The sequence below is a fragment of the Actinomadura hibisca NBRC 15177 genome, assembly GCF_001552635.1.
GTDB lineage: Bacteria > Actinomycetota > Actinomycetes > Streptosporangiales > Streptosporangiaceae > Spirillospora > Spirillospora hibisca.
This window is the reverse complement of the sequence record NZ_BCRO01000082.1, coordinates 1-57,277: the sequence shown is the minus strand read 5'-3', so window position 1 is coordinate 57,277 and position 57,277 is coordinate 1. Positions and strand designations below refer to the sequence as shown.

The window sequence follows — 57,277 nt, the reverse complement described above, 5'->3', positions numbered from 1 at the left end:
CTCTTTCTTCCGGGTACGTGGCGCACATGAGCAGCAAGTCGCGCCGTCGCCCCTCCAAGGCCGAGCTCGCCGAGCAGGTCGACGGCTCTCTGGAGCAGAACATGGCCCTGGCCGAGCAGGTCATCAAAGCCGCCCAGCAGGAGATGGCGGAGAAGGCACGGCAGCGCATCCCCGCCCTCCGGATGGGGGCGGTCGCGGGCACCCTCGGGGCGCTCGCGACCGCCGCCTCCTACCGCATGAACATGGCGCTGCTGGAGAAGAAGTTGCCGCCCGAGCTGGCCGCCATGGTCGCCGCCGCCGTCTACAGCGGTGGGGCCGGGGCCGCCGCGCTCGCCGCCATCCACAAGTGGCGGGGGCTGCCCGCGCCCCTGCCCACCGAGACCGCGCGGCAGGTCGTGGAGGTCATCGCCGACTCGAAAGACTGAGCCGTGGCGTGTTGGCGCGGATCAGTTCCTCCTCCAGGTAGCGGGCCGTCTCGCGGTGCCATTTCAGGATGCCCGCCATCCAGTCGCGCAGCTCCTCCACGTGGTCGTCCAGCGCCGCGCGGGCGCGGTCGTCCAGGTCCAGGTCGTCGCACAGCAGCGGCAGCGCCGTCGCGCTCAGGTGCTCGAACTCCCGCAGCCGCGCCGTCATCAGGTCGTTGACGATCGCGACCGCCTCCGTCCGCCCGCACGACAGGAACCGTTCGACGGCCAGCACTCCGTTGTGCGTCTCGCCCTCGAACTCGATCTCCTTCTGGTACGAGAACACGTCGTTGGTCAGGCAGGCGTAGTCCATTGCGGCGTTCTCGATCGCGAGCATGGTGTCGGAGTCGTAGACGGCGTCCGGGATCTCGCCCAGGTGCCCGATGCGCGTCAGGCTCATCGTCAGGTCGGAGCCGAACGTGCGCCGCCGCATCTCGATGTAGTCCACCGGGTCGGGCACCCGCTGCTGGATGTGGTTGTTCAGCTCCCACAACCAGCTCGTGGTCATCTTCTCCACCGCCGTCCGGAACAGGGCGCGGCCCTTGTCCGGCATCGGGCCCGCCGTGCGCCGCCACAGGTCGGCCAGGCCCGCTTCGACGGGGTTCAGCGGCGGTGGCGTCGGGCCGCAGTCCAGCGGCATGAACAGGGGGAGGCGCGCGTTGAACACCTTCGCCCCGGCCATATCGCGGTCCCGGAAGAAGATCGCCGGGAAGTAGTCGTCGCCGTAGGTGCCCCACGCCAGCCACTGCGCCGACAGGTCCAGTTCCTCGGCCGTCGCGTCGGGGTCGATGGACGCCGAGCAGATCTCGAACGCGTACCCCGCCAGGCCGCGCTCGTCCCACACCGGCTCCGGCATCCGCGCCACCGGCCCGAACATCCCCATCTCGTCGCACCACCGGATGCACGCCTGCCGCGCCCGCTCGCGGTGCGGGTTGACCCGCACCGGATACGGCATCGTGAAGTCGGGCAGCCGGGTCGGCCCGACGCGCCGGAACGGCACGTTCATGTTGCTCGCCACGACGTTGCGGCGCGCGGCGCGCAGCACCGTCGGCAGGTGCGCGGCGGCGGTGCCCAACCCCGTCGGCCCGCCCAGCGTGATCGCGCTGCGGTCGCCGCCCCCGTTCATGTAGCGGCTGGAGCGCATGTGCCACTCGTGGCCGCCCGACTGCCAGTCCTGGAGCCCCTTGACGTAGGCGGCGACGGCGGCCCGCTCGGGCGGGGTGAGGGCGTGCTCCTCCAGCAGCGGCGGCAGCTCGGTGAACACCGTGTTCTCGAACTGCCGCAGTCGCGAGGTGATCAGCTCGTTGACGGTGTCGGCGGCCTGCTGCGTGTCCGTGTTCAGGAACCGCTCCACGACGAGGACGCAGTTGTTGACCTCTCCCTCGCGCTCGGTCTCGCGCTGGTAGGAGAAGATGTCGTTGCGCAGGTGCACCCCGTCGGAGAACGTGTCGCGCAGCACCCGCAACGGCCGCGACTCCGCCACCCGGTCGGGCACCTCGGCGTTCGCCGCGTGCTCGACCAGCCCCGCCGACCAGGGCGCGCCGCCCACCTTGCGGCGCATCGACACGTACTCGATCGGGTTCGGGACGCGCCCGTCGTTGATGTTGTGCAGCTCCCAGATCGAGGAGTCCAGCAGGTCGACAGTGTAGCGCCGGAACCGCTCCGCCCAGCCGGGCGTCCGCGCTGGGACGGTGCGCTCCCACAGGTCGATCAGGCCGCGCTCGACCGCGTTGACCGGCTCGGGCGGCGTGCCCGACGGGCCCAGCGGCATGAACGCGCCCAGCCGGCCCAGGTACGCCTTGGCCCCCTCCAGGTCGCCGGTCTTCTTGTAGACCTCCAGGAAGTGGTCGTCGAAGTAGAACACCCACACGTACCAGTCGGTGACCAGGTCGAGCATGGGGCCGTCGCAGTCGGGGTGGGTGTAGGCGCACAGGAGGGCGTAGTCCATCGCCTCCAGCTCGGCCTCGTCCCAGATCTCGGGGGTGCCGGGGTCGCGGGTGTCGTCCACCATGCCCATGTCGCGGGCCCACTGGCGGGTGTGGACGCGGGCGCCTTCGAGGTGGGGGTTGATGCGGGCCGGGTGCGGGACGTAGAAGTCAGGCAGTGTGAACGGCTGCATAGGAACGCAACGTATCGCGGTCCTGTCATCACGGAGAGTTACTGTCTGCTGTCTCCAGGGCTCGTCCGTCCTGATCGGAGCCGGGTACGGCTCCGCTTGATCAAGCGTACAGAGAACACCACGAGATCCGTTCAACCTGCGGTTTCGGGGTAGGACCCCGATCATGGACAGCGCGAACACCCGGGGCGGCGCACCGCCGGTGCCCGTTTCGATCACCCTGACCGTGAACGGGCGCGAGCACCGGCTCGACATCGACACCCGCGCCTCCCTGCTGGACGTGCTGCGCGAGCGGCTCGGGCTGACCGGCGCCAAGAAGGGCTGCGACCACGGCCAGTGCGGGGCGTGCACGGTCCTGCTGGACGGCCGCCGCGCCAACTCCTGCCTCGCGCTGGCGGTCGCCAACGACGGCGCGGAGGTCACCACCGTCGAGGGGCTGGCGGAGGCGGCGGGAGCGGCGGGCGAGGGCGGGCTCAGCCCGATCCAGGAGGCGTTCGTGGAGCGCGACGCCCTCCAGTGCGGCTACTGCACCCCCGGCCAGCTCTGCTCGGCCACCGGGATGCTCGCCGAGGCCGCCGAGGGCTGGCCCAGCTTCGTCACCGAGGACCTGGCCGCCGAGCCGCCCGCCCTGGACGACGCCGAGATCCGCGAGCGCATGAGCGGCAACCTCTGCCGGTGCGGCGCGTACGTCAACATCGTCGCGGCGGTGCGGGAGGTGGGGGCGTGAGGCCGTTCACCTACGAGCGCGCGGACAGCGTGGACGACGCGGTCGCGCTGCACGGCGAGCAGACCCGCTACCTGGGCGGCGGCACCAACCTCGTGGACCTGATGCGCCTGGGCGTGGAACAGCCCGACCGGCTGGTCGACGTCACGCGGCTGCCCTACGACCAGATCACCGTCGCACCGGACGGCGGCCTGCTCATCGGCGCGACGGTGCGCAACAGCGACCTCGCGGTGAGCTGGAGCGTGCGCCAGACGCACCCGCTGCTGTCCCAGGCCGTCCTGGCCGGGGCGTCGGGGCAGATCCGCAACCAGGCCACGGTCGGGGGCAACCTGCTCCAGCGCACCCGCTGCTCCTACTTCCAGGACATCACCAAGCCGTGCAACAAGCGCGATCCCGGGAGCGGCTGCCCGGCCCGCAAGGGCGAGAACCACAACATGGCGATCTTCGGGCACTCCACGGCGTGCGTGGCGACCCACCCGTCCGACATGGCGGTGGCCCTGGCCGCGCTGGACGCCTCCGTGCACGTGCACAGCCGCGAGGGGAAGCGCGTCCTGCCTCTCAGCGACTTCTACCGCTTCCCCAAGGACGACCCGTCCCGCGACACCGTCCTGAAGCCGGGCGAGCTCATCACCGAGGTGGAGGTGCCCCCGCTCGGGATGCCGTCGAGCTACCGGAAGGTGCGCGAGCGCGCGTCGTTCGCGTTCGCGCTGGTCTCCATCGCCGGTGCCCTGAAGGTCGAGGACGGCGTCGTGCAGGACTGCCGCATCGCGCTGGGCGGTGTGGCGCACAAGCCGTGGCGGGCCCACCGCGCCGAGGAGATGTTGCGCGGCGTCGCCGCCACCAAGGAGAACTACCTGCGCGCCGCCGACGCCGAGCTGGAGTCCGCGCACCCGCTGCGCGAGAACGGCTACAAGATCCCGCTGGCCCGCAACCTGATCGTCCGCACCATGCTGAGCCTGGGGGAGGGAGCATGACGAGCCTGGAGCGCGTCGAGGCCCGCGACAAGGTCACCGGCCGGGCCCGGTACGCCTTCGAGTACCCGGTCGAGGGCGCGGCGTACCTGATGGGGGTGCAGGCCGCAGTCGGGCGCGCGGAGATCGCGTCGGTGGACCACGAGGCCGCGCTGGCGCTGCCGGGCGTGCTGGCCGTGCTGTCCTGCGAGAACGCGCCCGAGATAGCGGAGGTGGACGACCCGGAGCTGCTGGTCTTCCAGTCCCGCAAGGTGTCCTATCGGGGGCAGTTCGTGGCGGCCGTGGTCGCCGAGACGTGGGAGACCGCGCAGGAGGCGGCCCGGCTCGTCCGGATCACCTACGCCGACGAGCGGCGCCCTGACGTGCGGCTGAGCGCCGACCACCCGGGCCTCTACGAGCCCGAGGAGGCCAACGGGGGCTTCCCGGCGGTGTCGGAACTGGGCGATCCGGACGCGGCCTTCGCGACCGCCGCCGTCCAGATCGACGCGACGTACACGACCCCGGCCCAGCACAACAACCCGATGGAGCCGCACGCGACCGTCGCCGCCTGGGAGGGCGACGACCTGACGGTCTACGACTCCAACCAGGGCGCCTCCACCGTCCAGGGCACCCTGGCCAAGATCTTCAAGCTGGAGCCGGCGCAGGTCCGCGTGGTGTCCCCGCACGTGGGCGGCGGGTTCGGGTCGAAGGGCACGCCGCGTCCCAACGTCGTGCTGGCGGCCATGGCGGCGCGCGCGGCCGGGCGTCCGGTGAAGCTGGCGGTGACGCGGCAGCAGATGTTCGCGACGACCGGCTACCGGACGCCGACGATCCAGCGGGTGCGGCTCGGTGCCGACGCCGACGGGCGGCTGACGGCGATCCTGCACGAGGTCGTGTCGCAGAGCTCCACCCTCCGCGAGTTCGCCGAGCAGGCGGCCGTCCCGTCGCGCGTGATGTACCGGGCGTCCAACCGGCGCACCGCGCACCGGCTGACCCGCCTGGACGTGCCGACGCCGTCGTGGATGCGCGCGCCCGGCGAGACGCCCGGCATGTTCGCGCTGGAGTCGGCCATGGACGAGCTGGCGTACACGCTCGGCGTCGACCCGGTCGAGCTGCGGGTGCGCAACGAGCCCGAACGCGACCCGGAGCAGGACATCCCGTTCAGCTCCCGCAACCTGGTGGCCTGCCTGCGCAAGGGCGCGGAGCACTTCGGATGGGCCGACCGCGACCCGACGCCCGCGATCCGACGCCGGGGCCGCAAGCTGGTCGGCACCGGCGTCGCGGCGGCGACCTACCCGGCGAACCGGATGCCCAACAAGGCGACGGCGCGGGCCGACGCGGACGGCACCTTCACCATCCGGATCGCCGCCGCCGACATCGGCACCGGCTCCCGCACGGCGCTGACGCTGGTCGCGGCCGAGACGTTGAAGGCCGATCCGGCGCAGGTCACCGTCGAGCTGGGGGACAGCGCGCTGCCCAGGGCGTCCCTGGCGGGCGGCTCCACGGGCACGGCGAGCTGGAGCACCGCCGTGGTCCGCGCCTGCGAGGCGCTGTTGGACGAGCTGGACGGCGAGATCCCGCCGGAGGGCGTGGAGGCGACGGCCGACACCGCCGAGGAGATCAAGTCGGAGCCGGAGTACTCCCGCCACGCCTTCGGCGCGCACTTCGCCGAGGCGGAGGTGGACATCGACACCGGCGAGGTGCGCATCCCGCGCATGTTCGGCGTCTTCGCGGCGGGCCGCATCATCAGCCCGACGACGGCGCACTCGCAGTTCGTCGGCGGCATGGTGATGGGCATCGGCATGGCGCTGATGGAGCAGAGCGTCATGGACGCCGAGTTCGGCGACTACCTGACCCACGACCTGGCGCAGTACCACGTCCCGGCGTGCGCGGACGTCGCCGACGTGCAGGCGACGTGGATCGACGAGGAGGACCAGCACCTGAACCCGATGGGGGTCAAGGGCATCGGCGAGATCGGGATCGTGGGCGCGGCGGCGGCGGTGGCGAACGCGGTGCACCACGCGACGGGGGTTCGGGTGCGCGACCTGCCCATCACCCCGGCCCACCTGCTGCCGGACTTCTGACGGCGGACGGCCCGTCCCGCCGAGGCGGAACGGGCCGTCGCGTTGTTCAGTTCAAGCGCGCGGCCTGCTCTACCAGGACACGACGAACTTGCCGGTGTAGGCGATCTTCTCCCAGTTCTTGGCGCTGAGCTTGCGCTTGCCGTACGCGGGGTCCCAGATCAGGTAGGTCGACTGGTCCCAGCGGGTGGTGTCGTCGAAGCCGTAGATCACCACGTAGTGCGCGACGGCCTTGCCCGCCTTGGGGTACCAGCTCTTCTTGGCGAAGACGGTGAGGACCAGCGGGCCCTGGCCGCGGGCGTAGGAGTAGCGCGTCGCGTTCCAGAGGTTCGGGTTCTTGACGCTGCGGGTCGCCTTGTACTTGGTGCCCTTGGTCTTCCACGCCTTGTTGATGTAGTTGGTCATCTCGCGGCCCATGGCTATCGGCGACGTGAAGCCGATCTTGTCGGTGGCCATCTTCTTCGCGAGGGACGCCTGCGTGCCGCTGCCGACCGAGGCGTGGTAGCTCAGGGCGCTGGTGGCGGCGGCCGGGCCGCACCAGTTGCCCTTCTTCTGCTTCTGCCCCTTGATGTCCATGGTCTTCCAGTAGGCCGCCGCGGTGACCTCGTCGGACGGCGGCTCCCAGAGGATCTTCCAGTTCTGCTGGGCGGGGGCCGCCTGCGCCTGTGGGGCGGCGGCGGGGGCCTGCGGGGCGGCGAAGGCGGCTGACGGGGTGGCCGTCAGGACGCCTGCCGCCAGGAGCACGGAAGCCGTGCGTGCGGTTGCGCGTGCCATGGTCTCTCCAGGGCGATGGGGGGATGGGGCGTGGATCGGTCCAAGGAAGACTATGGTGATCTTCGCCTTCGGCCCGATAGGTGCGCTGGAACTAACTTCCCGGCCCGCGCCTGGTCCCTGGGACCTACCCGGTGGCGAACGCTTCGCCCGACTCCTGGTCCGCCGGGCCGCCCGGCCGTTATGTTGATCGTGAGGGTGCCGGGGCGCTGAGCGGGGGTCGGGCGGATGAGCGGGACGGGCGGCGTGCGCAACGAGGCCGGCGGCCGGGTGCGGACCCTGCTCCAGGCCGGCCGCGTCGACACCGTCGTCAACAACTACGGCGGCGCGCTCGACCGCGAGCGCGCCGCGCTGCACGCCATCCCGCCCAACATCTCCGACTTCACCGACCGCGTCCCCGAGCGCGCCCTGATCGACGCGGCGTTCGGCGCGCCCCGCGCCACCGGCCAGCCCGCCGTCGTCGTCCTGTCGGGCCTGGCGGGCACCGGCCGCCGCGCGGTCGCCGTCCGGTGGGCCCACGAGCGCGCCGACGGCTTCCCCGACGGCCGCCTCTACCTCGACTTCGCCGGTTCCGGCCGCGACACCGCCGCGCCCGCCGACCTGCTCGCCGAGCTCCTGCGCCAGACCGGCCTCCCCGACGAGGACGTCCCCGCCTCCTACGCGGCCCGCCACGCGCTGTGGCGCGACCGCACCGCCGGACGCCGGATGCTGGTGGTGCTGGCGAACGTCCGCATGGCCGCGCAGATCGAGCAGGTCCTCCCGCCCTCGCGCGAGGCCGCCGTCCTGGTCACCACCGACCACGACCTGCCCGCCGGACGCTACGGCGCGACGCGCGTCGCGGTGCGTCCCCTGGACCCCGACGCCGCCGAGGAGTTCCTGACCCGCCTGGTGGGCGGCGACCGGATAGCGGCCGAGCGCGCTGCCGCCGACGCGCTGCTGGAGTTGTGCGACGGCTGGCCCGAGGCGCTCCAGCTCGCCGGGGCGTGGTTGCGAAAGCGTCCCGGCCGCGAGGTCGCGGCGGCGGTGCGGCGACTCCTCGCCGCCGAGCACCAGGACAACGGAGGAGAGTGGCAGGTGAAGGCCGTCAGCGACGCCGCCTACGAGGCGCTGCCCGAACCGGCGCGGCGCGCCTACCGTCTGCTCGGCCTGCACCCGTCGTCGGGCGACCGGCCCGGCAGGGCGGCGGCCGGGCCCGGCGTCTCGTTCGTCCTGCCCGCGGCGGCCGCGCTCCTGGACGAGGACGAGGACACCACCGCCGACCTGCTGGAAACCCTCATCGACTGGGAGCTGCTCAGCGAGGAGAACGGCCGCTACCTGCTGCGCGACCGCGTCCGGCGGCACGCCCACCGGCAGGCGCAGCGCCTGCCGGAGGCCGAACGGGAGCAGGCCGTCCGCCGTACGGTCGAGTGGTACCTGCTGGCGTCGGCGGCCGCTGACCTGGCCGTCAACCCCTACCGCGAGACGTTCGGCGCGGTGTACCGGGTGACGCGCCCGGCGTTCGGCACCGGGAGCGAGGCCAAGAAGCGCGCGTTGAGCTGGCTGGCCATCGAGCACCGCAACGTGTGCGCGTGCGTGTACGCGGCGGCCGACCGGGGCTGGAACGACCTGGTGGTCCAGCTGTGCGAGGCGCAGTGGGGCCTGCAACTGTCGACGCGCCCCTACGAGACGCTGACCCCCGTCCTGGAACGCGGCCTGGCCGCCGCGCAGGCGCTCGACGACCCGCGCTGGGTGTTCCGCCTGGGCACCCAACTGGGCCGGGCCCGCTTCGAGACCGGCCGTTTCGCCGAGGCCCAGGAGCCGTTGCGCGCAGCGCGCGAAGCCGCCAAGGATAGGCCCCTGGACCTGGCGACCGCCCTGGAGTTCACCGGCCGTGCCCATCTCGACGCGGGCGAGTACGCCGAGGCCCGGCCCTACTTCGAGCAGGCGCGCGAGCTGGAGGAACGGCACGACCGTCCGCGCGGCGTCGCCATCAACCTGCACCACATCGCCCGGGCGTATCTGGGCCTGGGCGACGCCGACGCGGCCGTCACCGCGTGCAGGGAGGCCCACGAACGTTTCGGGCAGGTCCGCGACCGCGACGGCGAACCCCGGCCCGACCGCTACAACCAGGGCCGCGTCTCCACCACCCTGGGCAAGGCCCTGCTGGAGGCGGGACGCCGCGATGCGGGCACGCAGGCCCTGCTCCGCGCGCTGGAGATCATGCGGGGCGAGGGGCGCGCCTACCAGGCGGCCCAGATCCTGGAGGCGCTGTCGGTCGCGGTCCCCGAGCAGCGGGACGCCTACCGCGAGCAGGCGATCCAGGCCTACGACAGCGTGCGCAGCATCCAGGCCGACCGGCTGCGCGCCGAGGGCTAGAGCGCCGAGGGCTGGAAGCGCACCGTCACACGCCGGGAACCCAGCTCCAGCGTCAGGCGCTCGGGCAGCGCGCCTTCGTGGTCCAGCCAGGCCAGGACGGCGGACGCCGCGACGTCGGGCTCCGGCACCCGCGCCACCAAGCGGCGGCCGTCGCGCAGCCACAACCGTCCCGACGGCATCTCCACGATGATCCGGCAGACGGGATAGGCCGCGAACACCTCGTCCGGCACCAGCGGCGACGTCTGCCCGGGGGCGTCGCTCCGCCGCACCAGCACCTCCGCCGTCTCCCGCAGCCGCTGGTCGGTCTCGGTGTCGTCCACGACCAGGTGCGGGCCGGACAGCGCCCGCCCGCGCAGCTCGGCCACCGCCGCCGGGAAACGCTCCACCCGCACCGCGTCGCCGCGCACCCCGGCCGTCACGACCATCGCCGGAGCGTCGTACCCCCAGGCGACCGGCTCGGGCTCGGCCGGCGGGACGGGCACGGTCCGCGCCGGGCCCACCGGCTCGGGCAGCTTCATCAGCTGGTACATCAGCGCCCGCAGCAGCCGCGCCGCCTGCCCCCGCTCGGCGACGGCGAGGTCGGCCAGCCGCTCGCTGCGCGCCGGGTCGTGGACGGCGATGGCGGCCTCCACCTGGGGCCGCAGCGCCGCGTCGTGGTCGAAGTGGGGGACGGTCCGCGCCAACTCCGCCATCGGCGACGCCGGATCGATCTCGGCCCGGCCGTAGGCGGCCAGCGCCACCGGACGACCGAGCGCGGCGGCGTACAGCCCGACCGAGCCGTGGTCGCCCACCACGCAGTCGGCCGCCACCACCGCCGCCCGCCAGCCCTCGCGCGGCGGGATCAGCAGCAGGCCCGCGCGCCGCGCGTCGGCCAGCCAGGCGCGGACCTGCCAGGCCCCGTGCCCGTGCCAGAGGTTGGGGTGCACGACCGCCGCCACCCGGTACTCGTCGGCGGGCAGCTCGGCCAGCAGCCGCGCGGGCAGGTCGGGACGGTCCGCCAGCACCGACGCCGGGCCCCACGTGGACGACACCACCACCAGCCGCTGCCCGCGCGCCACGCCCAGCCGGTCGCGGAAACGCCCGCGCCACGGGAGGGCGGCCGTCATGCGGTCCAGGCACATGTCCCCGGCGACCGCCGCGACGGGCACGGCCTGCGGGCACGACGCCTTCAGCCGCCGCAACTGCTCGTCGTGCGACAACACCACCGCCGCCGGAACGACCCGGCCCTGCCGCAGCAGTTGGTCAGGGGCGAGCCCGTAGACCGCCTCCCCGCCCCGCCGATACTTGTTGTAGCCGATCCCGTGCGGCAGCAGGATCAAAGGCGCGCCGATCCGGTGCAGCTCCCCGCTGTGCCCGGCGGCCACCGCGAGATCGAATCCCTCCCGCGTGGCCTGCGGCCAGGCCAGGGTCCGGGTGCCGAGCGCGCCCAGGAAGTCGGCGACGCCCTCCCCGAAGGACGAACCGGGGATGTGCGTGAAGGCCGTCTCCAGCCGCGGATCGTTCTCGACGACGGTGAGGACGTCGGCCAGGCGCGTCAGCGCGGTCACCGAGTGCGCGGCGACCAGGATGCGGTGCATGCCGCCGCCACGCCCCCTCCGTCGATCGGCCCCCTCTGCGATCGCGTCACTCTACCCGGGCGGCAAAAGGTGATCCATCCGCCCGGAACGGGTATCGGGACAACGACTCGGGGGCGAGCCGTCCACCCCGAGGTGATCACGTGTACCGACAGGTCCTCGACCCCGTCGCCGGTTCCCTGGCCTGGAGCTCCCTGCTCGCCGCGCTGCCGCTGGCGGTGCTGTTCGTGCTGCTCGGCGCGGTGCGGATGCGGGCGTGGACGGCCTCGCTGATCGCGCTGGCCACCGCCGTCCTGGTCGCGGTCCTGGTCTACGGAATGCCCACCGGGCAGGCCCTGCTGGCGGCCTCGGAAGGGGCGGCGTTCGGGTTCTTCCCGATCCTCTGGATCGTGATCAACGCGATCTGGGTCTACAACATGACGGTGGCGACCGGGCACTTCGACGTGCTGCGCCGCTCGTTCGCCCGGGTCAGCGACGACCACCGGCTCCAGGCGATCCTGATCGCCTTCTCGTTCGGCGCGCTGATCGAGGCGCTGGCGGGCTTCGGGACGCCGGTCGCGGTCACCTCGGTCATGCTGATCGCGCTCGGCTTCGCGCCGCTCAAGGCGGCGGTGCTGGCGCTGACCGCCAACACCGCGCCGGTGGCGTTCGGCGCGATGGCGACCCCCGTGCTGACCCTGGGCAAGGTGACCGACCTCGACAGCGACACCCTGGGCGCGATGATCGGGCGGCAGACCCCGATCCTGGCGGTGTTCGTGCCGCTGGTCCTGGTGGTGATCGTGGACGGCCGGCGCGGGTTGCGCGAGTCCTGGCCCGCGGCGCTGGTCGCGGGGGCGGCGTTCGGCCTGGCGCAGTACACCACCGCGAACTTCCTGTCGGTGCCGCTGGCCGACGTCGTGGCGGCCCTGGCCTCGGCCGCCGCCGTGGTGGCCATGGTGCGGCTGCGTCCCGCGCCGCGCCCGGCACCCGTCGCGGGAGGCGCGGCGGACGAGCCGACGCCGGAGTTCGCAGCCCGAGCGTCCGGCCGCGACTCCCGAGCCGAGACGGCCCGCGCCTACGCGCCCTATGCGATCATCATCGCGGTCTTCGTCGTCTGCCAGATCGCTCAGGTCAAGGACCTGCTGGACCGCGCGACCCGAACGTTCGGCTGGCCGGGCCTGCACCTGACCGACCCGTCCGGCAAGCCGCTCGGCCTGGTGACCTTCACCCTGAACTACCTGACGACGCCCGGCACGCAGATGCTGGTCGCGGGCCTGCTCACGATGCTGGCGCTGCGCGTGGGCCCCGGCAGGGCCGTCCGCGCGTACGGGACGACGCTGGCCCAGCTCAAGTGGGCGATCGTGACGGTGATGGCGGTGCTGGCGCTGGCGTTCGTGATGAACGCGTCGGGCCAGACCATCACGCTGGGCACGTGGATGGCAGGGGCGGGGGCGGCGTTCGCGCTGCTGTCGCCGGTGCTGGGCTGGCTGGGGACGGCGGTGACGGGCTCGGACACCTCCTCCAACTCGCTGTTCGGCGCGCTCCAGATCACCGCCGCGGACAAAGCGGGCCTGTCGCCGGTGCTGATGGCGGCGAGCAACAGCTCGGGCGGGGTGCTGGGGAAGATGGTGTCGCCGCAGAACCTGGCGATCGTGGCGGCCGCCGTGGGCCTGGACGGCAAGGAGGGCGACGTGTTCCGCCGGGTGGTCGGCTGGAGCCTGGTGTTCCTGGCGGGGATGTGCCTGCTGTCGTGGTTGCAGTCGACCCCCGTCCTGTCCTGGATGGTTCCCTGACCCCTCCGCTTGCCGTGCCTATCGAATAACGATAGATTCACATCGTGATTCGATAGAAGGAGCGGTCATGGGAAAGCTGACGGCGCTGGTGGTGCGCCCCGTGCTGGCGGTGCTGCTGGCGGGCTCGGTGTTCGTGCAGACGGTGATGGTGTGGCTGCTGGCCGTCGACCTGAAAGAGGAGCTGGACCCGGCCAACGCGCACCTGCGCACCCCCATCCTGGCGATCGTGGTGTTGCTCATCGTCACGATCCAGGTGGTGCTGGTCTGCGTGTGGCGGCTGGTGACGCTGGTGCGCCGCGGAACGGTGTTCACCCGCGCGTCCTTCCGCAACGTGGACGTGGTGATCGGCGCTATCGTGGCGGCCGCGCTGCTGGTGTTCGCGCTGGCGGTCGTGCTGGCCCCGGGCGAGGCGGTGGCCCCGGGCGTGGTGCTGCTGCTGTGCGGCGCCGTGGTGGCGATCCTGGGCGTGGCACTGGTGGTGCTCGTCCTGCGGAAACTGCTGGCCCAGGCCGTCGCGCGCGAAGCGGAGGCGGCACGGATGCGGGCCGAGCTGGACGAGGTGATCTGATGCCCATCATCGTCGACATCGACGTGATGCTGGCCAAACGGAAGATGTCGGTGGGCGAACTGGCGGACCGCGTAGGAATCACCCCCGCGAACCTGGCAGTACTGAAGAACGGCCGAGCAAAAGCAGTACGCTTCGCGACCCTGGCGGCCCTGTGCGAAGCCCTGGCCTGCCAACCAGGCGATCTACTGCGCTGGGAAAAAGAACCCCCACCCGAGTAACCCGACCCCACTCACTCCACCTCAACGCTCTGAAGCAGCGCCCGAGAGAACACGACCCGGTACCGAGAAACAACCCCGTCCGGCGACCGGTAGGCAAGGCCATAGGAGCCATACGGAGGCCAGAGGTCGATCTCTTCCAGCGGACCGAAACGGTTCTCGGCCTCGGCCTTGGTCATCGCCCATGCACTCAACTGAGACGGCGCATCAACGCGCGGAACCCGGGCATCGACCGCCCGAACGAAGCGCTCATCCCAGACCATGCCGTCCGAGCGCCCGTACACCTCAAGATCGAACTCGCTCCAGAGACGAAGCGGAAAGGTACGGACCACGAACTCCCGCCCCGCTTCCGCACGACGTTCCTCACTCCGCGGCGGCCCGAGGATCTCGCTGATCAGGTTGAAGGCCGGCCGCAGAATGAAGTTCTCCTGCTCGACGCGCTGATACGCCCTCTCCATGACGTCCCGGCTCACACCAGCGCCCTCCAGCACCCGGCCAACCTGCTCAGCCGGAGCGTCCACCATCGTGCGCAGGATGAACAGCTCATAATCAAGCGCGGTCAACCGCTCGTCGCCTGCCATCACATCGGTCCCATCAATCCAGAAACTCGATTTCGAGCTTCTTGGTGTCCTGGTCGTACCAGCGGTGAGATCTGCGCAGGGTCATCTTGCCGTCCCGCGACACCACGAAGGTGTCGGGGACGGAAGGATGACCGGGGACCACGGCGATATCTCCGTTGGCCAGCTCTATCTGCCCGGCCTGTCCCCAGGTGCGTTGCGCCGCGTACATCGCAGCCTCTGCCGCCTCCCGTTGGGGCAGGCCCAGTTCGGTGACCCGTTGGACGATGTGGGCTCGCTGACCGGACTTGATTTGCTTCGCCTCGGCCCCGATCACCACGCCCGCGAGGCCCGCTCCATGCCGTTCATAAACGCCGGACAGGCCGCCTGCCGCGTCTGTGAGCTTTTGTAGATCCTCGGCAGGATAGTCGGCGTACTTGGCCTTGGGGGACGGCGCGGAGGAGGCGTCGCCGCCTGCGGCTTTGCGGTCTCCGGGGGCTGATGGGGTGTCGTTCTTGCTGGGGCCGGCCACCTTGATGTCGCCCTGCTCGGGGGGCTTTGTTGGGGTTTTGGAGGTCGGGGGTGGGGTCGGCTTTGATGTTTTGAGGCTGTCCGGCTTGATGGGGTGGCCTGTGCCGAGGAGGCCGTCAGTTGGTGGAGTGCCGGGGCGGGTGGGGTTGATCTTTCTGCCCAGGCTTTTCGCGCCGGAGCCGAATCGGGTCGCCGCGCCTGCGGCCGTGCCGCCGGTGATGACCGTCAGGATGATCCCCGGGCCCGCCTCTCCCAGGGCGCGGATCGGGTCGTGGGTCCATTCCTCCCAGTTGACCATCGCCTTGGCGAACGCCACGGGGTCCTGGACTCCCTGGTAGAGGCCCTTGAGTTGTCCGATCGGGCCGCGTTGCATCCATCCCTTCGGGGCCACGGCCAGGTACACCGGAGCCGTCCACGGGTTGGCGGCCAGGCCCGCGAGGCCGATGTCCTTGGCCCCGTTCAGGACGCCGGGCAGGTAGTGATGCAGGTAGCCCCGCCACGCGCCTTTCAGGGAGGGCTTCTCGGACCGGGGCCCTCCTGGTGTCACCGTCTTGATGGTGCAGATCGGCTGTGGTGTGGGTGGTTGGGCGTCGGCTTTGAGTAGTTCGGCGCGGCGGCGGTCCAGGTCCTGTTTCTGGTTGGTCAGCCAGTCGCCTGCGTGGCGGATCCTTGTGCCCGGTGCGGCGCTGAGGCCCAGGTTGGTGAGGGTCTGCGCGAGTGCGTGGCCTGCGTCTTGCCAGGATCGGCCCGCTTGGGTGAGTTCGGAGCCCAGGGAGTTCAGCAGTTCCGGGGAACCGGAACGGATGGCGTCGCTCTCGCGTGGCCTGCCGCGAGGTGGGCCGGGTATGTGGGGGTCGCTGATGCGCGGCGGCCCGCCTGCGGCTTGGGCCGCCAGCTTTTTCACCTGGTCGAACGCTTCGTAGAACCCGGCTCTGGCGGACTGGTGCCGTTCGGCCATTCCCGCGAAGAGGCGGTTGCCCGCGGGCCCCTCTAGGGCTCCGCTCGCCAGGATCGCGTATGCCTTCTGGAGCGCCGGGCCGTGTTGGTCGGCGAGCTGTTTGATCCGTTGCAGCTCTGCGGCCGCGCGCTCGGCTCGGGTCACGGCCTTGCCGCTCGTTCGGATCTCTTCGTATAGCGCGGCCGTCTCACGTCCGGACCCCCAACGTTGAGAAGGCGAAGGATCGGCGACCCGGTCAGAAGTAACGCAGAGTCAAGAGGCTCGTCAATGGCATGGCTTCCGGCTGGCGGGGACATAGGACGTCGGAGCAGGGCACATCGGGGCCGCCGTCTGCCGGAAGCGGTCATTCGGTGGACGGGGAGGTCGCCGCGGGCTATCAGAGGCCCAGTGGGGCGCCGTCCATCCAGTGGGCCAGGGCGTCGCGGTCGATGAGGAGCAGGTCGCCCTGTTCCTCCAGGGCCGGTTTGGTGAAGTAGGCGCTGGTTATCAGGACGCCCTGGTAGTCGCGGTAGAAGCCGTGTACTGCGCCGATCAGGTTGCGGACGCGGTCGGCGCCCACGTTCTTCTGTTGGCGTTTGCACTGCACCGCTATGCGTCGGCCGTCCGGCGTTGTTGCCGTTACGTCTATGCCTCGGTCGCCTGTTCGGCCTACCACTTGGACTGAGCGGTGGCCGTCGCGTTTCAGTAGGGACGCCACCAGTTCCTCGAACTCGGAGCCCGTCATGTCGTCCACCACGCTCAGGTGCGCCAGCGCCCGGACGCGTTCGGCCTCCCGCCGGTCCTGGTAGCGGGCCCAGCCCAGCGCGGCCGCGCCGATCCCCGCCACGACCAGCACCGCCAGCAGCCACGCCCAGTACGCCGCCACCAACCGGTACGCCAGGTAGGCCAGAAAGATCGAGGCGGCCCCGGCGGCCAGTGCCCCGACGGCCACCAGCGCCGGGTGCCACTCCCGACGCGCGGGCGGTTCCGGGGGAGAGGACGACGGGGCGGGTTCTGCCATGCGGGCCTCCGGGGTGCCGTTGCCAGCAGCATGGCACGTCACCCCGACGGTTCCGAGGGCCCACAATTTCCTCAGAAGTTTTTTCGCGGGGGACGTCGAGAACGTGTCAGCGGCTCCGACCCCTGATCGTCCAACGCCCGAGCACAGAGGAGTCGGTACCCATGAAGTACATGCTGTTGATCTACAACCGGCCCGGGTTCCTGGAGGAGCTGACCGAGGACGAGCGCACCGCCCTGTTCGGCGAGGTCGACGCCATCATGCGCGAGCTCACCGAGTCCGGCGAGCTGGTCGGCGGCCAGGCCCTCGCCGACCCCGCGCAGACCCGCACCGTCCGGCTGCGCGACGGCCTGCCCGCCGTCACCGACGGGCCCTTCCTGGAGTCCCGCGAGGTGTTCGCCGGGTACATCGCGGTGGACTGTGAAACTCCGGAGCGGGCCGCCGAGATCGCCGCGCGCTGGCCCGACGTCCGGTTCGGCGGCGCCATGGAGGTCCGGCCGATCATGGACGACGCCGGGACGGAGATGTGAGCACCGGCCCGTCCCCCGAGGACCTGCGCGCCCTCGCGCCGCGGGTCCTCGGGGCGCTGGCCCGGCGGCACGGCCAGTTCGACGCCTGCGAGGACGCCGTCCAGGAGGCCCTGCTCGCCGCCGCCACGCAGTGGCCCGCCGAGGGCGTGCCCGCCAACTCCTACGGCTGGCTCCTCACCGTCGCCACCCGGCGGCTCACCGACCAGTGGCGCAGCGAGAGCGCCCGCCGCGACCGGGAGGCCGCCGTCGCCGCCGAGGCCGAGCGCCTCGCCCCGGCCGTCGACGAGCGGCCCGCCGACGCCGACGACACCCTGACCCTGCTGTTCCTGTGCTGCCACCCCGCGCTGACGCCGTCCTCGCAGATCGCCCTGACGCTGCGCGCTGTGGGCGGCCTCACCACCGCCGAGATCGCCCGCGCCTTCCTGGTGCCCGAGGCGACGATGGCGCAGCGCATCAGCCGGGCCAAGCAGCGCATCAAGGCGTCCGGCGCGCGCTTCGAGCCGCCCCCGCCCGCCGAGCGCGACCGCCGCCTGGCCGCCGTCCTGCACGCCCTCTACCTGGTCTTCAACGAGGGGTACACCGCTTCCGGCGGCGCCGAACTGCACCGCGCCGAGCTGACCGCCGAGGCCCTGCGCCTCACCCGCGACCTGCACCGCCTGCTGCCCGGCGACGGCGAGGTCACCGGCCTGCTGGCGCTGATGCTGCTCACCGACGCCCGCCGCGCCGCCCGCACCGCGCCCGGCGGCGCGCTGGTGCCGCTGGCCGAGCAGGATCGCGGCCGCTGGGACCGCGCCGCCATCGACGAGGGCCTCGCGCTGATCGCCGACGCCCTCACCTGGTCGCCGCCCGGCCCCTACCAGCTCCAGGCCGCCATCGCCGCCGTGCACGCCGAGGCCCCGGACGCCGCCGCCACCGACTGGCCGCAGATCCTCGCCCTGTACCGGCTGCTGGCCCACCTGGCGCCCAACCCGATGGTCACCCTCAACCAGGCCGTCGCCGCCGCGATGGTCCATGGCCCCCAGGCCGGGCTGGACCTGCTGCGCCCGCTGGAGGAGGACGAGCGCACCGCCGGCCACCACCGCCTCGCCGCCGTCCGCGCCCACCTGCTCGAACGCGCCGGAGACCACGCCGCCGCGCGCGCCGCCTACCGCGAGGCGGCCCGCCGCACCACCAGCCTGCCCGAACGCCGCTATCTCGAAGCCAAAGCATCCGAAGGAACACGATGAACCTGAACGTCCCCGGCGCGACCCTCCACTACGAGACCCGCGGCACCGGCCCCGTCCTGCTCCTGATCTGCGGCGGCATCATGGACGCCGCCGGTTACTCCGCCCTGGCCGACCGTCTCGCCGACCGCTTCACCGTCGTCACCTACGACCGGCGCGGCAACTCGCGCAGCCCGCTGGCCGGTCCGGACGAGCCCCAGCGCATCGAGACGCACGCCGACGACGCCCACCGCCTCCTGTCCGTCGTCACCGACGAGCCCGCCCACGTCTTCGGCAACAGCTCCGGCGCCCTGATAGCGCTGGACCTGGCCGTCCGCCACCCCGGCCAGGTCCGCCGCGTCATCGCCCACGAGCCCCCGGCGTTCGAGCTGCTCCCCGACGCCGCGCACTGGCGCACGGTCGTCGAGCAGATCCGCGACGCCTACGCCACCGGCGGCGCGGGCGCGGCGATGCACGTCTTCGGCACGTCCATGGGCATGTCCGACGAGGAGCCGCAGGGCGAGCCCCACCCCGACGTGCTGGAGATGATGGGCCGCATGGAGAAGAACATGGACTTCTTCGCCGGCTACGAGGTCCCGTCGTTCAGCGGCTACACCCCTGACCTGGACGCCCTACGCGAGGCCCCGCTCGTGCTGGCCGCAGGCGAGACGTCCGGGGACGAGCCGCCCCACCGCGCGACCCTCGCGATCGCCGAGCGCCTGAACGTCGAGCCGGTCCTGCTCCCCGGCGGCCACGGCGGCTTCGGCACCCGCACCGACGCCTTCGCAGAACGCCTCGGTGGCCTCCTCACGCCGTAGCGCGCTTTTGCCCCATGCTGGTCTCGTGGACGACACACCGCCGTCCCTACGGGACTGCCGGGCGGCGGCCAAAGCCGTCCGGGAAGCCGAACGGGGCCGGGCCGCGCTGCGGAGCTTGCGCCCTCGCGGAAACGGCCTGCTGTACCGGTCGCGGCCCCCGGCCTGGTTGCTGCTCTATACGGCGGGGCGCAGCGGACGGCTCGTGTGGCGGGGACGCGACGCGTTCGCCGTGCTGCGCCCGCCGCTGCGCTCCCGGCGGGCCGGGGGAGCGGGCGTCCGGCTCCTGGAGGCCGCCGACCGCTGGTGGGACCTGCTGGTTCTGATGGTCCCGGCGGGCACGACCCTGGGCGTCGCCCTCGCCCTCGTCCTCGGCCTGTTCGCCGGAACGCCCGGCCGCTGGGCGGCGCTCGTGCTCGCGCTGCTGGTCATGGTGTACGTGGGCGTTCTGATCACCCTCTACACGGCGAGCAACCTGGTGTGGTTGCTACGCGGCCTGGAGGGCTGGCACGGCAAGGACCGCGAGACCAGGGAGGCTCTGGCCGGTCTCCTGACGGACAACTGGACGGTCGAGCTCTGGCACGGCCCCGGCGACGAAGCGATGGCCGCTGCCGTCACGGAACGTGCCGGGGGAGAGGCCAAGGTCGCCGTTCTCTGCGACGCGGTGCGGGTCACGAGCACGTCAGCGCTCTACGCCCTCCGCGCGCACGTGCTCTCTCGGCGGGTCGGCATTGAAGAGGTCCTCGTCCTCGGCACGGGACGGCCCCACCGCGAGGACCGCACTAACGCGGGCATGTCCGGAGGGCTGCTCCTGTTCGCGCTGGCCATCGCCGTCATCCTGCTCGTCCAGGCGGACATGGTCGCCGACGTCGAGCGCGCCGCGTGCTCCGGCTCGTGCGCGGGACGCCCGACCGGCTTCGGGCAGGCGCTGTCCTGGCTGCTGGAGGACCTGACGTGGGGCGGCTTCTCGCCCTACGAGGCGGCCACCGTCCGTGCCAACGTCTTCGGCATGCTCGACCGTGGACTGGTCCCAATGTTCCTGGGCTGTGCGCTGCTGGCCGCCCGCAGCCTCGCCCGCCGCGCCCGCGAGGCGAACGCGCGGGTCCGCGCGGGGTTGCTCGATGAACAGGACGTCGGTTCCGCGTCGCAGGTCAGGGCCGGTTTCCGCAATGACTTCCATGGCACCGTCCACGGTCCCGCCATCCAGGCCTACAACATCGAGATCCACATCCACGGCGACGAGCCGCCCCCCGACGACCGCTAAGCGGGCGGCCCCGGCAGCCGTTCCCGCGCCGCGCGGGCCGCCGCCACCACCGGCGGGTCGGGATGGTGGGCGATGATCGCGTCCAGCACCCCCGGGCCGCCCGGATGGTCGCAGTCGCCGAACAGCGCCACCAGCTTCGCCATCTTCGCCACGTCCTCGTGCACGTACCCCAGCCCGTGCAGCGACTCCGCGCTGGGCGGCTCCTTCTCGAAGTGCATCACCGCCAGGTCGATCAGCGCCCACACGTCGGCGTCCCGCCCCGCGCCGGGAGCCCGCTCCCGCTCCTCCTCCGGCAGCACGCCGCGCACCAGCGCCCCCAGCCGCGGATCGGCGGCCAGCTCGGCCAGCGCGCGGCGGCCCGCCGGGCCGAAGGTGTCGCCGAACGTCCCGGCCAGCAGGTCCAGCCCCGCGCGCCGGGCCGTCGGGCCGACCTCCGTCAGTGCCGCGCGGATCTCGGCGATGCCGCTCTCCACCGTGCGCTCGGCGACCCACCCGGCCGCCTCCTCCGGGATGAGCCCGACGGGGTAGGCGGTGAGCGCGCGCAGCAGCGTGGCCGCGTCGGCGCCCGCGTAGGAGCCGAGGACGGGGATCGTCTGCCCGCTCGCCTCCTGGAGCAGGGCGCGGCAGACGTAGCGGCCCAGCGGGGTGACGCCGATCCCGAACATGGCGTGCTCGACCAGCCCGGCGTTGGTCAGCGCGCCGATGTGCAGCTCGACGAGCGGCCGGGCCGACTCCACCGCCAGCGCGTCCAGCGGGATCCAGCCGTTGCGTGCGTACAGGCACACCAGCAGGTTGCCGGTCAGGGCCTCCTCGGCCGCCCGGCCCCGGCCCACGCCGCCCCACAGGTCGACCATGGTGATGAGGAAGCGCCGCCAGACCTCCAGCGCCTCGTCGGCGAGGGGGTCGTCGAGCGAGGCCGCGGCGGGGCCGGGCCACACCAGGCCGCGTCCGGCGTCGACGTGCAGCAGGCCGTGCTCGACCAGCGCGTCCCAGAACCGGCGCACCGCCTGCTCCAGCCCGGCCGCCCCGGAGGCGGCCGGACGCGCCCGGTCGCCCAGATGGTCGAGCAGGCCGGCGAAGCCGTCGGGCGGCAGGCCGCCGTCCGGCCCGACCTCGCGGCCGGGGCGCACCCACCCGACCAGCGCCCGCACCATCGCGTGCAGCTCGGTCCGGCGGGCGGCCAGGAGCAGTTCGGCGGGCGAGGCGAGCCGCACCGGCGGCAGGGGGCGCGGTCCGGCGGGCGGGTCGCCGTCGGGGAAGTCCCGCCGGGGCTCGCCCTGCTCGATGGCACGTTCGACCAACAGCTCATGAAGACCGTGATGGGGGGTCACAAATCACTGAGTGTAGTTCATTGGCCACGCAAAAGGACGTCTTTCGTGAAAGCCGTGGCGGCCCGATTCCGGTGCCGGGAAGGATCATCGGCGCTACGCTGCTGCCATCCATGATCAACCCTGCCCCCCCCGGGAAGTGCTCTCGATGACCGACGCCCCGCCTCCTGTGGACCTGCGCACCGACGAGCCGCACCCCGCCCGGGTGTACGACTTCTACCTCGGCGGCAAGGACCATTTCGGCGCCGACCGGGAGTTCGGCCAGCAGGTGCTGAACATCTGCCCGCAACTGCGGCCGCTGGCCCAGGCCAACCGCAGGTTCCTGGCACGTTCCGTCGGCCTGCTGACCCGCGAGCACGGGGTCCGGCAGTTCCTCGACCTCGGCACCGGGCTGCCGACCTCGCCCAACCTGCACGAGGTCGCCCAGAGCGTCGCCCCCGAATCCCGTGTGGTGTACGTCGACAACGACCCGATCGTGCTCGCCCACGCCCGCGCGCTGCTGACCAGCCGCCCGGAGGGCGCCACCGACTACATCGACTCCGACGTGGTCGACATCGACCGCATCCTGGAGCAGGCGACCCGGACGCTGGACTTCGACCGCCCCGTCGCCGTCAGCGCGCTGGCCCTGTTCCACTTCCTGCCCGACCCCAAGCCCGCCGAGCTGCTGGCGCGGCTGCGCGACCGGCTCGCGCCCGGCAGCTTCCTGACGATCAGCCACGTGCTCCCGGCGCTGCGGGAGGTCGCCGCGGCCTACCAGGGGACGATGGGGCTGGGCACGCTGCGCGACCGGGACGAGATCACCGCGCTGTTCGGCGACTTCGAGATCATCGAGCCGGGCCTGGTCGAGCCGTACCGCTGGCGGCCCGAACTGGAGCCCGCCGAGCAGGGGCCCGCCGACGAGATCGCCGACCTCGGGGTGTGCGCGGTCGCCCGCAAACCGGGGGAGTGAAAGGAAGGCGCCCGGCCCGCCGGGCGCCTTTTCCGCCGGGAAAGGGCCGGGAAATGGTGACGGGCATTCGCGTCGTGCTCGCGAATGCCCATCGTTGCGGTGCGCCGTCAGGGACTTGAACCCCGAACCCGCGGATTAAGAGTCCGCTGCTCTGCCAATTGAGCTAACGGCGCCTGTCACCTTGACCCCGGTGACGAGGGTGGCCACGTGGTGGCGGGTGCGCCGTCAGGGACTTGAACCCCGAACCCGCGGATTAAGAGTCCGCTGCTCTGCCAATTGAGCTAACGGCGCGTGTCGCCTTGGCGGCCCGGCTGGGCGGGACTCCCCGGCGACAGGAAGAACAGTAGCAGGCGGGGCGGACTCAGTGCGAATCGATTCACGGGGCCGTGACCTGTCGGTCCTTGGCCCGAGCCTTGCCCTCTCCTTGGCTCAGTCCTTGGCGGGCAGGGCGCTGACCATGCCCCGCCACAGGGCGATCGCGGTGGCCCGGGAGCCCACGCCGAGCTTGGCGTAGATGCGGTTGACGTGGTTCTTGACGGTCTTCTCGCTCAGGAACAGCTGGCGGGCGATCTCGCCGTTGGACCGGCCGCTGGCGATCAGGTCCATCACCTCGGCCTCGCGCGCCGACAGGCCCAGGCTGACCCGGCTGGCGTCGCGCACGCCGCGCAGCACGTCCCGGGCGGTGAAGTCGCCCGGGACCAGGTGCCCGCAGGCCCCGGCGCGCACGGCGACCTCGACGGCGCCCCGGTCGTCGGGGGCGGCCAGCACGAACACCCGGGCCGCGCGGCTGAGCGGCGCGGTGTGGCCGGTGCGGGCGGCGCCGGCGTCCAGCAGGACGATGTCGGGCCGCAGGCGTTCGGCCAGGTCGAGCGCGTCGGGGCCGCCGGCGGTCTCGGCGACGACCTCCAGCTCGTCGCTGGCGGCCAGCAGGGATACCACGGTGGCACGGGCGCGCGGGTCGCCGTCCACCACCAGAACACGGAGTGGGGCCGTTTCGTCGACGCTCATGCGGTCTCCGGCGTTCGCCCTTGGGGTGTCATTGGCGTGTATAAGGTCGGAGCATAACTGTCCGATCTTCCGGAGCCAATGTCCCCGAGGCGTGCGCCGGAGACCGGCGTCGCATGGCGCGGTCAGGACGCGGTGAGCGACCGCATGGGATCGGCCAGCTCATTGCGGTAGAAATCGAAGAATCCGTCCGGATCGGGGCCCGCGTTCATCAGCGTGAGATGGTCGAACCCGGCGTCCACGAACTGCCGCGCGGTGTCCAGATGGCGTTGCGGGTCGGGGCCGCAGCCGAAGTTCTCCCGCATGTCGTCCTCGGTCACCGTGCTCGTGGCGGCCTCGAAGTTGACCGGGTTGGGCAGCTCGGACTGCACCTTCCAGCCGGTCACGCCGAACCGCATCAGCCGGTGCGCCGACGCGACGGCCTCCTGCTCGCTCGGCGCCCACGACAGCGGCACCTCGCAGTAGCGCGGCCCCTTGCCCCCGGCCTCGGCGAACGCCTCCAGCACCTTGGGCTCGGGCAGCGTGTTGAAGATGCCGTCGCCGAGGTCGGCGGCCAGCTCGGCGGCGCGCGGCCCGCCCGCGGCCACGATGATCTCGGGCAGCTCGTCGGGCAGGTCGAAGACCCGGGCGTCCTCCAGGTCCAGGTACTTGCCCTCGTAGCTCTGGTAGCCGCCGGTCCACAGCAGCCGGATGATCTCCAGGGCCTCGCGGAACATCTGGTGCCGCACGGTGACCGACGGCCAGCCGCCGCCCACCACGTGCTCGTTGAGCCGCTCGCCGGAGCCGACGCCGAGCACGAAGCGGCCGTCGGACAGGATCTGGGTGGTCGCCGCGGCCTGCGCGATGATCGCCGGGTGGTAGCGGACGAACGGGCAGGTCACCCCGGTCATCAGCCGGATGGTGGAGGTCTGCGCGGCGGCCGAGGCGAGCATCGACCAGGCGAAGCCGGAATGGTGGTGGCTCTCCAGCCAGGGGTGGTAGTGGTCGCTGACCTCGACGAAGTCGAACCCCGCCTGCTCGGCCGCCACCGCCTGCCGGACGATCTCCTTGGGCGGGTAGGCCTCGGCGAACAGCTTGTAACCGATCTTCATGCGGGTCCTCCCGGAAATGGCGCGTCGTTCCTCTGCGGAAGGTGTCCGGGAGTGCGCGGCTTACACGTGCCGGGCGGCAAACAAGGCCCAAACATGACCGCGTTGTCGGTGTTCCCTCGTACGGTGTGGCGTCATGACCTCTCAGGACGTTCTGGAAATTCCCGTCGAATGGCGGGCATATCTGCACCCCTGGCGCGGCCGGCCGCCGGTGCCCGCCCTTGAGCCCGATCCCGATGCCGCCGCGTGGCTGCGCGAGCTGACCCGCGCCGCGTCGGGCACCGTCGAGGGCGTGGCGGCGGGCGCGGAGACCGAGCCGGAGATCGGGGAGCGGATGCGCGCCTGGTTGCGCGGCGAGCCCGACCCGGTGGGGGCGGCGGCGACGGCGCTGGTCCTGGTGCACGGGGAGCGGCCCTCGGTGTTCGACGAGGAGCAGAACGGGCCGGTCGCCGCGGCGGACCGGCGGAGGTTCGCCGACGCGTGGGCCGCCGAGCACGGCCTGGCGTTCGCGGCCTGCGCGTTCGCCGAGCTGAGCGGGTTGCACTACGGATGGGAGGCGAGGCGGCAGCAACCCCGGCCCCGGGTCGGTCTGACCGCGAGACTCGTCATGGTCCAGGCCGAGGGGGCGACGCGCGCCTACGCGGGCGTCACGAGCGTCCGGGTCACCGATCACCTTCCCTGGCGGACATGCTGGTGGGGAATGGGTGAGGACACGCTCATGTTGCGACTGCGCACTCTGCTGGCGGACGCTCCGGACGCCGAGTACGAGGAGGCCGCCGAGCGGCTGGCCGCGCACCGGGTCCTGGCGTTCCAGATGATGGCCGCGTCCTACCTGATCCCCACCAGGCAGGACTGGATGGACGAGTGCTGCTCGCTGCGCGCCCGGCTGTTCGCCCAGGACGTCGCCCGGCTCCAGTTCCTCTGCTCGATCAGCACGCCCGCCCATGTCGAGGCGTTCCACCAGCGCAGGGGGTCGCTGAGCCCGCAGGAGCTCACCATGGAGATCCTCGGGACGCTGCTGGTGGGGGCTGGGGCGGCGGCTTGGCCGATGCTGGAGGACAGCCTGTCGTACTACTACCACGGCACCGAGCAGGACCGGCCGGAGCGCGCCCTGCTGCTGGAGGCGCTCACGCTGCTGCCCGCCGCCGAGGTGTTCCCGCTGCTGGTGCGGTACCGCGCGCAGAAGGGCATCCACCCCGCCCTGCACGTGGCCGCCGGGCGTCATCCCGTGCAGGCCGCGCGGGGACTGGCCCCGATCGTCGCGAAGGGCACCACGGACTCGCTAGCGGCGGCCGGGGTACTGGAGGGGTGGCTGCGCGCCTACGGGAGCGGGCCGCCCGCCGAGATCGACGAGCTGCCCGCCGACGTCCGCAAGGTGATCGACCCGTACCTGCGACCGCGCCTCCCGGCCGCCGACGACCTGCCGGAGCTGCTGGTCTCCCCGCCCTGGACGCGCAAGGGCGCCCGGCCCAAGCCGCACACCGCCCCGGGCCTCGCCGCCCCCGCCGGGCGCGCGGCGTGGGAGCCAGGCGAGCGCGAGGAGTGGCAGGGCAATGTCCCGTTCTGGTCCGGAGCCAAGGACGTCGCGTGGGACGAGATCGCGCGGACCTGGGCTCCCGAGCACGTGTGGCACGCGGACGGCTGGCTGCCCCCGGTGATCGCGCGGTTCGAGGAGGCGGCGCTGCCGGTGGCGCTGGCCGTGGCCCGGAAGGCGCCCGTCCACCACGGGCACCTGCTGCTGCCGTTCCTGGACGTCGAGGTGGCGCGGCTGATGGCGGGCTGGCTGGCGCGCCACCGGAAGGCGGGCCCGATCGCGCGCCGGTGGTTCGAGCGGCACGGGACGGCGACGGTGCCGTTCCTGCTGCCCGACGCGTTCGGCAAGGCGACGGCCGAACGCCGCGCCGCCGAAGGGGCCCTGCGCCTGCTGGCCTCCTGCCACACCCCCGACGCGGTCGCTGAAGCCGCCGCCGAGCACGGCGACGCCGTCCGGACGGTCCTCGACCTGAACCCCTTGGACCTCGTGCCCGCCCGCGCCCCGAAGATCGCCTGGGCCGACCCAGCGCGCCTGCCGCAGATCCTGCTGCGCGACCGCCGCCGCGCGCTGCCCGACGTCGCCGCCGGGCACGTGCTGACCATGCTGGCGATCTCCCGCCCCGGGGACGAGTACGCGGGCCTGGAGACGGTCCGCGCCCTGTGCGGCCCGGCGTCGCTGGCGGAATTCTCCTGGTCGGTCTACCTGCGCTGGCAGGCCGAGGGCGCTCCCACCAAGGACGGCTGGGCGATGGCCCAGCTGGGCCTGCTCGGCGACGACGCCACCGTGCGGCGGCTGACCCCGCTGATCCGCGCCTGGCCGGGTGAGAGCGCCACCGCGCGGGCGGCCAACGGCCTGGACGTGCTCGCGGCGATCGGCACCGACGTGGCGCTGACGCATCTCTACGGGATCGCGCGCAAGCTCAAGTTCAAGGGGCTGAAGGCGCGGGCGCGCGCGAAGGTCGAGGAGATCGCGGCGGCGCGGGGCCTGACCCCCGACCAGCTCGCCGACCGCGCCGTCCCCCACTTCGGCCTGGACGCCGACGGCAGCATGGTCCTGGACTACGGTCCGCGCCACTTCCGGCTGGGCTTCAACGAGCAGCTTGCCCCGTTCGTCATCGGCGACGACGGCCGGGTGCGCAAGACGGCCCCCAAGCCGACCCCGACCGACGACTCGGAGCTGGCCCCGGCCGCGCACGCCCTGTTCGTCGCGCTGCGCAAGGACGTGAAGGCGGTCGCAGAAGAGGAGATCCGCCGCCTGGAACGGGCGATGGTGACCGGCCGCGAATGGACCCCGGCCGAGTTCGCCGAGCTGTTCGTGGCGCACCCTCTCCTGTGGCACCTGGTGCGCCGCCTGGTCTGGCAGGCCGGGGAGACGCCGTTCCGCCTGGCCGAGGACCGGACCTTCGCCGACGTGGACGACGACCTGCTGGCCGTCCCCGACGACGCCCGGATCTCCCTCGCCCACCCCCTGCACCTGGGCGAGTCCGTCAAAGCCTGGGCGGAGCTGTTCGCCGACTACGAGATCCTGCAACCCTTCCCGCAGCTCGGCCGCCCGGTCCACCTGCTGACCGACGCCGAACGCGCCGCGACGCGCCTGACGCGGATCGAGGGCATGACCGCCGACTACGGCCGGATGAAGGGCCTGTCCAAGGGCCGCTGGCTCAGCGACGACTCCGGCGGCTGGATCGCCCGCCGCGACGGGAACGGCCACCACCTGATCGCCGAACTGTCCCCGGGCCTCGGCGCCTACGACGGCTACAGCGGCTACGAGCAGACCTTCCGCGCCGTCCGCGTGGCGGCCACCCCCACCGCCGCCTCCGACGGGACCCTCACCCTGGACGACCTGGACCCGGTGATCGTCTCCGAGGCGATCGCGGACCTGACCCGCCCGCCCGCCTAGCACGCCGAAGGCCCCCGCCGCGTCGCGACGGGGGCCTTCCGGTGGCTATCGGGTGGTGCAGACCCAGCTGATCCAGCGGCCACCGCCCGCGTTGGAGATGGCGTTCCGCTGCGCCTCGGCCTTGGTCTCGCCGTGGCCGCCCCAGTACTTGTTGGTCCTGGAGTTGAACGCGACCGCGCCGCAACCGTTGACGAAGGTCGTGAGGACCTTGCAGCCGGAGGTGGGGCACTCGTTCAGCGCCCGCCGCCTGGCGGCGGAGGCGGAGTCGTAGTCCCACGCCTTGCCGACCGAGCCGTTGCTCCCCACGGCGATGGCCCCCCAGTTCTGCGGGGGCGGGGAGTAGGTGTGCTCCGGCGGGGACGGCGTCGAGCTCGGCGCGCTGAAGTTCGGCGGGCTGTAGGTCGGCGGCGTCGGCAGGGTGGGCAGCGTGGTGCGCCCGACCGTCGACGCGCGCGGCGAGTCGTCGCCGCCGCGCAGCAGCAGGAAGGCGCCGCCGCCGATCAGCAGCACGACGACCGCGCCGACGATGACGAGGATGAGGGCCGCCGGGTTGCCGTTCGGCGGCCGCGGAGGCCCAGGCGGCCCCCATCCCGGCGGACCGGGCGGCCCTGGCGGACCGGGCGGTCCCCAGCCGGGCTGCCCGGGCGGAGGTCCGTAGGGGGGACGGCCGCCGTGAGGCGGCTGAGGGGGTTGCACCTGACCGCTCCCAGAATGCGACGAATATCCGGAGGATCATAGCGATTCCCCCAGCAGGCTCGCACGGGGATAAACCACTACCCTCCGCCGCACAACCAGGACAGAACGCACCCAACCCCCACTCACCACGGCCATCGCCCCCACCCCGCGGGCCGGACGCCGCCCAAAACGACCGACACCGGTCACGCAACACCCGGGCATCCCCGCAGCTCAGCGGCGCAACAGCCGGGAAATTCGTGCACGGCGGGGACTGTGAGGCGAAAGACGGTCTACTTTGCGCCGAGATGGGCAATCACCGGTCGTGCTCCATGCCCGGCCCGCCGCACAACCGGCGGCGCGGGCTCCGCGACCATCCCGGAGGATGTTGTGATCACTGACGAGGCGCCGGCCCGGACGGCGGAAGGGCGCATCGAGGCACCGGCCCGCCCGGCGGACGGGCTCACCCTCGACGGGCTCAAGCGACGCTTCCCGGGAGTGCTGGTCTGGTTCGGCCGCCACACGGGCCTGTTCTGGGCGATGGTCGAGGTCCGCGGCGTCTCGCGCCTGGTGGAGGCGGCCTCACCGGAGCGCCTGGCCGACGCGATCACCCGAGCCGGCCGCCCCCCGGCCTGGTGACCCTCCGCGGAAAGGGCGAAGGGCCCGGCCACCTCGCGGTGGCCGGGCCCTTCGTCGTCTTTCTGTTCCCCACCTTGCGCGACGATCCCGCACCGAGGCGGAACGGGAACCCGAAGAGTCATTTCAGAGAACGAGAAGACTCGAATCCCTCAGACATCAAAGAGCCGAACCGGATTTCGGGGGACCGTCGCCGAAACGCTCGGTCAGGGCTTGACGCAGATTCCCTTGCCGTTCCTCTTGAACGTCTTGGCGACGCTGGCCAGCTTCGCGGTCGCCGTCGGAGGGTTGTACCGCGGGGGGAACTTGATGAGCACGACGCCCTTGGCCTGGTAGGCGCGCTTGCTCGTCACGCAGGCGAGGTCGCCGCCGGTCCGGGCCTTGCCGAAGCCCTTGCCCGTGCTCGCCTTGCCCGCCCGGCGGCCGTCGACCATCCGCGAACTGACCGTGACGTGCGTCGCTCCGGCGCCCGCGCCGGTGCAGGTGATCGACAGGTGCGCGTTGATCTTCCGCTTCTTCGAGCTCGCGCCGGGGTGCGGGGCGTCGTAGGCCTTGTTGCCCTTGAACGAGCCCCGGCAGTTGATGACCGCGGCGGCGGCCTGGGCGCCGACCCCGGCCGGCCGGGCGGTGAAGGTGAAGTCCTCCCCGTCGGCGACCGCGAGGTCCTGGAACGATTCCGCTGCGGCGACGGGCGCGGCCGGAGAGCCGGTGCCGGCGAAGACGGGCGACGGAGAGAATGAGACCGCGCTAATCGCGACGGCCGTGGAAAAGCAGGTCATCCTCAAAAGGGTCTTCACTTTTGCCTCCAGCTGCATCCGGATGGTCAAGGGGAAAGTATCAGGAGCTGATCATGTTATCAACTGGCGAGCCCGAAACTTCCCGAAATCCCCCTATCGCCCAGATGCAGTCCAAGGGTGTGATATCCGGCATCGCCACAAGCACGGCTTACCACATCGACAACGACGCCGACGAACGAATTAATTTTCAACAAACACCCGTTCCGCAGGGGTCTTGCACGTCAGGCGCGACAAACCCGGCACGGTCATTCCGCGACCCGCCCGCGCCATCTCCCAATACGAGAATGCGTTCGACCCCGGGGAAATATAGGTTTGTCCCATGCTCGAACGCATCGCCCCGGATCAGCTGGCCTGGTTCACCGCCTGGGCCGTCGCCTCGGCCGAACAGACCGACGGCCCTCCGCTGCCGGCGGCCTACGACCACACGATCGCGGTGCTCCACCCCGGTGCCGAACCGGCCACCGACGACCTGACCGCGCCCTTCCAGGGACCGTCCTCGGCCGAAGGGCACCCGTCCGACGGGCAGAAGACCGCCCTCGACCGGATCCTCCTGGCCACCACCGGCCCCGGCGCCCCTGCCTGCCTGGCGTCCTACGACGCCGACCCCGGCTCCGGCACGGAACTCCTCATCACTTCCACCGGCCCCGGCCCGGCGTCACCGCCGCATGACGCCGTGTCCGCCGACGGCCCACCGCTCGACGACATCGCCGAGCGGGTGAGCGGGCACATCGCCTACCTCCTGGTCGCCGGCCCCCTCCAGGACCTGGTGTACTCCGCGTGGGAGGCCCGCTGGGACTACGAGCAGCCCGTGACGATGCTCTGGCCCGCCGACCGCGCCTGGTGCCTGTCGAGCGACCCGGACCTCCCGTACACCGTCATCGGCTGCGCCCGCCCACTCGCCGAGCGCCTCCTCGCCGAGCCCGTCCTGCGCGCCCGGCGGATGCGCTCCGGCGAATGACGAAGGCCCTGGTCATCTCTACGATGACCAGGGCCTTCGGCTGGGGTGAGTGACGGGACTTGAACCCGCGACATCTTGGACCACAACCAAGTGCTCTACCAGCTGAGCTACACCCACCACGGCCGGAATCGCTTCCGGCTCAAGTAAGTGTAGCGGCTTCCAGGGGGCGGTTCGCCACTCCGGCCGTGCGCTCGATCACTGAGCCGCCTCGGCCTCGGCGACGACCCGGGCCGCCACGGCGCGGGCCGTCTCGGTGTCGGGGCCGGGCTGCTCCACGAAGACGGCGGCGCGGTAGTAGCGCAGTTCCCGGATGCTCTCGGTGATGTCGGCCAGGGCTCGGTGGCCGCCCTTCTTCTCCGGGCTCGCGAAGTAGACGCGCGGGTACCAGCGGCGGGCCAGTTCCTTGATGCTGGACACGTCCACCATGCGGTAGTGCAGGTAGTCGTCCAGCGCGGGCATGTCGCGAGCTAGGAACGAGCGGTCGGTCGCGATCGAGTTGCCGCACAGCGGGGCCTTCTTGGGCTCCTTGACGTGCGTGCGCACGTAGGTGAGGACCGCGTCCTCGGCCTCGGCCAGGGTGACGCCGCCGGGCAGCTCCTCCAGCAGGCCGGAGGTGGTGTGCATGTCGCGCACCACCTTCGACATCTGCTCCAGGGACTCCTGCGGCGGCTTCACCACCACGTCGACGCCCTCGTCCAGGATGTTCAGTTCGCTGTCGGTCACCAGCGCGGCAATCTCGATCAGCGCGTCCTCGCGCAGGTCGAGCCCTGTCATTTCGCAGTCGATCCACACGAGCCGCTCGTTCATGGGTTTCACCCTACGACCATGAACGACTGCGCGGGGCATCGAGGTGCCGGGGAAGTCACCCCGCCAGGTGGGCGGGGACGGGGATGCCGGGGCGCAGGCGGGGGTCGGGTTCCAAGGGGCCGTAGGTCTGGCGGATCGGCCGCACGCCCGCCCAGATGTCCAGCTCGTAGTCCGCGTCGTCGTCGGAGGGCGGGCCCTGGCGGGTCTTCACGCTGGCCTCTTCCAGGGAGAGGGCCAGGACCTTGGTCGCGGCCAGTTCCTTGCGGGTGGGCGCGCGGAGCGCGTCCCACTGGCCGGGGGCCAGGTTCTCGGTGATGGTGCGCAGGCCCGCCAGCTTCTCGTCGGGGTCGGTGACGACGCGGGGGGTGCCGTAGACGATCGCGCTCCGGTAGTTCATCGAGTGGTTGAACGTCGAGCGGGCCAGCACCAGGCCGTCCAGGTGGGTCACCGTCACGCAGACCTCGGCGCCGGTGGCCAGGCTCGCCGAGCCCGTCGAGCCGTGCAGGTACAGGGTGTCGCCGCTGCGGCCGTAGCCGGTGGGCAGCACGACCGGCGTCCCGTTGATCAGCACGCCCAGGTGGCAGATCAGGCCCTCGTCCAGGATCTCGTACAGGGCGGTGCGGTCGGTGGCGGCGCGGTCGCGGCCCCGGCGCAGGCGGGTCCGGGGCGTGGGCGACAGGGGGGTGCTGGTCATGGCGATTACGCTAGAGGGGGCGGTGGCCTGGTCAGTAGGGCCACTTGGTGGGTGATGGCGGGAGACCACTTTGGCGAACCACGATCTGCCTCTGGTGGTCGAGCGGGGGCGGGACGTCCCGATGAGCGTCCAGGTCGTGCGGCAGTTGCGCGCCGCGATGAGCGACGGGCGGCTCGTCGCGGGGGAGCGGCTGCCGTCCAGCCGGGCGTTGGCGGGCGCGTTGAAGGTCAGCCGGACCGTGGTGACCGAGGCGTACGAGCAGCTGTACGCCGAAGGGTGGCTCGAAGGGCGGCACGGGTCGGGCACGTTCGTCAGCGACGTCAGCGCCGTGCCCCGGCCCGTCGAGCGGGCGGCGGCCCCCGCGCCGCCAGAGCGGAAGGGGATCGACCTGCGGCCGGGCGTCCCCTGGGTCGGGGCCCTCGACACGCCCGCGTGGCGGCGCGCCTGGCGGCTCGCGGCCACCGTCGAGCGGGTGAACCGGCCCGATCCCGGCGGCCTGCCGGGGTTGCGCGCCGCGCTCGCCGAGCACGTGCGGCGCGGGCGCGGCGTCGCCTGCTCCGCCGACCGGGTGCTGGTCACGCGCGGCGCCACCAACGGGCTGGACATGCTCGCCGCCACCGTCCTGCGGCCCGGCGACCGGGTGGGCGTCGAGGACCCCGGCTACAACGGGGCCAAGGCGGTGCTGGCCGGGCGCGGGCTGGAGCTGGTGCCGTGCCCGGTGGACGAGCACGGGCTCGTGGTGGACGCGCTGCCCGACGACCTGCGGCTCGTCTACACCACCCCGTCGCACCAGTACCCGCTCGGCGGCGTGCTGCCCGTGCCGCGACGGCAGGCGCTGCTCGCCTGGGCCCGCCGCACCGGCGCCCTGGTCGCCGAGGACGACTACGACGGCGAGTTCCGCTACGACGTGGCCCCGCTGCCCGCCCTCTACGGCCTCGACCCGGAGGTCGTGGTCTACCTCGGCACCACCTCCAAGATCCTCACCTCGGACGTCGGGGTGGGCTGGCTGGTGGCCCGGCCCGACCTGGTGGCCGCCGTCGCCGCCCGCCGCAGGCTCCTGAACGACCGCACCGCCGTCGTGCCGCAGGAGGCGATGCGGCTGCTGCTGGAGCGCGGCGACCTGGACCGGTACCTGCGGCGGATGCGCGCCGAGTACGCCCGCCGCCGCGCCGTCGTCGCCCAGGCCCTGGCGGGCCTGCCCCTGCGCGGCGACACCGCCGGGCTGCACGTCGTCCTGGCGGTCCCCGACGCCGAGCGTGTCGCGGCGGAGGCGGCCGCGAACGGCGTCCTGGTCGACACGCTGACCCGCCATCACGCCGGGCCGTGCACGATGTCCGGGCTGGTCATCGGCTACGGCTCGGCGGCGACGCACAGCGAGTTGCGCGCCGGATGCGCCGTGATCCGGCACGTGGCGCGCCCCTAGGAACGGAGGCTGGCCGGTTCCGGGGCCACGATGTTCGGGATGCGGGGGGCGAGCAGCGGCGGGTTGGAGACCTCGCGGGCGCTGGGCGCGCTGCGCGGGCGGGGGATGGGCGCCAGGGGCGTCTCGGGGCCGGTGATGCGGCGGATGTCGATGCCGCCGGGATCGGGCCGGGCCGCCTCGGGCACCTGGGACGCGCCGTAGTGGCCGCCCCGCGCCCAGGACCGGCGGTCGCGCCCGGAGTGGTAGGAGTAGGGCACCGACAGCGGGGGCCCGGCGGGCCAGCGCCGCGCCACGTTCCACGAGTCGAGCCAGCGCACGATCGTGTCCAGCCCGGTCATGGCGGTCCCGGTGAACGGGTCGCGCGCCTGCGCCACCACCATGATCTGCAGGCAGACCCGGCCCTCGCGCCCGACCCCGCCCAGCAGCCGCCCGGCGCGGGTGGCCGGGAGCAGTTGCACGGTCTCGCCCGAGCACGGGTTCCAGACCAGGTGCGCGGCCAGGTCGGCGCGGATCAGGTCGGCGGCCACCGAGCGGGCCGAGACCCGGCGGGGGTCGGATTCGCTGGAAAGCCAGACGACGCGCGGCGCGCCTCCCCGCAGCGCCCCGCCGTCCCGTCGAACCGGCATGCGGCCGGCGTCCGGCAGCCATGCGTCAGCCACTGCGTCCCCCCAATCGGGCGGTCAGGCCCCGAATTGGTGTAGTCCTCTTCGTAGTCCAGGCGGGCCGCCAAGTCCAGCCGAGGACCAGGACCGTTATCGGGGTGTAGCGGATAGTTAGTCCGTGAGCCACCACTTTGGCCCGGGGTCGTCGCTGATGCGTACCCCTCCCACCGTGAGATTCCACCTTGCCTCGGGGTCGTTCTGGTGACCTTTCCGGGCTGGCGGGGCGTTCGGGCCGGTCACGGCCTTGCGGACGGTCCGGTGGCGCTGGGCCGGGCGGCGGCCGGAAGTGGCCGGGGGGTTACGGACGGTCCGCTCGGCCGGGGGCGGCCTTCACAGCCCGGACCGAGCCGCGTTCTAATAGGGCCTCATGACGGTTGACGCTGAACTTCCAGCCGGGGTCCCCGGCATCGACGTCCCCCGCCTGGCCGCGTGGCTGGCGCGCACGCTGCCGGGCTCCGGCGGCATCACCACGATCGACCTGATCGCGGGCGGGCGCTCGAACCTCACCTACGGGATCACGCTGGCGGGTGGCCGCCGCATCGTGCTCCGCCGCCCGCCGCTCGGCCACGTGCTGCCGACCGCGCACGACATGGGCCGCGAGTACCGCGTGCTGAGCGCGCTGGGCGCGGGCAGCGACGTCCCGGTGCCCGCCACGCTCGCCTTCTGCGACGACGAGGAGGTCATCGGCGCCCGCTTCTACCTGATGGACTTCGTCGAGGGCCGCGTGCTGCGCACCCGCGAGGACGCCGCCGACCTGCGCTCCGAGCAGGCCGAGGCGCTGAGCGGGGCGCTGGTGGACGCGCTGGCGGCCGTGCACACCGTGGACGTCGAGAAGGTCGGGCTCGCCGACTTCGGACGGCCCAGCGGGTACATGGAGCGGCAGCTCAAGCGCTGGGGCAAGCAGTGGGACGCCTCCCAGGACGCGATCCGCGCCACCGGCACCGTCCGCGACCTGCCCGAGTACGCCCGGCTGACCGCGCGCCTGGCCGAGCGGCTGCCCGCCGACGCCCCGGCCCGCCTGGTGCACGGCGACTTCCGGCTGGACAACGCGCTGGCCCGGCTGGAGCCCCGCCCCGAGATCGCCGCCGTGGTGGACTGGGAGATGTCCACCCTGGGCGACCCGCTGTCGGACCTCGGCCTCACGCTGGTCTACTGGGCCGAGTCCGGCGACGCCGAGCAGCTCCCGGTCGGCGCGACCATCACCACCGCGCCCGGCTTCGTCTCCCGCCGCGACTTCGCCGAGCGCTACGCCCGCCGCACCGGCTTCGACCTGGGCGGGATGGACTTCTACGTCGCTTTCGCCTGCTTCAAGCTCGCGGTGATCCTGGAGGGCATCCACGCCCGGTTCCTCCAGAACGCCACGGTCGGCGAGGGCTTCGACCAGATCGGCGATGCGGTGCCGGTGCTATTGGGCCGCGCGCACGCCGTCCTAGACCCCAACGCCGACTGGTGGTGACGGGGAAACGGGACGGGTCCGGCTGAGGCGCGGGCGCCGCACCACACCGCGCCCCAACCGGGGTTCTTCAGCAGTAGGACACGGCGGCGTACCCGCCCGGAGCGAACGAGACCGACCCGCTCCGGCTGCCCCAGCACATCCGGTTGGTGCGCTCCACCGCCACCTGCGCGGACTGCCCGGCCGCCAGGTGGCCCGCGCCGCCCGCCGCGAGCGAGCCCGACGTCCCGGTGACCCGCCAGTCCACCGGCCCGCCGACCGCTGTGATGGTGATCGTGCACGACCTGTCCCGGTCCATCCGGCAGCCGGTCACGCTGAGGCCGCCCGGCTGCGGCGGCCGGGGCCGCGACGGGGTGGCCGACGGGGCCGGGCGCGACGGCGTCCGGGTGGGCCGTGCCGAGGGCGTGCGACTGGGGGACGCCGACGGCGTCGGGGTCGGCCGCTCGGTCGTCGGCCGCGCGCTGGGCGTGCGGGACGGCTTCGCCGACGGGCTGGCGGACGGGCTCTCCTTCTCCGGCTCCGGCGGCAGGTCCTCCATCGTCTCCGACGCGGCGGCCGGGCCCGGCGCGGCCGATGGCGTCTCCGGCGGTCCGCTGGGCAGGATGGCGATCACCCCGGCGACCAGCGCGATCACGACGGCCCCCGCGCCCAGCGCGGCGGGCAGCCCGCGCCTGCGAGAGCCGGACGGCGCGTGCCGCTCAGGCTGCGCCCGGTAGGGCAGCGGCCAGCCGTCCGCGCCGAACGGGCCCGCCGCCTCCGCCACCGCCCGGCGCGCCTCGCCGCGTTCGGGATTCGTCGCGGCGTCCAGCACCTCCAGTTTCAGGTCGGCCGGGACCGCCGCGACCGGCAGCACCGCCAGCAGCCGGTCCACCGGCAGGTCGGGCACCTGCTGCGCGCCGCAGGTCGGGCAGCCCGACACGTGCCGGGTCAGCGCCCCGGCCTCCTGCGGCGACAGCGGCCACGGCCCGGCGCTCAGCGCCGCCGCGCTCGCGCAGCCGTCGTGGTGGGCCTGCGCGACCAGGACGGCGTGCAGTGCGGCGGCCAGGTCGCGGTGGGCGCCATCGAGCAACTGCTCGGCGTCCGACGGCGACGTGCCGAAGACACCGGCGAGGTCGGCCGCCGTCAGCTCGTGCCGCACCGCCAGATCGATCGCCTCGCGCTGCCGCCCGCTGAGCGCGGCCAGCGCGGTGAGCGCCAGCGTCCGGTGCTCGGCGCGGTGGGCGCGCTGCTCGGGCGTCAGGTCCGCGTCGCCGGTCTCGGCGGCCTCCTGGCCCAGGTGGCGGCTGGGGGAGTCGCGCCGCCGCAGGCACTCGCGGCGCGCGATCGCGTACAACCAGCCGCGCAGCCGCTCGGGCTCGCGCAGCCCGCCCACCCGCTCGCGCGCGGTGACCAGGCAGCCGCGCAGCGCCCCGGCGGCCTCCACGCGGTCGCGCAACATGCCGTGGCAGTAGTCGAACAGGAACGGCGCGTAGGCGTCGTAGACCCGGGTGAGCGCGATCGCGTCCCCCGCCCGCAAGGCGTCCGCTAAGCGGGGGTCATCGGGTTGGCCACCGGTCACGAGAGATCCTCCAGGGCGGTGCGACGGCTCACTTCTCGGTCGTGCTCAGAAGGGTCCGACGCCGGGACCCCGTCCTCGGTTGACCGATCTTGCCATCGAAACCGGGAGGTTCGTGTGTCGAAAGGGACAGGTGCGGCGCGCCGGAGCGGCGCGCGCCGGGACACGGCGCGTTGACCACGACGTTCGGCGGCGGGTGTGATGTGGGTCTCGTTCCGGCGGTCCGGGGCGGGCGCGGCACCCCCGGTGATCAGCGCACCGGCCTCTGGTCGCCGTCCGGCGGGCCGTCGCCGCCCCCGCCGTCCGCGCACGTCCAGAAGACCGCCGCCGATCCGCCCGGCGCGAACGACACCGTGCCGCTGCCGCCCTCGCCGTCGCACGCGCCGCTGCGCGTCGCGGTGACGGTGGCGCTGCGCCCGGCCGCGAGCGTGCCGCCGCCGGCCGCGCCGACGCCCGCGGCCCCGATGACCCGCCAGTCGACCGGCCCGCCCACGGCGGTGACGGTGACGCCGCACGACCGCGCCGGGGCGTTGATCGTGCAGCCGGAGACCGCCAGCGTGCCCTGCGCGGGCTCGCGTTCGGGCGTCCGGGGGGCCCGCGTCGTCGGCCGCGTGGTGGGCTTCCGCGACGGCGTCGGGACGGGGCTGGAGGTGGTGGGGGTGGGCGACGGCGACTCGCTGGGCGTCGGGGAAGGGGATTCGCTGGGCTCGGGCGGCTCGGTGTCGTCGCTGCTCTCGGTCGGGTCCGGCGCGGACACGGTGCCCGGTGGACGCTGCGCGCTGGTGCGCTCGGTGCCGCCGTCCGGCATCAGCATGAACGCCGCCGTCACCACGAGGATCACCGCGGCGGCGGCCGCGAGCGCGGGCCACAACCGGGGCGGCGCGGAGCGGCGGCGCTTCTCCGGGACGGCGGCCGCGCCGTCCACCGGGACCGGCCAGCCCCAGGTGTCGAACGGCTCGGCGCGGTCGGCGATCCATTCGCGCAGCTCGGCGGCGCCGGGGTCGGCGGCGTCCTGGAGGATCTCGTTGCGCAGCTCCGGCGGCATCAGCGCCACCGGCAGCACCTGGAGCAGCCGCGCGGTGGAGACGGTGCGGTCGCGGCGCTCGGTGCAGGTCCGGCAGGACTCGATGTGCCGGACGAGGCGGCGCACCACCGGCGGTGTCAGCGGGCCGTCCCCGCCGTCGGCCAGCGCCGCGACCTCGGGGCAGCCGTCGCGGCCGGTGCGGGCGATGAGCGCCGCCGCCAGCGCGTCGTCCAGCCGCCGTTGCGCCTCGCCGGTCAGGTCGGTGGCCTCCTGCGCGTCGATGCCGAGCACCCCGGCGACCTCGGCGGCGTCCAGGCCGTGCCGGGACATCAGGTCGAGTGCCTCGCGCTCGCGGCCGTTCAGCCCCGACAGCGCGCCGTGCACGAGGCGGCGCGTCTCCAGCCGCCGGGCGCGTTCACCGGCGTCCAGGAACATGTCCTCGACTTCGGGTGCCTCGCGGCGCTCGGTGGGACGGTCCGGGTCGCGCAGCCGTCTGAGGCACTCGTTGCGCACCAGCGTGTACAACCACGCCCGGAACCGGACGGGTTCGCGTAGCAGCGCCACGTGCGCGGCGGCGGCGAGCAGCGCGTCGTGCAACGCGCCCGCCGCCGACTCCTGGTCGCGCAGCAGCGCGTGGCAGTAGTCGTAGAGCCGGGCCGCGTAACGATCGACGATCTGGGGGAGCGCGCCCGCTTCCCCGGCGGCCAGGGACAGCGCCAGGCGCTCGTCGTCGGCGTGGTCGAGATGGGGCCAACCGGACACGAGGTCCTCCCGCGAGCTTCGAGGGGTCGAGCCGTCACGGCTCAGGGGTCCAGGCTCAACAGATGGGGAAGTCGCTTCTCCCGGCGGCCTGGATCGCCGCCCGTCCCTGTCGCGGGTCAGGGAGCGCGGAGAGAAGGTCGGAGGCCCGACGGCCCCGCTCCCCGTCGGGCCTCCACTAGATTGACGGGCGACCCCGGCATCCGGTTGACACCGGTTGGCAAAGAAATTTGGGTTTTGGGGTTTTCGTTCCGGGACGACGGCGACGGCCCCCGTCCGCCGGGGCGGACGGGGGCCGTGTCGGCCGGTGGGACGGCTGGTGGGACGGCTACTCCTTCATGCGGCGGGCGAGCATCAGCAGGAAGATCTTGGAGATCTCCTGCGGCGTCTGGGCCACCTGCACCGAGCCGTTGGTGACGTCGGCGATCTTCTTCAGCTCGTTCGGGTCCACGCCCTTGCCGAAGCCGATCATGTTGATCTGGATCGGCCGGTTGGGGTCCTGCTCCTTCTTCAGCGCCGCGATCGTCTGGTTCAGCGTGGGGCCGCCGGGGTCGTCGTTGGCCCCGTCGGTCAGCAGCAGGATCGAGTTGCCGAACTCGGCCTTGTAGGTGCGCTTCATGTGCCGGTAGGCGGCCAGCACGCTGTCGTACAGGCCGGTGTCGCCGTCGGGCTTGGGCCGCATCTGGTTCATCTGGGACAACACGAGGTTGCGGCGGGTGATGGAGCCGATCCGCTCGCCCAGCGGGCCGACCGAGACGGCCTCGCGGTAGTCGCGGTCGCCCTGGAGCTTGGTGGAGAACAACCACACGCCGAGCTCGGTGTCGTTGGACATCATGCTCAGCCCGCCCTGGGCGATCTGCGCGGTGGCCTGCATCCGGGTGGCGGTGGGCGAGACCTTCTCGGCCATGGAGCCCGACACGTCGATCAGCGTCAGCATGCGCAGCCCGAGCGCGATCTTGGCCCACGCCTGCATCACCTCGGTGACCTCGGCGGGCTTGGGCTGCGGCAGCTGGCGCGGGCGGGCCGCGCTGACGCCGTACCGGGCCGAGAACCCGCCGGGCGCCTTGCCGTCGGGCGAGCGGAAGCCCAGCTCGCGCACGTCGCTCCGGGTGGTCTCGGTGTTCATCGCCTGCTCCAGCAGGCGCGCCGCCTTCTGCTTGTCGCCGTCGCCGCTGGTCACGGCGAACGGGTAGTCCATCAGCAGCGTGCCCTCGCGCGGGTACAGCGCGACGGCGGGCTCCTGCGGGGAGCGCTTGTTGTAGGTGTACAGCGCCTGCTCCGACGACAACGACACCGGCTGCCGCCCGGTGCGGCCCTTGCGGAACTGGGCGAACTGCGCCTGCTGGGTCGGCGCGGTGCTCTCCCGGACGGTGCGCACGATGCCGGTGAAGATCGACTCGCGCGCCGGGTCGTTGGTCAGCAGCGCACTGGTGATCATGAGGGAGCCCATGCCGGCCGCGTTGCGGGTGGGCTCGGGCACCAGCAGCCGCACCGCGTTCGGCGGGATCATCTGGTTCTTGGTCACGCCGCCGCCCGCCACGCCGCCGGCGGCCTTCAGCAGGTTGTCCCACGAGGGCGTGGCGGTGATGCCCTGCTGCTTGAGCTGGTTGGCCAGGGTGCGCGGCAGGCCGACCACGATCGGGCTGGCGGCCACCGAGGTCTTGGTGGTCTGCACCGCGTCGCGGCCCTTGGGCGAGCCGCGCACCAGCGAGGTCCACAGGGAGGAGTCGGGGATCCACACGTCGGGGCGCTGGTCGCCGCCGGACGGCACGCCCTGGCCCGACAGCAGCGTGGCCACCGCCGACGGCTCGGAGCGGGCGACGTTGGCCTTGACGCACTTGCCGCCGACCTTGTGCTTGGCGTCGTTGAAGCGCCCGGCGGCCTTGACGACGGCGGGCTCGATGTCGGGGGCCGCCGCCACCGCCAGGGTGATGGCGTCGTCACCGCCGCAGTCGCCGCCGCTCTCGGCGAACGCGTAGACGCCGACGCCGAGCAGCAACATCAGGCCGACCGCGCCCGCCATCGGGCCGATCAGCGCCGACGCCCGGCGCTTCTTCTTGCGCCGGGAGAACTCGCCGGACCCGCCGTAGGAACCGCTCCCGCCGTAGCCTCCGGAGCCGCCGCTACCGCCCGCCTTGCCGCCGAAGAAGCCAGTGGGGCTCTCGTCGGAGCGGCTGATCGCGTCGTAGTCGTCGTCGCGCCGCCCGGCGAACGCGCCGCTCTCGCCGTAGGGGTCCTGGCGGGGCGGCTGCTGCTGGTCGCCGTAGGAGCGGCCCAGGCCGTAGCCTCCGGCGTCCGACGCGCCGGTGAAGCCGCCCTGCCCGTACACCGACTCCTCGCGGGAACCGCGCGAGGTGAACCACTCGGGCGTCTCCGAGGACTGCCCGGGGGCGGGGCCGCCGGAGGGATACTGCCCGGACGGGTCGTATCCGGAGGGGCTCTGGCCGGGGGAGGGCTGTCCCGGGCCGGGTTGTCCTGGGCCGGGTTGTCCTGGGCCGGGCTGACCCGGACCGGCGGGCTGCCCCGGGCCCTGCTGTCCCTGGACGGGCCGGTCGGACGGGGGCGTCGCCGGGGACCCCTGGCTGTCCCGTGGCCCGAACCAGGCGGACGAGCCGTCGTTGGCCGGGCCGAAGACCGGCCGCGACCCCGGGGCGTCGTGCTCGCCGTCGCCCGGCGTCCCCTCGGGGAAGTCATTGCGATGACGTCCGCTCACGGCTGCCCTCGATTCACCAGAAACCCGTCGATGTTCCCCGGCACTGTAGTAGTACGGACCTGAGGTTACAAAGAACTCAAAAATGATAATGACGCAGGTCATCAGCGTATGTCAGCCGGACAGCGGCATCGAGGGGGCCGGTGACGATCCGCTCACACTCCGCGCGGCAACTCCCGGGGCGGGCCGATCGTCCCTAGAACTAGGGGACGAGGACTGCGGGCGGCGAGCCCGGCCGGGCATCTCCGGTCGGCGAGGGGGCGGGTGCCGGTGGGCGGGACGACCGGGCAGAAAATCGATGTGAACGGGGCCGGAACGGGGGACGCCGGGCGCGGTTCGCTGGCCGGGCGGGCCCGGACCGTCCTGGCCTGGACCGGGGTGGCCGGATGGGGCCTGTGGGCGCTGGTCCGCTGGGCCGGGGGCGACCGGCTGCCGGTGATCGGGGAGCTGGCCGCGCCGTTGCTGGCGGTGACGCCGTTCGTGGCGGTCGCCGCCCCGGTGCCGGTGGTCGCGGCGCTGTTGCTGCGCCGCCCGGCGGCGGCCGTCGCGGCGGCGCTGGTCGCGGTGAGCCTGGGCGCGGCGGTGTTGCCCCGGGCGTTCGGCGGCGGCCAGCCCGCGCCGCACGGCCCGGTGATCAGGGTGATGAGCGCCAACCTGTACTTCGGCGAGACCGACGCCGACCAGCTCGTCGACCTGGTCCGGCGCGGGAACGTCGACGTGCTGAGCCTCCAGGAGCTGCCGCCCGAGGCCGTGGGCCGCTACGAGCGCGCCGGGCTGGCGCGGCTGTTGCCGTACAAGGTCGTGGACGCGCGCGTCCAGGCCGCCGGATCGGGCCTTTACTCGCGGTACCCGCTGCGTGCCCTGCCCGCGCTGCCCCGCACCCAGATGGCGATGCCGAGCGCGGAACTGGCCGTTAGTGGCCGGAAGATCGAGATCACGGCGGTGCACCCGGTGCCGCCGATCTCCGGGGAGAGCCACCGCGACTGGCGGCGCGACATCGGCGAGCTGCCCGCCGCGAGCGGCGCGGACGGTGCGCCGGTCCGCATCCTGGCGGGCGACTTCAACGCCACCCTCGACCACGCCACCCTGCGCGCCCTGATCGGCCGCGGCTACGCCGACGCCGCCGACCGGACCGGCAAGGGCCTGGTGCACACCTGGGGCACGGCGATCCCGCTGACCCTGGACCACGTCCTGGTGGACCGGCGGGCCCGGGTGCGCTCCTACACCGTCCACGACCTGCACGGCAGCGACCACCGCGCGGTCGTCGCCGAGCTGGGGCTGCCCTGACCGGCACGTCCCGGCGGGTCGCGGACGGTCGGCACAATGGGGGGATGGCCCAGCTCGTTCCCGTCACCGACCCCGCCGACCCGCGCCTGGCCGACTACACCCGGCTGCGCGACGTCAACCTGCGCAAGAGCCTGGAGGCCGAGCACGGGCTGTTCATCGCCGAGGGCGAGAAGGTGATCCGCCGCGCGGTCGGCACCGGGCATCCGGTGCGGTCGTTGCTGATGGCGCGCCGCTGGGCCGACCCGCTCGCCGACCTGCTGGACGGCGTGGACGCGCCCGTCTACGTCGCCGACGACGCCGTGGTGGAGGCGGTGGCGGGCTTCCAGGTGCACCGCGGCGCGCTCGCCTCGCTGGTCAGGCTGCCGCTGCCGCCGGTCGCCGATCTGGTCGCCGGGGCGCGGCGGCTGCTGGTGCTGGAGGACCTGGTCGACCACGCCAACGTCGGCTCGATCTTCCGGTGCGCGGCGGCGCTCGGCGTCGACGCGGTGGTGTTGTCGCCGCGCTGCGCCGACCCCCTCTACCGGCGCGCGATCAAGGTGTCGATGGGCGCGGTCTTCGCCGTCCCCTACGCGCGGATGGACAACTGGCGCGACGGCCTCGGCGCGCTGCGCGAGGCCGGGTTCACGCTGCTGGCCCTCACCCCCGACCAGGCCGCCGTCCCGCTCGACGACGCCAAGACCGGCGACCGGGCCGCGCTGCTGCTCGGCTCGGAGGGCGACGGGCTGACCTCGCACTGGCTGGCCGAGGCCGACCAGCCGGTCTGCATCCCGATGAGCGCGCAGGCCATGGCCAACGGCGTGGACTCGCTGAACGTGGTGGCCGCCGCCGCGATCGCCTGCCACGCGCTGATGCGCGCCTGACGCCCGTCCTGGCCGGGCGCCCGCATGGCGACGCCTGGCCTGGTCCTGCTCGCGGTCCTCCTCGCCAAGCGCCTACTTGCCGAACACGCCCTTGCGCGGCCGCCGGTGGGTGCCCTTGGCGCGCCGCCGGGCCTCCACCACGGCGGCCGGATCGGCGCGGCGGCCCAGCCGGAGCTGGGTCAGCAGCAGCGAGAACGCCACCAGCAGCGCCGCCAGCCACGCCACCTGCGTGCTGGCCATCCGCTCGAACGTGAGCTCCTGGGCGACGGGCGTCTGGTTGTTGCGCAGGCGGCTCTCGGGGGCGCTCGTCATCGTGGCGGTGCTCGGCGGCGCGACCGAGGGGCTCTGCGCGATCGGCGGCAGCGCGACCTGGGGGGTTTGGGCGTTCTCGGACTTGAACGAGCCGTTCGGGGACGGCGGCGTGTAGTCTCCGCCGCCGGTCGAACCGGAACCGCCGGAGCCCGACCCGGAACCGCCGCTCGAACCGGACCCGGAGTTCGATCCGCCGCCCGACGACCCCTTGTCCTTGTCCTTGCCGTCCTTCCCGTCCGACGGTCCCTTGCCCGACCCCGGTGACAGGGACGGCGAGGGCGACGGCGTGGGCTTGGTCGGCTTGGTCGTGGGGGGCTTGGTCGGCGGGACCGGCGACTCCGGATCGGTGGGCGTGGGTGTGGGCGTGGGTGTGGGCGAGGTCGGCGACGGTGAGGGCGACGGCTCGCCGGGCTCGTCGTCCTTCACCGGCGTGAAGGTGACCTTCGCGACGCCGGACGCCGATGTGCCCGCCTTGGTCGCGGTCACGGTAAGGGAGAGCGTCGTCTTCTCCTTCACCGCGCTCTCGCCCAGCGTCACCGACGCCGTCGCGGCGGCCGTGCGGGCGGAGACCGCGCTCAGGTCGCAACCCGCCGCCGTCTTCACCGCCGGGGCGCGGCAGGTGAACGACACCGCGTCCGGTCCGGTGACGCGCAACGTCGCGCCCTTGAAGTCGCGGGTTCCGCGCGTGACCAGCGCGGTCACCGTAGCGGTCTGCCCCGCCGTGCGGACCTGCGCGGGCGGCGACACGCTGACCGCGAGCGCCGCCGCCGAGGCCGCCTGCGCCGGGACCGCGCCCGCGGCCAGCACCGCGGCCGCGCCGAGGCCGAGCAGCATCGGTCTGCCTGCCGGTGGGGGGAACACCGCGTCAGCACCTCCTTGTGCGCCTGAGCCTCGCCCTACCCCAAGGGCCGTCGCCGAAATCATGCGAACACGGATCTACGGCTCGAATCAACCCCCGATGTCCGGATCACCCCGTCGGGAGGTGAGTGTTCACGCCCGGTTCAGGTCGACTCCTCGCGCACGTCCTCGAGCTCGTCGCGCGGCGCCCAGCTCTGCCAGACGCCCTGGTCGACGCGGTCCAGCCCGAGCCGCCGCGCGACCGGCGCGCGGCCGCCGGCGTACTCCACCCGCAACCAGCCGTCGTGCTCGCCGACGATCACGAACGGCTCGCCGCGCCAGGTGCACACCGTGCGCACGTACCGCAGCTCCTCCACCTCGAACGCGGGCACCACCCGCCGGTAGCGGCCCGGCCGCAACTCCTCGAACCCGTCGGTCGGCCCGTCGCTGTAGAGCCGGATCTCGCCGTCGGCGCCCGGCGCGGCCTCGAAGTCGCGCCCCAGCCAGCGCGCCTGGTACCCGTCCCGGATCACTGCGCGACCTCCGTCTGGTCCTCCTGCCCGGCCGGCCCGGCGGTCTCGGGCCGCAACCAGGCGAGCCGGTCCGGGTCGTACATGGCCACGAACCGCTCCGAGCGGTCCATGCCCAGGAAGTACATCTCCGCACCGTAGGGCAGGCGGACGCTGTCCACCTTGTATTCGCGGATGGAACCCGCGCTGCCCGGCGCGAACCCGCCGCCCTCGAACGGCGCGTCCTCCAGCACCCAGCCCGCCTCGCCCCAGGTCGCCAGCTCCTCCTCGGTACGGCCGCCGAAGGGGATGCGGTACAGGTCGGGGCAGTAGGCGGGCCAGCGGATCACGTAGACGCCCTCGTCGTCGGGGGCGAACGGCGCGTCGGTGTACAGCAGGCCCAGCGCCTCGTAGAGCTGGACCGGCGTCTGGAGGTCGGCGACGTCGGAGGTGAGGTGCACGAACCCGCCGACCCGGTCGTAGCCCTGCTCCAGGTACCAGGTGACGTGGCCGTGCGGCACGACCTTCTGCATGATGGCCGGTTGCGGCACCGGCTCGCCCTCGGGCTCGGGGAGCGCGGCGGGGGCGCGGTCGTCGGGGTACTCGTCGTACCCGTCGGCCGCCAGCGGCTCCGCGTCCTGCGCGGGCGCGGCGAACGAGCGCGGCGCGCCCGGCGACGGCCCGTCGTGCGGGACGTCTCGGACGGGCGGCTCGTCGCGCAGGGTGTCCTGGGCGGGCGGCACGTCGTAGGCCGCCAGGTCCTGGTCGTGGACGGTCGCCAGCGGCGAGCCGTCCGCGCCGGACGGCTCGGGCGCGGGCTCGCGCGGCGCGACCGGCGGCACGGGCGCGGGCGGCGCCGGGGCCTCCGGGCGCGGCTGGACCAGCCCGACCCGCACCGCCCACTCGCTGAGCGCCCGCACCTGGTCACCGCGCAGCGACGCGCCGATCCGGGTGCCGGGGTTGAGCAGCATGGCCCAGTCCTCGCGCGGCCAGGACCCGATCAGCTCGCGGAAGTCGGCGTACACGAACCGCGACTCCGGCAGCACCTCGCGCAGCCGGACCAGCGAGGTGAACACCCGCACGGCCTCGTCGCCGCGCAGCGCCGCCTCCCAGCGGAACTCGCGCTGGACGGGGGTGACCTCCAGCGGCGCGTCCTGCGGGATCGGGACCAGCACGTTCGCGGCCAGCAGCACGCGCAGGAAGGCGTCGGAGTCGCCGCCGAGCGCGGCCTCGTAGAGCTCCTGGTCGATGCGGTTGCCGGGCTCGAAGAGGGGCTCCTCGGCGGCGGGCTCGGGCTCGGGTGCGGCCTGCGGGACGGCCTGCGGCTCGGGTTCGGGCACGGGCGACGCGGCGGTCTCGGCGGCCTCCGGAGCGGCGTCGGCGTCGGCGTCATGGACGGTCTGCGCCACGCTCGGCGGCACGGGCTCGGTGCGCGGCGGCCCGCTCAGCGCGCGGACCTGCTCGGCGGGCAGCGTCGCGTCCACCGGCGTGCCCGGGTTGAGCACCAGCGTCCACTCGCCGTCCGGCCAGGCCGCGACCATGTCCAGGAAGCCCGGCATCACGAACCGCGACGACCCGATGGCGTCGGTCATCCACTTCAGCGAGGTGAACACCTGCACCGCCGGGCGGCCGTGCACGGTGACCGGCCGCCACGGGAACTCCGGGTCGTCGGGCGCGATGCCCCACGGGGTGTCGGGATCGGCGGCGACCAGCACCTGCGCGCCCAGCAGCACCTTGAAGAACGCGTTGGTGTCGCGGCGCAGCGCCGCGTCGAACAGCCGCTGCTCGACCTCGTTCTGCGGCTCGAAGCCCTCGGCCATCCGCCGCGCGGCGCGCTGGTCGGCCCAGGCCGCCAGGCCCGGGAGCTGCTCGGCCAGGATCGTGCCGCCGGCCGGGGCCCCGGAGTTGATCGCCAGCAGCCAGCCCAGGTCGGGCCAGTAGCGCAGCACCGAGGTGAACGGCAGCTTGATGAACTCGGTGCCCGCGCCGGACGCGCGGGCGGCCTCGACCAGGCGCTCGGGCGAGGTGAACACCGGCACCGTGACGGCGCCGTCCACCTCGCGCGTCTGCCACGGGAAGCCGGGACGGCCGGGCCGCAGCGAGTAGTCCATGTCCTCGGGGATGGGGAGCAGGACCTCGGCGTCGGCGAGCGTCTGGAGGAACAGGTCGTGGTCGTTGGCGGCGGCGGCGCGCAGCAGGCCGCGCTCGATGTCGTTGGCGGGCTGGAACTCCGGCCGGGGCTCCTCACGCGGGAGCTCGCGGTGCTGCTCCTGGAGCTCCTCCCACTGCGCGGCGTCGTCGGCCTGCTGGTCGGCGGGCGGCTGGGGGGCGTCGGCGGGGACGGCCGGGAGGTCCAGGCGCGTCTCGTCGGGCGAGGGGCCGGACGGCTCGGGGAGCGGCGTCGCGGCGGTGGGCTCGGGGACGGTGGGCTCGGCGGGCTGGGACGCGGCGGACTCATGCGCGTCGGGCTGCACGGCGCCGAACGGCGTCGCGTCCGGCCCTGGCGAAGCCACGGGCGCGACGGGCTCCTGCGGAACCGCAGGCGTGACCGGCTCCTGTGGAGCCACGAGCGCGTCCGGCTCTGGCGGAGCCGTGGGCGCGAGGGGTTCCAGCGAATCCGCAGGCGTGACGGGCTCCTGCGGAGTCGCGTGCCCAATGCGTCCTTGCGAAGCCGCGGGCCTGACAGACTCCTGCGAATCCGCGGGTGTGACCGGTCCCTGCGAAGTCGCAGGCGTGACGGGCTCCTGCGGAGTCGCGGGCCTGACGCGTCCTTGCGAAGCGGCGGGCGTGACCGGCTCCTGCGGAGTCGTGCCGTAAGGGACCGGAACCGTCGGCGCGTTCGCCGCCGACACCGCCCGCCCCGCCACCGGCACGTCGCCGGACGGCAGCGGCTCGTTCCCGCTCTCCACGTCCCCGAGCAGCTCCGGACGTCCCGCGAGCGGCGGCATCGTGTCGCCGTCCGCGAGCTGCCGCACGAACCACGACGGCAGCCGCGCCTCGATCGCCAGCCCGCGCGGCTCCGCCCCGCCCAGCACCGTCGTGCCCGCCGGCGCGTTCACCGCCAGCCACCAGCGCGGATCGGGCCAGGTCTCGGCCAGGTCGCTGAACTTCAGCTTCAGGAAGTGCCGGTACCCCGGCCCCAGGCACGCGCGCATCGCGGCGGCCGAGGTGTAGACCAGCACCCACATGCGGTCCCGGTCCCGGTAGGCGGGCCAGGTCGGCTGGGCCTCGTTGGCCAGCACGTCGTCGATCATGTCCGGTGGCACGGGCACGACCAGCTCGCCGCCGGCCAGGAGCCGGAAGTACCCCTCCGGGTCCCCGGCCCGGACCGCCTCCTGCAACCGGCGTTCGAGCTCGGACGTGGGCCGCCAAGCGTCGGCCACTGCCGCCACCCCCTGTGTCATCCCGCGCTGCCTTCGTCCCGCCCGGACAAGTTACGGACCTGCTTACGCTACATGGGCGAACAGGGCCAAAGCTCCCCGCCGCCGGTCGGCGCGACCGTCCGGGCGGGACCGCGGTGGGACCCCCGGATCAGCCGCGCGGCTCGCCCGCCAGCTGCGCCAGGGCCGCCAGGAGCCGGTCCACGTGCCGCTCGGTCGAGCCGATGCCGAAGCTGGCGCGCACGGCGGTGGCCTGGCCGTCCGCGCAGCCCCCGCCGTCCCCGGCCGCCACCGGGCTGTCCAGCAGGTGGCGGACGAAGGGGTGGGCGCAGAACTTGCCGTCCCGGACTCCGATGCCGTGCTCTCCCGACAGCGTAAGCGCCACATCGCGCGCGTTCCAGCCGTTGACGACGAAGGACACGATTCCGACGCGGGGGTTACGGTCGCCCCACAGGGTCAGCTCCCGCACGCCCGGGATGGCGGCGATGCCCCGCCGCAGCCGGGCCAGCAGGCGCTCCTCGTGCTCGACCAGGGCGTCCCAGCCGGTCGCGGCGAGCGTCTCGCAGGCGGCGGCGAGCGCGATGACGCCGAGCACGTTGGGCGTTCCGGCCTCGTGCCGCAGCTCGGGCTCGGCCTGCCAGCGGGTGGTGTCGCCATGGTCGTCGACCGAGGCGCTGGCGCCGCCGCCCTTGAGGTAGGGGTCGGCGGCGCGCAGCCAGTCCGAGCGGCCCGCGAGCACGCCCGCGCCGAACGGCGCGTACAGCTTGTGCCCGGAGAAGGCGACGTAGTCCAGGCCGAGCGCGGTCATGTCGAGCGGCCGGTGCGGGACGTGCTGGGCGGCGTCCACCGCGATGCGCGCGCCGTTGCGGCGGGCGACCTCGGCCAGCTCGCGGATCGGCCACAACTCGCCGGTGACGTTGGAGGCGGCGGTGACCACCAGCAGCCGGGGCCCGGCCGGGGATGCGGCGAGCGCGCGGTCGGCGGCGGCGATCGCCTCGGCGGGGGTGGCGGGCGCGGGCAGCCGCACCGCGCGCTTCCACGGCAGCAGCGACGCGTGGTGCTCGGTCTCGAACACCACGACGGTGGTCCCGGCGGGCACGGCGTGCGCGAGCAGGTTCATCGCGTCGGTGGTGTTGCGGGTGAACAGCACCGAAGCGCGCCGCCACGCGCCGAGGAACGACCGCACGGTCTCGCGCGCCTGCTCGTAGGCGGCGGTGGTGACCTGCGAGGCGTACCCGGCGCCGCGGTGCACGCTGCTGTAGTAGGGCAGTGCGCGGGTGACGGCCTCGTGCACCGCCTCTAGACAGGGGGCGCTGGCCGCGTAGTCGAAGTTGGCGTAGGGGACCTGGCGGCCGTCGTCGAGCGGCACGAGCGCGTCGGCGCCGATCACGCGCGGCACGACCGTCGCGGCGGGCGCGCCCGCCGTGCCGCGCTCCGCACCGTGATCCACGATCTGCGCCGGACGGCGAACCTGGGCGGGGGAGTACGACGTCACATCGGGGGTGACGGGGACGGACGTGAGCGTTGCGGACATGGGCGACCTCCTCGGGGTCCTGGGACCCCGGAAAGGTGCCGGCGGGGCCCGCGCTTGCCGGAACACGGTGTTGTGTCCGGCCTGGTCCTCACCCGGGGCACCCCATCGCAGGCGAAGGGTTGCCGGCCAGCGAGCCGGGGCTTGACGCTGGCGCTCATGACCTGATGCGGAACTATATACCGACGCGGCCGTCGGCTATCAAGTTGGAGGTTTTTGTGCGAAACGGGACGTTCCGGGCAATCGCCGGGGTGTTGCTGCTGGCCGGGGGCGGGCTGCTGACCGGCTGCGGGGGCGGCGACAACTCCGACAAGGTCTGCGCCGACGCCAAGCAGGCGTTCCAGCAGTACGTGACGCAGGTGCAGAGCGCGCCCGCCAACAAGTCCGAGCCGTGGAAGCAGGCCACCGAGCAGCTCGCCGGGAAGATCGACGGGCTGGCGGCCAAGGCCGAGAAGGCGGAACTGAAGAAGGCGCTGAAGGACGAGGCGAACCGTTTCCGCACCGCCGCCGGTCCGGTCGGGAGCGGCGACGTCTCCCAGCTCGACCAGGTGCTGAAGAGCACTCCCGAGCAGATCGGAAAAGCCTGCTCCTAGGAGGACGGCGGCCTCCGGAAAAGGAGCCGGAGAACGTGGCGCGGCACCGAATTCGTGACCACGACTTCCCTACGGCATGACCTGTTCCTACCGGCTTGTAAAACACCCCCGGACATGCGGAGAGGGGCCCGGCGAACGCCGGGCCCCTCTCCGTTTTCCGATTCTCACGTGCTATCCGGCACGGCGTCCAGGAAACACCGGCTAATCGTGTTCCCGGAAGCGGATGTCGGGGCGCTGGCCGCCGCCACCGTTGTCACCGCCGCCGTCGTTGTCGCCACCGCCGTTGTTCCCGCCGCCGTCGTTGTCGCCGCCACCGTTGCCGGGGCCGTCACCGTTGCCCGGCCCTTCGCCGTTCCCGGGGCCGTCACCGCCGCCCGGCGTGGACGGGGAGGAGGGCCTCCCGGTGGGGGGCCGGGAGCCGCCCGGCTCGGTGGGCCGCACCGTCGGCTCCCGCGTCGGCCTGCCGCCCGGCGCGGGGTTGACCGGCCCGGTCGGGCCGTCGTTCTCGGCGGGGCCCTCGTAGCCGCCCATGTCGGACGAGGGGTCGCCGAACTCCTTCTGCTCGTAGCCCTTGATGTTCACGGCCTCGGACATGTAGTTGTTCCAGATCTGCGCCGGGAGCTGCCCGCCGTAGATGCTGTAGCCCGGGATGCTCAGCGGCTTGAAGTCGCTGCGGAACATCGCCACGGTGGTCGCCATCTGGGGGATGAACCCGTTGAACCAGATCGAGCGGCCCTCGTCGGTGGTGCCGGTCTTGCCGGCGACCGGGCGGCCGTCGGGCAGCTGCGCGCCGCGCCCGGTGCCGTTCTGGACGACCTTCTCCATCGCGTAGGTGGCGTCGCGCGCGGTCTGGGTGCTGAACACCCGCACGCCCTTCTCGGTGAAGTCGCGCTTGTCGTCCTTGTTGTTGGTGACCGACTTGACCACGAACGGGGTGCGGTGGGTGCCCTCCCCGGCGAAGGTGGCGAACACCCCGGCCTGCTGCACCGGGTGCACCGAGACCACGCCCAGCGGGAAGGTCGGCGCGGTGTTGGCGCCGTTCTTGACGAGCTGGTCCCGGGAGATGCCCAGCCGCTCGGCCATCCTGGTCACCTTGTCGAGCCCGACCTTCTGGCCCAGGTTGACGTAGGCGGTGTTGACCGAGTTCTGCGTGGCGGTGACCAGGTTGATCGAGCCGTAGGAGGTGCCGCTGTCGTTCTCGACGCGGGAACCGGCGTAGTACTGCGGGGAGCTGCCGTCCACCGTGGTGCCGAGGCCGAGGCCGTTCTCCAGCGCGGTGGCCAGCACGATCGGCTTGAAGCCGGACCCGGCCTGCGCCCAGTCGCCGAAGGCGCTGCTGAGCGCCTCGTCCAGGTAGTCGCGGCCGCCGTAGAAGGCCAGCACCTGGCCGGTGCGCGGGTCCACCGAGACCGCGGCGGTGCGCACCTTCTTGCTGGTGCTCTTGGGCACGTTGTTGTCGACCGCGTCCTTCAGCGACTTCATCAGCCGCTTGTCGAAGGTCGTGGTGATCTTCATGCCGCTGCGGTTGATCTCGTCCTCGGTGTAGCCGCGGCGCTCGATGAGCTCCTTCTTGGCCACGTTCACCATGTAGCCGCGCTGCCCGCGCAGCACGTTCTGGATCTTGAGCTTGCCCGGCTTGGGGAAGGTCATCGCGGTGGCCTCGGCCTGGCTGACCGCGCCGTCGCGCACCATGTTGCCGACGACCGCGCGCCAGCGCTGCTCGGCGTAGGCGGCGTGCGCGCCGGTCGGCTCGGCGAAGTTGGTGGGCTGCTGGATCGCCGCGGCCAGGTAGGCGCCCTCGGCGGGGGTCAGCTGCTTGACGTCCTTGTCGTAGTACGCCTTGGCCGCGGCCTGCACCCCGTAGGCGTCGCGGCCGAAGAAGATGGTGTTCAGGTACTGCTCCAGGATCCAGTCCTTGGACTTCTCCCGGCCCACCTTCAGGGAGACCATGATCTCCTTGAGCTTGCGGGTGACCGAACGTTCCTTGCCGATGCCGCCGTAGTAGTTGCGGACCATCTGCTGGGTGATGGTGGAGCCGCCCTGGAGCTGCTCGCCGGTGACGGTGGTCCAGAACGCGCGCGCGGTGCCCTTCACCGAGACGCCGGGGTCCTGGTAGAAGCTGCGGTTCTCGGCGGCGATCACGGCGTCGCGCACGCCCTTGGGCACCTGGCTGAGCGGCACGACCTCGCGGTTGGTGCCGGTCTTGGCGATCTCGCTCTTGCCGTCGGAGTACAGGAACGTGGGTCCCTGCTCGACCGCGTCCTGCTGGGGGGAGGGGACCGGGGTGAACACGTAGGCGATGCCGAACGCGGCCACGCAGAACCCGATGAACGCCAGCACGCCGAACAGCGCGCGGCGCGCGTAGCGGGCGCGGCGGCTGCGCGGCTTCTTGGGCGGTTTGGCGGGCGGTTTGCCCTTGCCCGCGGCGGCTCCCGTTCGTGAGGCGCCGGACGTGCGCGGCGGGGCGCCTTCGGCGCGCGAGGCCGTCAGGGTCTGGGTGGCCTTGCCGGAGGAGGCGCCCGCGGCGGCGGCGGTCGCGCCGCCGCCGAGGATGGCGGTGGAGCTTGGGGCGCCGTCCGCTTCCTTGGCGTCGTCTGCGTCCTTGGGAGCTGCGTCCTTGGAGGCCGCGTCCTTTTCGGGAGCCGCGCCCTCCTTGGCCTCCGCGTCCTTCTCAGGGGCCGCGCCCTTCTGGACGTCCGCCCCCTTCGCCTCGTCCGCGCCCTTTCCGCCGTCCGCGACGTTCTCGGTGTCCTCGGCGTCCGTGACGTCCTCGCCGGAGGCCGCGGACCCGTCCTCGACGGACGAGGCGGTCCCTCCGACGGCGCCGTCCCCGCCCTTCGCGGGCGGCGCGGCGTCCCCGGCGGTCTCGAACTCGGTGGTGTCGCCGTCCCGGCCGATCGCGGCGTCCCCGGGCGTCACGTCGTCCGGCCCGGTGGGCCGCTCGCCCCCCGGGCTCCTGTCCTTGCTACTCACAAGCCCCCCGTGATGATTTCGTTACCGACGATACCTGAGGAGGTCCGTGCGTTCGGCCGGTCAATGCACACTCCTATGGCTTCCCATTAGAAAGACGATCAGCGTCTCCGAAGGGTTGACGTGACGCTCCTCGCGCGCCCCCGCGTCGGCCGCAGGCGTCCCCGGAACGGGAACGGCGGAGCACTCGTCCGAGTGCCCCGCCGTTACTGCTCGCTGGGGAGGTGATTATGCCCGCGTCACTTGGGCAGCTTGCCGAGGATCTCCACCAGGAACACCAGGGTGTCGTCGCCCTTGATGCCCGCGTCCGGCGCGCCCTTGGTTCCGTAGCCCTCCTTGGGCGGCAGCACCAGCAGCACGCGGGAACCGACCTTCTGGCCGGTCAGGCCCTTGTCGAAGCCGGGGACGGTGCCGCCGGTGCCGACCGGGAAGCCGACCGGGGTGCCGCCCTTCTGCCAGCTGGAGTCGAAGATCTTGCCGTTCTTCCAGAGCTGGCCCTGGTACTGCACGATCGCGGTCTCGCCCTTGGCGACGGCCGGGCCGTTGCCCTCGACCAGCACCTTGGTCTGCAGCTCCTTGGGCGGCGCGGTGTCCTTGGGCACGGTCACCTTGGGCGCCTCGCCCGGCTTGCCCGCCTCGACCTGGGGCAGCTTCTTGTCGTCGAGCTTGTGCTCGGTGCCCTGCGGCCCGGCCTTGGGCGACACGCTCTCCAGGATGTCCAGCGCGAACACCAGCCAGTCGTTCTTGCCCAGGTTGAGCTGCTGGCCCTGCTCGCCGAAGCCCTGCGACGGCGGGACCTGGAGCAGCACCCGGCTGCCGACGGTCTGGCCGACCAGGCCCTTGTCCACGCCCTTGACGCCGCTCTTGCCGATCAGCAGCGGCTGGATCTGGCCCCCGGCCTCCTTGAAGGTGGAGCTCAGCTCCTTGCTGGTGCTCTTCTTGGCGTTGTCGCCGGTGCCCTTGGCCCACTGGTAGAAGACGTGCCGGGCGTAGACCATGTCACCGTCGGCGATCTTCTTGCCCGTGCCCTGGATCGGGGCGCTGACGTCCAGCTCGTCGCCCTCGGGGACCAGGTCCTTGGGGATGGTGACCTCGGCGTCCTTGCCGAAGTCGCCGGACACGGTGATCTCCGGCCCGGGCCGGGTGAGGTACCAGGTCGCCACCGCGCCGACGGCCACCGCCACCACCAGGACGCCGGCCACGATCGCCAGCCGCCGCTTCTTGGCCTGGGCGGCGGTCAGCCCGGAGGGCTTGGGACCGCGGTTGCGGCTGTCGCCGCCGAGCCCGTGCGGCTTGAACTCCGGACTCCGGATGTTCTTGGCGTTCGGCAGCTTCGCCTTGACCGCCGGCTCGCCCCGGGGCTTGTCATCCTCAGCCATTGTTTCCTCACTCGCTCCGGGATCGACGACATCACCAAAGGCCACCACCCTGCCAGCACACATCTAAGGAGGCCGTGAAAACAGGGCAAAGAAGACCGGCTCCGCAATCTACCGGTCCGGGGGCCGCCGTCGAGACGCCAGTGTGGTGGAGGGACGGGGCCCTGTCATCCCGGCTCGCGCACCCGCCGCGAGGCCGGGCGCGCCCCGCGGCGGCCCCGCCGAAGGGCGGTCAACCCGAAAACGGTCTTGTTCGTGGCCGTTTTCGGCATTCCTGGCGCGCGGCGGGACGGCGTGTTTATGTTGATGACTGTCAGCAGTCTTCCTTGCACGGAAGGAAGTGTCCGGCCGTGACCGACGCCACCCCCGACCCGGCGCAGACCCCCCTCCCCAAGATCAACACCGAGGTGCCGCAATCGGCCCGGATCTGGAACTACTGGCTGGGCGGCACCGACAACTACGAGGTCGACCGCGTCGCGGGGGAGCAGTACAAGGCGGTCTTCCCCGACATCGAGGTGATGGCCCGGCACAGCCGGGTCTTCCTGTCGCGGGCGGTCACCCACCTGGCCGGCGAGCTCGGCCTGCGGCAGTTCCTGGACATCGGCACCGGCCTGCCCACCCACGACAACACCCACGAGGTCGCCCAGCGCGCCGCGCCCGACGCCAAGATCGTCTACGTGGACAACGACCCGCTGGTCCTGGCGCACGCCCGCGCCCTGCTGACCAGCACCCCCGAGGGACGGACCACCTACATCGACGCCGACGTGCGCGAGCCCGAGAAGATCGTCGAGCTGGCGGGCGAGACGCTGGACCTGACCCAGCCGATCGTCGTGATGTTCATGGGCATCCTCGGCCACATCCAGGACGACGACGAGGTGTTGTCGATCGTGCGCCGGACGCTTTCGCTGGTGCCCTCGGGCAGCTACCTGTGCACCTACGAGTGCACCGACGTCGACCAGACCTTCCTGGAGGCGCAGGAGGGCTACGACGACACCGGCGCGGTGCCCTACAAGCTGCGCAGCCCCAAGTTCGTCGAGCGCTACTTCGACGGGCTGGAGGTGGTGGAGCCGGGCGTGGTCCCGCTGCCGCGCTGGCGTCCCGAGGGGGAGCTCACCGACAGGGAGAAGAACGAGGCGACGCTCTGCGGCGTCGCGCGCAAGCCCTGACGGCCCGCCCCGATCTTCACGGTGTGTGCCGAAACGTGCACACCGGAGACTAGACGAGT

Annotated in this window: 45 protein-coding genes, 3 tRNA genes and 1 riboswitch; of the genes, 22 read left to right on the top strand and 26 right to left on the bottom strand. The window is 72.9% G+C overall.

Annotated elements, in window-relative coordinates; genetic code table 11:
* Positions 1-26 precede the first annotated feature (26 nt).
* Entirely contained in the window at positions 27-425 is a 399-nt protein-coding gene (locus tag AH6_RS32875) for a phage holin family protein (protein ID WP_067487993.1), read from the top strand.
* Here AH6_RS32875 and AH6_RS32870 read toward each other — a convergent pair.
* Positions 403-2,583, bottom strand: coding sequence for a terpene synthase family protein (locus tag AH6_RS32870; protein WP_067487991.1), 2,181 nt, complete (start codon positions 2,581-2,583; stop codon positions 403-405). The two genes, AH6_RS32875 and AH6_RS32870, sit on opposite strands and share 23 nt — an antisense overlap.
* Positions 2,584-2,746: 163 nt before the next feature.
* Between AH6_RS32870 and AH6_RS32865 the strand changes: the two genes are divergently transcribed.
* Genes AH6_RS32865 through AH6_RS32855 form a run of 3 tightly spaced genes read left to right on the top strand, consistent with a single transcriptional unit; the run spans position 2,747 to position 6,338 of the window.
* Positions 2,747-3,307 carry a (2Fe-2S)-binding protein gene (locus AH6_RS32865; protein WP_067487989.1) on the top strand — a complete coding sequence of 187 codons (561 nt, stop codon included), beginning with the start codon at positions 2,747-2,749 and terminating at the stop codon, positions 3,305-3,307.
* On the top strand, positions 3,304-4,278 hold the full coding sequence (locus AH6_RS32860; protein ID WP_067487988.1) for an FAD binding domain-containing protein: 975 nt from the start codon (positions 3,304-3,306) through the stop codon (positions 4,276-4,278). Before AH6_RS32865 ends, AH6_RS32860 begins: the two co-directional genes overlap by 4 nt.
* Positions 4,275-6,338 (top strand): xanthine dehydrogenase family protein molybdopterin-binding subunit, encoded by a 2,064-nt coding sequence (locus tag AH6_RS32855; protein ID WP_067487986.1) that lies wholly within the window; start codon positions 4,275-4,277, stop codon positions 6,336-6,338. Before AH6_RS32860 ends, AH6_RS32855 begins: the two co-directional genes overlap by 4 nt.
* 69 nt (positions 6,339-6,407) lie before the next feature.
* Here AH6_RS32855 and AH6_RS32850 read toward each other — a convergent pair whose 3' ends face one another.
* The gene (locus AH6_RS32850; RefSeq protein ID WP_067487984.1) at positions 6,408-7,109 is read right to left on the bottom strand and encodes a C39 family peptidase; all 702 of its coding nucleotides are present in this window, start codon (positions 7,107-7,109) and stop codon (positions 6,408-6,410) included.
* Positions 7,110-7,334: 225 nt separating this feature from the next.
* On the opposite strand from AH6_RS32850, the gene AH6_RS32845 reads away from it, so the two are divergent.
* A complete protein-coding gene (locus AH6_RS32845) occupies positions 7,335-9,461 on the top strand; it encodes a hypothetical protein (protein WP_067487983.1) in 2,127 nt (708 codons plus the stop codon).
* On the opposite strand, the gene AH6_RS32840 is transcribed toward AH6_RS32845, so the two are convergent.
* On the bottom strand, positions 9,458-11,038 hold the full coding sequence (locus AH6_RS32840) for a hypothetical protein (protein WP_067487980.1): 1,581 nt from the start codon (positions 11,036-11,038) through the stop codon (positions 9,458-9,460). The genes AH6_RS32845 and AH6_RS32840 overlap by 4 nt on opposite strands.
* A gap of 140 nt (positions 11,039-11,178) precedes the next feature.
* Between AH6_RS32840 and AH6_RS32835 the strand changes: the two genes are divergently transcribed.
* The 3 genes from AH6_RS32835 to AH6_RS43020 all read left to right on the top strand — a co-directional run bounded on the left by AH6_RS32835 (position 11,179) and on the right by AH6_RS43020 (position 13,593).
* Entirely contained in the window at positions 11,179-12,807 is a 1,629-nt protein-coding gene (locus tag AH6_RS32835; RefSeq protein ID WP_067487978.1) for an L-lactate permease, read from the top strand.
* 67 nt (positions 12,808-12,874) lie between these two features.
* Positions 12,875-13,375 carry a DUF2975 domain-containing protein gene (locus AH6_RS32830; protein ID WP_067487975.1) on the top strand — a complete coding sequence of 167 codons (501 nt, stop codon included), beginning with the start codon at positions 12,875-12,877 and terminating at the stop codon, positions 13,373-13,375.
* Positions 13,375-13,593 carry a helix-turn-helix domain-containing protein gene (locus tag AH6_RS43020; protein WP_083983714.1) on the top strand — a complete coding sequence of 73 codons (219 nt, stop codon included), beginning with the start codon at positions 13,375-13,377 and terminating at the stop codon, positions 13,591-13,593. The genes AH6_RS32830 and AH6_RS43020 overlap by 1 nt, the downstream gene beginning before the upstream one ends.
* A gap of 11 nt (positions 13,594-13,604) precedes the next feature.
* Here AH6_RS43020 and AH6_RS32825 read toward each other — a convergent pair whose 3' ends face one another.
* From AH6_RS32825 to AH6_RS32815, 3 genes are all read right to left on the bottom strand, one after another.
* Entirely contained in the window at positions 13,605-14,171 is a 567-nt protein-coding gene (locus tag AH6_RS32825; RefSeq protein WP_157431875.1) for a hypothetical protein, read from the bottom strand.
* 13 nt (positions 14,172-14,184) lie between these two features.
* A complete protein-coding gene (locus AH6_RS32820) occupies positions 14,185-15,780 on the bottom strand; it encodes a hypothetical protein (protein ID WP_067487972.1) in 1,596 nt (531 codons plus the stop codon).
* A gap of 232 nt (positions 15,781-16,012) precedes the next feature.
* Positions 16,013-16,636 carry a restriction endonuclease gene (locus tag AH6_RS32815; RefSeq protein ID WP_157431874.1) on the bottom strand — a complete coding sequence of 208 codons (624 nt, stop codon included), beginning with the start codon at positions 16,634-16,636 and terminating at the stop codon, positions 16,013-16,015.
* 161 nt (positions 16,637-16,797) lie between these two features.
* Between AH6_RS32815 and AH6_RS32810 the strand changes: the two genes are divergently transcribed.
* From AH6_RS32810 to AH6_RS32795, 4 genes are read left to right on the top strand one after another with little or no spacing between them, the layout of a single operon-like run.
* On the top strand, positions 16,798-17,163 hold the full coding sequence (locus AH6_RS32810) for a YciI family protein (protein ID WP_067487970.1): 366 nt from the start codon (positions 16,798-16,800) through the stop codon (positions 17,161-17,163).
* On the top strand, positions 17,160-18,389 hold the full coding sequence (locus AH6_RS32805; protein WP_067487968.1) for an RNA polymerase sigma factor: 1,230 nt from the start codon (positions 17,160-17,162) through the stop codon (positions 18,387-18,389). Before AH6_RS32810 ends, AH6_RS32805 begins: the two co-directional genes overlap by 4 nt.
* A complete protein-coding gene (locus AH6_RS32800; RefSeq protein ID WP_067487967.1) occupies positions 18,386-19,183 on the top strand; it encodes an alpha/beta hydrolase in 798 nt (265 codons plus the stop codon). The genes AH6_RS32805 and AH6_RS32800 overlap by 4 nt, the downstream gene beginning before the upstream one ends.
* 25 nt (positions 19,184-19,208) lie before the next feature.
* Positions 19,209-20,444: a hypothetical protein gene (locus AH6_RS32795; RefSeq protein WP_157431873.1), complete on the top strand. Its 1,236-nt coding sequence runs from the start codon at positions 19,209-19,211 to the stop codon at positions 20,442-20,444.
* Here the strand turns inward: AH6_RS32795 and AH6_RS32790 are convergent.
* Positions 20,441-21,745 (bottom strand): hypothetical protein, encoded by a 1,305-nt coding sequence (locus AH6_RS32790; RefSeq protein ID WP_067487963.1) that lies wholly within the window; start codon positions 21,743-21,745, stop codon positions 20,441-20,443. The two genes, AH6_RS32795 and AH6_RS32790, sit on opposite strands and share 4 nt — an antisense overlap.
* A 175-nt stretch (positions 21,746-21,920) precedes the next feature.
* Here AH6_RS32790 and AH6_RS32785 point away from each other — a divergent pair, with 175 nt between their 5' ends.
* Positions 21,921-22,721 carry an SAM-dependent methyltransferase gene (locus tag AH6_RS32785; protein ID WP_067487961.1) on the top strand — a complete coding sequence of 267 codons (801 nt, stop codon included), beginning with the start codon at positions 21,921-21,923 and terminating at the stop codon, positions 22,719-22,721.
* Between the two features lie 100 nt (positions 22,722-22,821).
* Here AH6_RS32785 and AH6_RS32780 read toward each other — a convergent pair.
* The 4 genes from AH6_RS32780 to AH6_RS32765 all read right to left on the bottom strand — a co-directional run bounded on the left by AH6_RS32780 (position 22,822) and on the right by AH6_RS32765 (position 24,817).
* Positions 22,822-22,894 (bottom strand) — tRNA-Lys (locus tag AH6_RS32780).
* Positions 22,895-22,939: 45 nt separating this feature from the next.
* Positions 22,940-23,012: transfer RNA gene (locus AH6_RS32775), tRNA-Lys, on the bottom strand.
* Between the two features lie 138 nt (positions 23,013-23,150).
* Positions 23,151-23,729: a response regulator transcription factor gene (locus AH6_RS32770; RefSeq protein ID WP_067487960.1), complete on the bottom strand. Its 579-nt coding sequence runs from the start codon at positions 23,727-23,729 to the stop codon at positions 23,151-23,153.
* Positions 23,730-23,851: 122 nt separating this feature from the next.
* On the bottom strand, positions 23,852-24,817 hold the full coding sequence (locus tag AH6_RS32765) for a TIGR03557 family F420-dependent LLM class oxidoreductase (RefSeq protein ID WP_067487958.1): 966 nt from the start codon (positions 24,815-24,817) through the stop codon (positions 23,852-23,854).
* Positions 24,818-24,950: 133 nt separating this feature from the next.
* On the opposite strand from AH6_RS32765, the gene AH6_RS46820 reads away from it, so the two are divergent.
* Positions 24,951-28,247 carry a DUF4132 domain-containing protein gene (locus tag AH6_RS46820; protein ID WP_157431872.1) on the top strand — a complete coding sequence of 1,099 codons (3,297 nt, stop codon included), beginning with the start codon at positions 24,951-24,953 and terminating at the stop codon, positions 28,245-28,247.
* A 45-nt stretch (positions 28,248-28,292) separates the two neighbouring features.
* Here the strand turns inward: AH6_RS46820 and AH6_RS32755 are convergent, their stop codons facing one another.
* Complete coding sequence (locus tag AH6_RS32755; protein ID WP_067487954.1) at positions 28,293-28,757, bottom strand: DUF4189 domain-containing protein; 465 nt, start codon at positions 28,755-28,757, stop codon at positions 28,293-28,295.
* Positions 28,758-29,309: 552 nt separating this feature from the next.
* Between AH6_RS32755 and AH6_RS32750 the strand changes: the two genes are divergently transcribed.
* Positions 29,310-29,558, top strand: coding sequence for a hypothetical protein (locus AH6_RS32750; RefSeq protein WP_245679564.1), 249 nt, complete (start codon positions 29,310-29,312; stop codon positions 29,556-29,558).
* Between the two features lie 203 nt (positions 29,559-29,761).
* Here AH6_RS32750 and AH6_RS32745 read toward each other — a convergent pair whose 3' ends face one another.
* Positions 29,762-30,382: a hypothetical protein gene (locus tag AH6_RS32745; RefSeq protein WP_157431871.1), complete on the bottom strand. Its 621-nt coding sequence runs from the start codon at positions 30,380-30,382 to the stop codon at positions 29,762-29,764.
* A gap of 289 nt (positions 30,383-30,671) precedes the next feature.
* Between AH6_RS32745 and AH6_RS32740 the strand changes: the two genes are divergently transcribed.
* A complete protein-coding gene (locus tag AH6_RS32740; RefSeq protein ID WP_067487950.1) occupies positions 30,672-31,310 on the top strand; it encodes a hypothetical protein in 639 nt (212 codons plus the stop codon).
* A 41-nt stretch (positions 31,311-31,351) separates the two neighbouring features.
* Here the strand turns inward: AH6_RS32740 and AH6_RS32735 are convergent.
* The 3 genes from AH6_RS32735 to AH6_RS32725 form a co-directional block, all read right to left on the bottom strand.
* A tRNA-His gene (locus AH6_RS32735) sits at positions 31,352-31,427 on the bottom strand.
* A gap of 78 nt (positions 31,428-31,505) precedes the next feature.
* Complete coding sequence (orn, locus tag AH6_RS32730) at positions 31,506-32,117, bottom strand: oligoribonuclease (RefSeq protein ID WP_067487948.1); 612 nt, start codon at positions 32,115-32,117, stop codon at positions 31,506-31,508.
* Between the two features lie 55 nt (positions 32,118-32,172).
* Positions 32,173-32,811 (bottom strand): pyridoxamine 5'-phosphate oxidase family protein, encoded by a 639-nt coding sequence (locus tag AH6_RS32725; RefSeq protein ID WP_067487946.1) that lies wholly within the window; start codon positions 32,809-32,811, stop codon positions 32,173-32,175.
* A 121-nt stretch (positions 32,812-32,932) separates the two neighbouring features.
* On the opposite strand from AH6_RS32725, the gene pdxR reads away from it, so the two are divergent.
* Positions 32,933-34,234, top strand: a complete 1,302-nt coding sequence (gene pdxR, locus AH6_RS32720) for a MocR-like pyridoxine biosynthesis transcription factor PdxR (RefSeq protein ID WP_067488001.1) — start codon at positions 32,933-32,935, stop codon at positions 34,232-34,234.
* Here pdxR and AH6_RS32715 read toward each other — a convergent pair.
* Positions 34,231-34,860, bottom strand: a complete 630-nt coding sequence (locus AH6_RS32715; RefSeq protein ID WP_067488003.1) for a hypothetical protein — start codon at positions 34,858-34,860, stop codon at positions 34,231-34,233. The two genes, pdxR and AH6_RS32715, sit on opposite strands and share 4 nt — an antisense overlap.
* A 403-nt stretch (positions 34,861-35,263) precedes the next feature.
* Between AH6_RS32715 and AH6_RS32710 the strand changes: the two genes are divergently transcribed.
* The gene (locus AH6_RS32710; RefSeq protein ID WP_067487945.1) at positions 35,264-36,352 is read left to right on the top strand and encodes a phosphotransferase family protein; all 1,089 of its coding nucleotides are present in this window, start codon (positions 35,264-35,266) and stop codon (positions 36,350-36,352) included.
* Between the two features lie 67 nt (positions 36,353-36,419).
* Here AH6_RS32710 and AH6_RS32705 read toward each other — a convergent pair whose 3' ends face one another.
* From AH6_RS32705 to AH6_RS32695, 3 genes are all read right to left on the bottom strand, one after another.
* A complete protein-coding gene (locus AH6_RS32705) occupies positions 36,420-37,865 on the bottom strand; it encodes an RNA polymerase sigma factor (RefSeq protein ID WP_067487944.1) in 1,446 nt (481 codons plus the stop codon).
* A gap of 289 nt (positions 37,866-38,154) precedes the next feature.
* Entirely contained in the window at positions 38,155-39,690 is a 1,536-nt protein-coding gene (locus AH6_RS32700) for an RNA polymerase sigma factor (protein WP_067487943.1), read from the bottom strand.
* 325 nt (positions 39,691-40,015) lie between these two features.
* Positions 40,016-42,400 carry a VWA domain-containing protein gene (locus tag AH6_RS32695; protein WP_067487941.1) on the bottom strand — a complete coding sequence of 795 codons (2,385 nt, stop codon included), beginning with the start codon at positions 42,398-42,400 and terminating at the stop codon, positions 40,016-40,018.
* Positions 42,401-42,697: 297 nt separating this feature from the next.
* Here AH6_RS32695 and AH6_RS32690 point away from each other — a divergent pair, with 297 nt between their 5' ends.
* A complete protein-coding gene (locus tag AH6_RS32690; RefSeq protein WP_083983708.1) occupies positions 42,698-43,684 on the top strand; it encodes an endonuclease/exonuclease/phosphatase family protein in 987 nt (328 codons plus the stop codon).
* Between the two features lie 44 nt (positions 43,685-43,728).
* Positions 43,729-44,544: a TrmH family RNA methyltransferase gene (locus tag AH6_RS32685; protein ID WP_067487939.1), complete on the top strand. Its 816-nt coding sequence runs from the start codon at positions 43,729-43,731 to the stop codon at positions 44,542-44,544.
* Positions 44,545-44,616: 72 nt separating this feature from the next.
* Here AH6_RS32685 and AH6_RS32680 read toward each other — a convergent pair whose 3' ends face one another.
* The 4 genes from AH6_RS32680 to AH6_RS32665 form a co-directional block, all read right to left on the bottom strand.
* Positions 44,617-45,690 (bottom strand): hypothetical protein, encoded by a 1,074-nt coding sequence (locus AH6_RS32680; protein WP_067487937.1) that lies wholly within the window; start codon positions 45,688-45,690, stop codon positions 44,617-44,619.
* A gap of 167 nt (positions 45,691-45,857) precedes the next feature.
* Positions 45,858-46,226: a UCP033725 family protein gene (locus tag AH6_RS32675; RefSeq protein ID WP_067487935.1), complete on the bottom strand. Its 369-nt coding sequence runs from the start codon at positions 46,224-46,226 to the stop codon at positions 45,858-45,860.
* Complete coding sequence (locus tag AH6_RS46815) at positions 46,223-49,585, bottom strand: SseB family protein (RefSeq protein WP_067487933.1); 3,363 nt, start codon at positions 49,583-49,585, stop codon at positions 46,223-46,225. Before AH6_RS46815 ends, AH6_RS32675 begins: the two co-directional genes overlap by 4 nt.
* A 148-nt stretch (positions 49,586-49,733) precedes the next feature.
* On the bottom strand, positions 49,734-51,116 hold the full coding sequence (locus tag AH6_RS32665) for an aminotransferase class V-fold PLP-dependent enzyme (RefSeq protein WP_083983707.1): 1,383 nt from the start codon (positions 51,114-51,116) through the stop codon (positions 49,734-49,736).
* 45 nt (positions 51,117-51,161) lie between these two features.
* Positions 51,162-51,278, bottom strand: a riboswitch (SAM riboswitch).
* A gap of 53 nt (positions 51,279-51,331) precedes the next feature.
* Between AH6_RS32665 and AH6_RS32660 the strand changes: the two genes are divergently transcribed.
* Positions 51,332-51,706 carry a hypothetical protein gene (locus tag AH6_RS32660; RefSeq protein WP_157431869.1) on the top strand — a complete coding sequence of 125 codons (375 nt, stop codon included), beginning with the start codon at positions 51,332-51,334 and terminating at the stop codon, positions 51,704-51,706.
* Positions 51,707-51,907: 201 nt separating this feature from the next.
* Here AH6_RS32660 and AH6_RS32655 read toward each other — a convergent pair whose 3' ends face one another.
* Positions 51,908-54,679, bottom strand: a complete 2,772-nt coding sequence (locus AH6_RS32655; protein WP_245679563.1) for a transglycosylase domain-containing protein — start codon at positions 54,677-54,679, stop codon at positions 51,908-51,910.
* A 236-nt stretch (positions 54,680-54,915) separates the two neighbouring features.
* Complete coding sequence (locus AH6_RS32650) at positions 54,916-56,055, bottom strand: FKBP-type peptidyl-prolyl cis-trans isomerase (RefSeq protein ID WP_067487929.1); 1,140 nt, start codon at positions 56,053-56,055, stop codon at positions 54,916-54,918.
* 347 nt (positions 56,056-56,402) lie between these two features.
* Here AH6_RS32650 and AH6_RS32645 point away from each other — a divergent pair, with 347 nt between their 5' ends.
* Positions 56,403-57,218 carry an SAM-dependent methyltransferase gene (locus AH6_RS32645; protein ID WP_067487927.1) on the top strand — a complete coding sequence of 272 codons (816 nt, stop codon included), beginning with the start codon at positions 56,403-56,405 and terminating at the stop codon, positions 57,216-57,218.
* Positions 57,219-57,277: the final 59 nt, after the last annotated feature.

Bases quoted from the DNA above. Each gene is read 5' to 3' on its own strand.
- AH6_RS32725 (WP_067487946.1), bottom strand. From the start codon at position 32,811: ATGACCAGCACCCCCCTGTCGCCCACGCCCCGGACCCGCCTGCGCCGG.
- AH6_RS32680 (WP_067487937.1), bottom strand. From the start codon at position 45,690: ATGCTGCTCGGCCTCGGCGCGGCCGCGGTGCTGGCCGCGGGCGCGGTC.
- AH6_RS32770 (WP_067487960.1), bottom strand. From the start codon at position 23,729: ATGAGCGTCGACGAAACGGCCCCACTCCGTGTTCTGGTGGTGGACGGC.
- AH6_RS32665 (WP_083983707.1), bottom strand. From the start codon at position 51,116: ATGTCCGCAACGCTCACGTCCGTCCCCGTCACCCCCGATGTGACGTCG.
- AH6_RS32715 (WP_067488003.1), bottom strand. From the start codon at position 34,860: ATGCCGGTTCGACGGGACGGCGGGGCGCTGCGGGGAGGCGCGCCGCGC.
- AH6_RS32765 (WP_067487958.1), bottom strand. From the start codon at position 24,817: ATGAAGATCGGTTACAAGCTGTTCGCCGAGGCCTACCCGCCCAAGGAG.
- AH6_RS32865 (WP_067487989.1), top strand. From the start codon at position 2,747: ATGGACAGCGCGAACACCCGGGGCGGCGCACCGCCGGTGCCCGTTTCG.
- AH6_RS32815 (WP_157431874.1), bottom strand. From the start codon at position 16,636: ATGGCAGAACCCGCCCCGTCGTCCTCTCCCCCGGAACCGCCCGCGCGT.
- AH6_RS32740 (WP_067487950.1), top strand. From the start codon at position 30,672: ATGCTCGAACGCATCGCCCCGGATCAGCTGGCCTGGTTCACCGCCTGG.
- AH6_RS32845 (WP_067487983.1), top strand. From the start codon at position 7,335: ATGAGCGGGACGGGCGGCGTGCGCAACGAGGCCGGCGGCCGGGTGCGG.
- AH6_RS32710 (WP_067487945.1), top strand. From the start codon at position 35,264: ATGACGGTTGACGCTGAACTTCCAGCCGGGGTCCCCGGCATCGACGTC.
- AH6_RS32785 (WP_067487961.1), top strand. From the start codon at position 21,921: ATGACCGACGCCCCGCCTCCTGTGGACCTGCGCACCGACGAGCCGCAC.
- AH6_RS32850 (WP_067487984.1), bottom strand. From the start codon at position 7,109: ATGGCACGCGCAACCGCACGCACGGCTTCCGTGCTCCTGGCGGCAGGC.
- AH6_RS32650 (WP_067487929.1), bottom strand. From the start codon at position 56,055: ATGGCTGAGGATGACAAGCCCCGGGGCGAGCCGGCGGTCAAGGCGAAG.
- AH6_RS32810 (WP_067487970.1), top strand. From the start codon at position 16,798: ATGAAGTACATGCTGTTGATCTACAACCGGCCCGGGTTCCTGGAGGAG.
- AH6_RS32825 (WP_157431875.1), bottom strand. From the start codon at position 14,171: ATGGCAGGCGACGAGCGGTTGACCGCGCTTGATTATGAGCTGTTCATC.
- orn (WP_067487948.1), bottom strand. From the start codon at position 32,117: ATGAACGAGCGGCTCGTGTGGATCGACTGCGAAATGACAGGGCTCGAC.
- AH6_RS32870 (WP_067487991.1), bottom strand. From the start codon at position 2,583: ATGCAGCCGTTCACACTGCCTGACTTCTACGTCCCGCACCCGGCCCGC.
- pdxR (WP_067488001.1), top strand. From the start codon at position 32,933: ATGAGCGTCCAGGTCGTGCGGCAGTTGCGCGCCGCGATGAGCGACGGG.
- AH6_RS32840 (WP_067487980.1), bottom strand. From the start codon at position 11,038: ATGCACCGCATCCTGGTCGCCGCGCACTCGGTGACCGCGCTGACGCGC.
- AH6_RS32830 (WP_067487975.1), top strand. From the start codon at position 12,875: ATGGGAAAGCTGACGGCGCTGGTGGTGCGCCCCGTGCTGGCGGTGCTG.
- AH6_RS32685 (WP_067487939.1), top strand. From the start codon at position 43,729: ATGGCCCAGCTCGTTCCCGTCACCGACCCCGCCGACCCGCGCCTGGCC.
- AH6_RS32875 (WP_067487993.1), top strand. From the start codon at position 27: ATGAGCAGCAAGTCGCGCCGTCGCCCCTCCAAGGCCGAGCTCGCCGAG.
- AH6_RS46820 (WP_157431872.1), top strand. From the start codon at position 24,951: ATGACCTCTCAGGACGTTCTGGAAATTCCCGTCGAATGGCGGGCATAT.
- AH6_RS32800 (WP_067487967.1), top strand. From the start codon at position 18,386: ATGAACCTGAACGTCCCCGGCGCGACCCTCCACTACGAGACCCGCGGC.
- AH6_RS32855 (WP_067487986.1), top strand. From the start codon at position 4,275: ATGACGAGCCTGGAGCGCGTCGAGGCCCGCGACAAGGTCACCGGCCGG.
- AH6_RS43020 (WP_083983714.1), top strand. From the start codon at position 13,375: ATGCCCATCATCGTCGACATCGACGTGATGCTGGCCAAACGGAAGATG.